Origin of the sequence: Streptomyces sp. NPDC058664 (assembly GCF_042716635.1) — a bacterium.
Lineage (GTDB): Bacteria > Actinomycetota > Actinomycetes > Streptomycetales > Streptomycetaceae > Streptomyces.
This window is the reverse complement of the sequence record NZ_JBHXRW010000010.1, coordinates 109,752-166,035: the sequence shown is the minus strand read 5'-3', so window position 1 is coordinate 166,035 and position 56,284 is coordinate 109,752. Positions and strand designations below refer to the sequence as shown.

Genomic DNA, 56,284 nt, shown 5'->3' with positions numbered 1-56,284 from the left:
AAGGACCGGTGAGTTCCCGGTCGCCGCTGTAGCGCTCATCTCCGAGCCAGGTGTCCTCGGGCCCCCAGAAGACCTCCTCGGGCTCCCAGATGTCCTTCCGGCCGAAGCCGAAACCGAACGTCTTGAACCCCATGGATTCCATGGCGCAGTTCCCGGCGAAAACCAGGAGATCGGCCCAGGAGATCTTCCGGCCGTATTTCTGCTTGACCGGCCAGAGCAGACGGCGGGCCTTGTCGAGGCTCGCGTTGTCCGGCCAGCTGTTGAGCGGAGCGAAACGCTGGGCGCCGGAGCCGCCACCGCCCCGGCCGTCCTCGATGCGGTACGTCCCCGCCGCGTGCCAGCTCATCCGGATGAAGAGAGGCCCGTAGTGGCCGTAGTCGGCGGGCCACCACTCCTGTGACGCCGTCATCACCTCGAAGACGTCCCGCTTCAGCGCGTCGACGTCCAGGGTCGCGAATTCCCTCGCGTAGTCGAAGTCCGCTTCCATGGGATCGGACTGGGGCGAATTCTGGTGGAGCACCTGGAGGTCGAGCTGCTCCGGCCACCAGTCCCGGTTCGTCCTGGGGCGGGTCGGCGCGGGGGCCGGGGAGGGGATTGCCGGGTTCTCGCTTTCGCTGCCGGACACGTCCGTCCTTCTTCCTGTCGCGGTGTTTCCGTCCGCCGGCCGCCTGCTCCTGACGTCGTCCGCATTTCGTGGGTCAGGAATGCGACTCGGCGTCCGTATGGTCGCGCACCGCGTACCCCGCCGCTAAGAGAACACGCAGGGCGTCACCGCGCAACAAGAAGTCGCGTGCGAAAGTTGTGGCGGCCCCGCCGGGTTCAGAGCCCGGCGACCTTGGAGCTCGCCGACAGCTCGTACACCAGGGTGACCGTGCGGCGGCCGCCGGGCGGCAGGGTGACGTCCCAGCGGACGATGCCCTCGGCGTCGACCGCGTCGGGCGCGGGCGAACAGGCCTCCTTGCGCAGGCGTACCTCCACCGCCGAGACCTCGGAGACGGGGATCCGCTCCCGGAGGACGACCACCCGTTCGCCGAGCTCCCCCGGCGCGGAGAACCGGGACAGGTGCAGCCGGACCGTGCGGGTGACCACGGTCCGCTGCGTGAGGCCGGCGGTGTCCCGGGACTCCTCGGTCTCCCGGACGACCCGGTGGTCGTCGCGACTCCCGAAGGCGAGCTCGACCGGGGCACCGGGAGTGGTGAAGTCCAGCGTGCCGCGACCGATGAAGCCACTGCCGCGCACCAGGTCCACCGGCCCCGCGAGCAGCGCGTGGCCGGACCGGTTGTCGAACCGCACCACTTGGGTGACCAGCGGCGACACCTCGGGCGAACAGGCGTACTCGCTGCCCGCCGCCGTGGTGAAGGCCGAGAGCGGCACCCGGTGGGCGCGGCCGTCCGAGGGCACCGAGACCGGCTCGGGACAGTGCAGCACACGTGCCTCGCCACCGTCGTCGACGCCCGGCAGGCCGAGCACCGGGGCCGGTCCGAGGTCCCCGATCTCCTCCTCGCGCAGCTCGACGTCGACCGTGCGCCGCTCGGCGGCCGTACGGTCCTTGAGCGTCAGCCGGTCCTCGGTGAGCCGCGGCGGATCGGTGGCCAGGGCCGACCTGGCCGTCGACAGCGTCAGCCGTGCGTCCGACCAGTCCTCGCCGGTGTGCTGCCAGACCACCGCCTCGGTCTCGAGCGTCAGGGAGCCGCCGTCGAGCACCGCCCGGTAGGCGGGCCTCCACAACGCGCACGGGGTGAGGTGGCTCAGCCGCAGCCCGGCAGGACCGGCGGCCGCGGCCTCCACGGTCAGTTCGATGTGACCGGTCAGCTCGGCGGGTTCCTCCTCGGTGAGACCCATGGCCCGCTGTACGTCGCCGAGTTCGGCGGCGAGCGCGGTCAGCCGGGCCTCGACGGTACGGAGCTCCTCGCCGTAGGTGTCGCGCTCGGCGTCCACCCGGTCCAGTTCACGGGCCCAGCGTGGCCCTTCGCTCTCCCCGGAGCCGGCGCCTTCGGCGATCTCCCGCAGGACGTCCGCGGCGAGGCGGCCGAGGAGGTCGAGGCGGGCCCGCAGCCGGTCGCGCCGCTGCTCCAGGACGAGCCGCTCCTCCTCCAGGGCGTGCTCGCGGTGGCGCAGGGCGAAGCCGTCGCCGGCCGGCGGTCGCGGCCCTCGCGGCGTCCAGTCGCGGACGACGCGCACGTCGAGCACGGTGGCCGGGGGGCCGGAGGTCAGCTCGGCGTGGAGGGTGCGGTCGACGGCCAGCGCGCTGACCGGCCCGAGGCGCAGCCGCTGGACGCCGGCCTCCAGGTCGAGCACGACGGACCGCTCGACATGCGCGCGGTCCTCCAGACAGGTGACGGCGGTGACGGGGACGGCGATCGTCTTCGAGGCCGTGGACATGGGGTGTCTCAGCTCCTGCGGTTGCCGCCGACCAGGGCTTTGCCGGCCGGGATGCGGATCTCGTAGCCGCCGTCGAGGGCGGTGGTGCCACCGGCGGGCAGGTCCACCCGCCAGACGCGGGTGCCGGGGGCGTGCCGCTCGGGTCCCGCGCCGTCCACGGGCGCCGTCCAGCCGGCTCGCTCCTCGATCCGGACGTCCGGCTCGGAGGCGACGGGCACCCGCTCGCGGACCTCGACGGTGACGGGCCTCGCGAGCCGGTTGGCCAGCTCCACGTGGACCTGGTGGTCGAGCACGGTGATGTGGTTGCGCAGCCCCGTGGTCGACTCGCGCAGGTTCGTACGGCGGGTGACCCGGATGCCCTCGGCGGGCCCGAGCCCCACCCGGCGTACGCCACCGGGGGCGAGCGTGGGCAGCGCGGCGGTCAGCAGGAAGTCGTCGTCGACGGTGACCTCCACCGGGCCGGCCAACAGGGCCTGGTCGGTGGCGTTGGAGAGCACGAGCGTCGCGTACACGGTCTCCTCCACGGAGGGCACGCAGAGGTACTCGGTGCGCAGACCGACCGGGATCTCCGCGACGGTGACGGTGTGCCAGGTGCCGTCCGAGGGGACGTCGGCGCGGGCGGCCGCGTCGTAGCGGTGGTCGAAGGAGCCCGCCGACTCGCGGGGCCGCACGGCGTGTCCGGGCAGCGGCAGCGCGGCCACCGTCTCGGCGCGGCGGCGGTACTCGTCCGCCACCCCGTCGAAGGGCGCCGCGGGGAACAGGCGGCCGCGGCGGCCGCCCGGCTCGTCGGGGCCGCACAGGGTCAGGGCGGCGTAGTCGAGTTCGGCGCCGCTCGGCTGCGGCGGACCGGCCGGCGGCGGTGGCGGCGCGGCCGCGCCGGGGGGCGCCGGGGCCATGGCGGGGGCGGGCGCCGCCGTGCGGGGCCGGCCACCGGCACGCGGCCGGGCACCCGGCTGCCCGGGTGTTGGCCCCATGCTGGTCTCCAGGCGATCGATCGTCCCGAAGGCGTCGGGGGCGGAGCCGTACGCGGCGCCCGGCGCCGGGGGCGGTGCGCCGTAAGCCTGCGGCGGGGGCGGCGGGGGGCCGCCGTAGCCGGTCGACGGCGGCGGCGGAACCTGGCCGTACGCGATGCCTCCCGGTACGGCCCCGGGCGCGGAGCCGGCGCCACCGGCGGCCGCGCCTACGGCAGCCGGGCCACCGGCGGCCGTGACGGGCCGGGGACCGGCCGCCGCGTACCCGGTGAACAGGTCGGCGAGGCCCGCCGGAGGCTCGCGCCAGCCGGAGGGCGCGGGGGCGGCCTGGCGGCGTCCGATCCGGACCGACCGCAGCTTCGGCAGGTCGGTGCGGCGCCGCAGGTCGGCGGTGGCCAGGGCGACGCGCACCCCGGTCCAGTCCTCGCCGGTGCGCTGGGCGACCGAGGCGCGCAGCACCAGACGGCCGGTGTCGTCGCCCTGACGGTGGGTGAGACGGTAGGCCGGGACCCAGACGGCACCCGGCACCCCGTACTCGAGGTCGAGCTCCACCTCCGCGTCGTCGGCGCCGACGAGGGTCAGCAGCGCGGAGACCGTGGTGTCCACGTGTGCGGACGGCGCGTCGGTGGAGGCGCGGGCGAGGCCGTCGGCGGCGACGTCGAGCTCGTGCTCGACATCGAGCAGTTCCTGTTCCAGTTCGACGAGACGGGCGTGCAGCCCGGTCAGTCGTTCGTCGACGAAGTCGGCGAGTTCCAGCCACGCGTCGACCGGGGTACGGCGGTGCGGATCGTCGCGCTTGCGGGCGGGCGGCACCGGGCGCAGGCCCCTGACCTCCGCGATCAGATCCAGCTGCCGGTCCCGGCGGCCGCGCGCCGCCGCCGCCGCGTCGCGCAGCCGCTCGACCTCGCGCCGCGGCGCGTCGGGCACCTCCCCGCCGTCGGTGCCGGGGGCCTCGACCTCCACCCGCGCCTCGGTGACCCGTACCTCCGACGTGCCCAGGACCCGGGCGCGGAGGGAGCCGGGGTCCATCGAGCGGGGCAGCCCCGTCACGCGGACCCGGCCGTCCGCCGGGACGCTGCCCCGGGCCAGCCGGTGGCAGAGCGCGCCCCGCGCGTACACCACGACCGAGTCGAGGGTCGATCCCCACCTCTGTGCCGTATCGGTCGCCATGTGCCGGCCCCCCGTCGCGTCCATGCTGAGCGAAGCCTACGCCGGAGCGGCCCGCGTGTCGGCAGGGGTTCGGAGAACGGAGCGCGGAAAGACCACCGACGGGACGGGACGAGACGGGGACGGGCTCGTCGCGACCGGGAAAGTCGCAGGTCGGCGTCGTGTACGAGAGGAGCCGTGGGCACGTGGCCGGGGGCTTCGGTGGTTGGGCGGCGCCCGGGGTGGGACGCTGAAGGTGGGGGTCCGTGCCGACGAGTCTCGGGAGGGACCGATGGGACGTGATGTCCCGGCGCTGGAGTTCACCCGTGACGACCGCCGCCGGTTCCGGAACAAGGTGCGCATTTGCCTCGACGTGTTCGCACGGATGCTGCGCGAGTCACGGTTCGACTTCGAGCGGCCGCAGGTCGGTCTGGAGATCGAACTGAACCTCGTGGACACCGATGCCGAGCCCGCCATGCGCAGCACGGACGTCCTGGAGGCGATCGCGGATCCCTCCTGGTCGACCGAGCTCGGCCGGTTCAACCTGGAGATCAACGTCGAGCCGAGGCTCCTCGCGGCGGACGGCCCCGACCCCTGGGAGCAGGAGATCCGCCAAGCCCTCAACCACGCCGAGGAGAAGGCCGCGGCGATCGGCGCGCATCTGGTGATGATCGGGATCCTGCCGACGCTGGAGCTGAAGGACGTCGGTCCCGAGTCGCTCTCGGAGAACCCGCGGTACCACCTGCTCAACGAGCAGATCTTCGCGGCGAGGGGCGAGGACCTCCTGATCGCGGTGGACGGCGTGGAGCGCCTGCGGACCTACGCGGAGACGATCACGCCCGAGGCGGCCTGCACCAGCACCCAGTTCCATCTGCAGGTCGCCCCGGACGAGTTCGCCGACCACTGGAACGCCGCCCAGGCCATCGCGGGGGTGCAGGTGGCCCTGGCGGCGAACTCGCCGTTCCTGTTCGCCAAGGAGCTGTGGCGCGAGACCCGCATCCCGCTGTTCGAGCAGGCCACCGACACCCGGCCCGACGAGATCAGGGTGCAGGGCGTACGGCCGCGGGTCTGGTTCGGAGAGCGATGGATCACCTCCGTCTTCGACCTGTTCGAGGAGAACGCGCGGTACTTCCCCGCGCTGCTGCCCCTGTGCGACGACGAGGACCCGGAGGAGACTCTCGCCCGCGGCGGAACGCCCGACCTCGCCGAACTCACCCTCCACAACGGGACGGTCTACCGCTGGAACCGCCCCGTCTACGCCGTCGTCGACGGCGTCCCCCATCTGCGGGTGGAGAACAGAGTGCTGCCCGCCGGCCCCACGGTGGCCGACGTGCTGGCGAACGGCGCCTTCTACTACGGGCTCGTCCGCGCCCTGGTCGACGAGGACCGGCCCGTCTGGTCGCGGATGTCGTTCGCGGCGGCGGAGGAGAACCTGCACACGGCCGCGCGGCACGGCATCGACGCGCCGGTGTACTGGCCGGGCATGGGCGAGGTCCCGGTGACCGAGCTGGTGCTGCGGCGGCTGCTGCCGCTGGCGGACCGGGGCCTCGAACGGCTGGGCCTGGACGCGGCCCGTCGGGAGCCGCTGCTCGGGGTCATCGAGCAGCGGTGCGTCAGCGGCCGCAACGGCGCGGTGTGGCAGTCCGAGATGTTCCACCACCTGCACGACACCGTCCATGTGGACCGGCACGAGGCGCTGCGGCGGATGACGCGGCAGTACATCGAGTACATGCATATGAACGCTCCGGCGCACACCTGGCCGGTCGAGTGACCTCCGCTCCTGCACGGACGCCCGCGCGCACGACCGGGCCGGGCGGCCCCCGAGGGGACCGCCCGGCCGTCGGTCTGTGAACTCTCCGAAGCCGTCGGACCTTCCGCCGATTACGGCGACTCCGGTGGGCTTCTCGGCTAGAAGACGCTCACGCCGTACGCACTCAGCGCCTCCGTCACCGGCTGGAAGAACGTCGTGCCGCCGCTGGAGCAGTTGCCGCTGCCGCCGGAGGTGAGGCCGAGCGCGGTGGTGCCGGAGAAGAGCGCGCCGCCGCTGTCGCCCGGCTCGGCGCAGACGTTGGTCTGGATCATGCCGTAGACGATGTCGCCGCCGCCGTAGTTGACGGTCGCGTTGAGGCCGGTGACGGACCCGCCGCGCAGACCGGTGGTGCTGCCGCTGCGCTGGACCGACTGGCCCACGTAGGCGTTGCCCGCCGCGGTGATGTCACGGTAGCTGCCGTTGTAGAGGTAGACCCGGCCGTCCGCCGCCGAGGCGTTGGAGTGGCGGATGATGCCGTAGTCGTTGGTCGGGAAGCTGGAACCGGTGCGGGTGCCGAGCACCGTGGTGTTGGCCGAGTTCGTGTACCAGGTGCTGCCGATGTTGGTGCAGTGGCCTGCCGTGAGGGCGTAGTAGGTGGAGCCGCTGCGGACGTTGAAGCCGAGCGAGCACCGCCCGCCGCCCGCGTAGATGGCCTGACCGCCCGCGATGAGCTTGTTGAACGTGCCGGGCGTCCGCTTGATCTCCAGGGAGGCGGCGCGGTCGCCGGCCGCCTTCTTGATCTTGGCTATCTCGGCGGCGGAGACGGTGGAGTCTGCGGTGAGGACGATCTTCCCGGTCGCCTGGTCGGTGTACCACGCGGTGCCGGGTACGTCGGCTCCGCGTACGGCCTCGTTCGCGGCGGCGAGCTGGGTGGCGGTGGCCCGGCCGTTCTCGGCCGTGGCGGCGGACGAGGACGGGACGGCAAGCGCCGAGGCGGCGAGCAGCGCGGAGGCCACGGCGATCAGCCGTGCGCCCTTGGCGGCGCCGCCGAGGGGGGACAGACGCTTGAGGTTCACTGGATCCTCCGGTGGGGGAGTGGGGGGACCGCTGGGTGGGCGACCCCTTGGTGCGAGGAGCGGGACGGTCCACGACGAAGGGGTGATGCGCCATGGACCTGTCAAGCTCGACAGGGGAATCCTCGAATCCGGGCGGCCCCGGCGGCAAGAACGCCTTTCGGCCCATCTACGCGCGTCCGTGGGGGTGGTGGGGCGACAGGTCCGGACCGCACCCCGACCGCCGGCTGTGACGGGAGTGGCGAAGCGGGCTCGCGCAAACGCTTGCGAAAGTTTGCTGACGGTCCTTCAGGAGCTTTTCGGACGGGCGGAGTCGCCGGGGAGATTAGGCTCGCCGAAGCGGAAGGGCCTGTACCGATTCTCCAGTTCAGCCGCCGGAACGTCCCTGCCGTCACACGCGGCGCACCGCCGTCGCCGGGCCTCGACGCCCGGGGCCCGGCGATCGCGCGCCGGAGGGGTAGCGGGTGCACAGATCCGGTCGTCGTGCCGGATCGGTCCGTACGCGTGAACGGCGTCCTTCCGTGACGGAACGGAGGCAGGCCATGGGCTCCTGACGTACGCATGGGCGCCCCTCGATGTCGCAATCGTTCCCTCCGTCCGGGGCGCCCGCGTGTCCGGATTCCGCCGTGACCGGGGGTCAGAGCGCCCTGTACACGGCCTCGACCAAGGCCATCTTGCGGGGGTCGTCCGCGATCCGGGGGCCCATGCGGTTCATCACGTAGCCGAGGGAGACGCCCGATTCCGGGTCCGCGAGGCCGCAGGAGCCGCCGAAGCCGTCGTGGCCGAAGGCGCGCGGATTGGGGCCGTAGGAGGCGTTGGCGCCGCTGAGCCAGAGGCCGAGGGCGCACTCCGTGTCATGGGCGAAGCCCGCGCCGAGGACCAGGTCCCGGCCGGCCCCCTGCCCCTCGCGGGCCCGTTCGGCGGCCGCCTCGGAGAGGATCCGGTGCCCGCCGGAGCGGCCCCGCCCGGCGAGGATCCCGTACAGCCGGGCGACCGCGCGGGCCGTCCCGTGGCCGTTGGCCGCCGGAAGTTCGGCGGCGCGCCACTCGGGGCTGTTGGCCTGGGCGGCCCCCACGAGCGGGTTCGCCAGGGCCGCCTGCGCCGCGGGCGCCAACTGGGCGAAGACGGCGGCCTGTTCGCTCGCGGACGAGGCGCGGGGGTGTACGAGCTCGGCCGCGCGGCCCGCTTCCTTCTCCGGGAGGCCGATGGTGAAGTCGATGTCGAGAGGGCCGGTGATCTCGTCGTGGAGGAAGGCACCGGGCAGCCGTCCCGTGATGCGCCGGATCACCTCGCCGACCAGGAACCCGTACGTCATGGCGTGGTAGCCGGAGCGAGTGCCGGGTTCCCACCACGGCTCCGTCGCCGCGAGCCGGGCCGTCGTCACCTCCCAGTCGTAGAACTCCGCGAGCGAGAGCGGCTCGCGCAGTCCGGCGAGGCCCGCGCGGTGGGAGAGGAGGTGGCGTACGGGGAGCTTCTCCTTGCCGGCGGCGGCGAACTCCGGCCAGTAGGAGGCGACCGGCGCGTCCAGGTCGAGCAGCCCCCGGTCCGCGAGGAGGTGGGCGCAGAGCGCGGTCACGCCCTTGGTCGTGGACCAGACGTTGACCACGGTGTCGCGTTCCCAGCGGCGCGTGCGGGCGGCGTCCGCCCAGCCGCCCCACAGGTCCACCACGGTCTCGCCGTGGACCTGGACGGTCACGGCGGCCCCCAGCTCCTCCCGCGTCCGGAAGTTGGCCTCGAAGGCCTCCCGCACGGCGGCGAAGCGAGGGTCGCAGTGCCCTTCGAGCGCGGGTTCGACCGCGGGCTGGGGCTCGGATGCGGGAGCGGGCATGACGTCCTCCGGGGTGATCGACGGTCGCGAGCAACATACCGACTGGTCGGATCGGAGGGAAGGGAGCGCGCGCCGGAGGCACGGACGGCCCGGCTCCCGGCTTTCCGGCCGCGGCCCGTGTCAGCAGACCCGCTTCAGCCGCCCCGCCGTGCCCGTACGGCGGTCACAGGTTCCTGAAGAGGTCGTCGAGCGGGGCGGGTACCCGCGCGGGGGTGAGGGCCTCGACCAGGAGAAGGCCGTAGCGGATCTTGCGGCCCTTCTTCGTACCGAGGAAGCGGCGCAACTGCCGGTGTCTGGGCCGACCGTGCTGCGCGGGCTGGCGCAGGAAGGTCTGCCAGGCGCGCAGGTCGCCCTCGGCCCGGATGATCTCCTCCACCCGCTCCGTGCCCAGCGCGCGGATGAGCTCGTCCTCCAGGTCCGCCACGCACACGAAGAACCCCCCGGACGAGGCCCCGGCCCTCCGCAGGGCGCGGTCGTAGTAACGCTGCTCGCGTTCGTCGCACAGGCCTGTCAGGCGCAGGCCGAGACCGGACGGGCCGAGCAGGTCGGCATAGCGCCCCACGCTCATCGCCCCGCCGATCGAGAGTACGCACACCCCCTCGGCGGCGAGGTCCCGGCCGCGCAGTGCGGCCAGGGCCTCGACGGCCGCGAGATCGCTCGGTCCCTCCAGCATCACCGCCGTCCGCAGCCCCAGCCGCCCCGCCGCTTCCTCCGCCGGTCCGCCGGGGCCGCCGGCCGCCCGGCGGTCGACCGCCTCCCGGAACGCGCACATGTCCACCATGGCGCGAGTCTCCCCGTCCACCGACCGTCGCACCAGGGAATATCCGGTGCGGCGGTCGGCGGTCGGCGGGTCGGGAGGAGGTGGTCCTGCGGCCTTCTAGTCCAGCGGGTCGAGCGTGACGTACGCCTGCTGCGGACTGCCGTCGTGCACCAGTGACTCGTGCGCGCCGACGTCGTCGAAGGCGAAGCCGTACGCCTTGCCGTCGACCATCTGGGCGTGGATCTTGCGGGAGTAGTGGTTGGTCACCGTGTCCTGGTAGAAACCGGCCGACGAAGTGTCCGGCTGGTTCGGGTTGGTGAGCAGCGTGGAGCGGTTGAAACCGGCGCAGAGCGTACGGGAGATGGGGCCGCGCACCTGGTCGTTCGGGGCGTCGAGGAGCTTGTAGCAGCCGAAGACGCTGTCGGAGTCCGGCTTCTGGAAGGAGGTGACGACCGCCCCGGCGCTGTTCGTGAAGTTCATGACGCTGCCCGAGACCCGGCCGTAGTACTTCACCGAGGGCTGGTTCGCGAAGGGCGTCACGGTCAGGGTCGACGTGGCGTACTTGCTCCAGACGCGGTTGATGTAGTCGTTCATCACCCCCGACGGCAGCGCGCCCGCCTCGATGCCGTGCCCCGGCGCGAGGGCGCGCAGCACGGTGCCGTCGGCGCGGGTCTGGATGAGACCGGCCCAGCCGCCGGGCTGGCCGCGCAGCGCGTCGTAGAAGCCCCGGTAGCCGCCGGGCTTGAGGCGTCCCGTGTTCGCGACGGTGCCGTCGGGCCGCTTGACGCCGACGGCGTACGGCACCGAGACCATGTCGACCTGGGTGCTGTTGATCCAGAGGCCCGAGTCGTTGAGCGTGTACTCGGACCAGTTGAAGAGGATGTTCCTGTTGGGGTCGCTCGGGTTCTGGACCGCGGGCTGCACCAGGCCGCCCGTCGCCAGCTTGAAGACCAGTTTCTGTCCGTAGCTGAAGTAGATCCGGCCGGAGAACTTCGGCAGCCGGATCGTCATCGACCGGCCGGTGGCCGGCCCGGCGATGGCGGCGTCCGGCGCGGGGACGGGGGTCGAGCCCCCGGCCGGCCACGGGTGGAAGGTGCCGTTCGCGTCGGCCCAGCCCTGTCGGCCCGTCGAGAGTTCGGTGCCCAGGTTGTAGACGTAGACCTGCTCGCCGCGACCGGAGTTGTTCGTGAAGGTGAGCGGAATGGTCGAGGGGACGGCGGCCTCGACGGGGTGGGAGGGGGCGGTGACGGTGACGACGGTTCCGATCACCGCGGCGGCGGCGAGGGGCGCGAGTCGGACGTAGGCGCGCCGATGGCGGGAGGGCACGTGGGGCTCCTCGGAGGTGGGGGACTCCGTGCGGGGGGAATCCGGAGGGGGCGGACAGTTCTGAGAGCGCTCTCAGAATGTGAGGTTGAGATGAGCCTGTCAATGGCGGAGTGCGGGACCGGCCGACGGGGAGGGGCGGGCGAGGGAGGGGACCGCGCCGACGACGGGCCTTGCCCGTCCGCCCGCAGGGGCCGGGAAAGCGCTCTTGCCCTGGACCGCGGTGCCCGACAGGATCTCCTCTCCTCGGGGCGCGTCACCGCCGCGGAACTGGGCATACGCGCATCGTCCCTGTCCCGCACCCGCTCACGGCCCCAGGGCCGGCCGGCGGGTCCGGGCTTCCCATGCCGACAGGAGCGTCCATGCGCACGGTAGGAGTCGAGGAGGAGCTCATGCTCGTCGAGGCGAGGACGGGAGAGCCCCTCGCGGTCTCGTCGGCGGTACTCGCGTCAGCGGCCCTGAAGGGGGACGAGGCGGGAAAGAGCTTCGAGAAGGAGCTGCACCAGGAGCAGCTGGAGTTCTCCACCCGGCCGATGAAGGACATGGACGAGCTGCGGGACGAGATCGTCCGGCTGCGCGGCGAGGCGAGGCGGTACGCCCGCGAGGCCGGCGCTCTCGTCGCCGCCCTCGCCACCTCGCCGCTCCCCGTGGAGCCCTCCCGCCAACTGGGCCTCAGGTACCGGTGGATGGCCGAGCAGTTCGCGCTCACCACCAGGGAGCAGCTCACGTGCGGGTGCCACGTCCACGTGGCCGTGGAGTCCGACGAGGAGGGGGTCGCCGTCCTCGACCGGATCCGGCCCTGGCTCCCCCTCCTCAACGCGCTCAGCGGGAACTCGCCGTTCTGGCAGGGGCAGGACAGCGGGTACAGCAGCTACCGCAGCCGGGTGTGGAACCGCTGGCCGTCCGCCGGGCCGTACGAACTCTTCGGCAGCGCCGAGCGCTACCACGAGCAGGTGGAGGACATGCTGGCGACCGGGGTCCTGCGCGACCCCGGCATGATCTACTTCGACGCCCGTCTCTCCGCCAACTACCCGACCGTCGAGATCAGGGTCGCCGACGTCTGCCTGGAACCCGCCACGACCGTGCTCGTCGCCACCCTGGCCCGCGGCCTCGTGGAGACCGCCGCCCGCGCCTGGCGGAACGGCGAGGGCCCCGCCCGTATCTCCGCCGGCCTCCTGCGGCTGGCCTCCTGGCGCGCCGCCCGGTCCGGGCTCGGCGGACCGCTCGTCCATCCCGTCACCATGCGGGAGACCAGCCCCGAAGCGGCCTTCGACGCGCTCCTCCGGCACACCGAGGACGCGCTGCGGGACGCCGGAGACCTCGATGCGGCGCGTCAGGGAGTCACCACCCACCTGATCCGCGGCGGTGGCGCGGACCGGCAGCGCGCCCTGCGGGACGAGGGCCTGGCCCTCGACGAGGTCGTACGGGCCTGCGCCCACATCACGACCGCCGCCACCTGAGACGCCGGCGGCCTCACGGGGCCGCGCCCCGGCGCCCTACGACACGGCGGCGCCCGGGCCCGTGAGGCCCGCGAGCACGAGGGCCCTGGCGACGGCAGGCGGGTCCAGCGGCTCGCCGTCGGGGCTCTCCGGCAGCAGCCGCCCGAGCAGCGTCCCCGGCTCCAGCCGGTGCGCCTCCGCGTCGGCCAGGAGACCGTCCGCGCCCGGTCCGCCGGCCACGTCGTCGACGTACTCCGCCAGCTCCGCCAGGACCCGGTCCCGTTCGACGAAGCCGCTCATGCCGCAGTCCAGACCGTCGTCACGGAGGTCGTCGGGGTACGGCGCGCGGGCCCAGGCACCGTTCTCGTACCAGTAGACGCAGCCCAGCTCGTACCCCTCGATCCGGTCGTGCAACTCGTCGTACGGGAGCCAGTCCGGACCGCCCGCCAGCATGTCGATCGGCGTCCCGTGCCACTTGACGCCGCTCGACTCGTCCTCGCCGTAGAGCACGTACCGGCCCTCGCCCATCCGGGACATGGTCCACCAGGTGCAGCCGGAGTCGTCGTAGTGGAGGCCCTCGGCGTCGATCCAGCGGCCGGTGCGGTAGCCGCTCGTGCGCCGCTCCTCCTCGGTGGTCGCCCCGACGGCGGCGAGCAGCGCCCAGCGGGCCCACAGCGCCTCGCCCGACGGAAGGTCCTCCGGCAGCCCCGGACGGTGGATGGCCATGCGTTCCCCTGTGTGTCCTCGTCCCGATGATGATCGCGGCGGCAAGGGTACGGCCCGCGCCCGGGCCGGGGACGACCGGGCCGGGAACAGGTCAGGGACGGGTCGGGAACAGGCCAGGGACGGGCCGGGGGCGGATACCGCCCACCGCCCCGCCCCAGGACCGCAGGACGTCAGCCCTCGTCGCCCACCCCGCCCCCGTCGCACCCGAGCCGGTCGACCGCGACCGCCAGGTCCGCGACCGTACGGGAGGTGAACACCGCGCGGAGAGTGATCGCGATCCGGAACCGGTCGCGGATCCGGGCGACCAGCCGGGTCGCGGCCAGTCGGCGCGGTACGGCCAACGGGATCCAGTCGCCGCCGAGCACGACGAGCCGGAGGGGGGCGAGCGAGCCGTCGTCCCCGACGGTCTCCAGGAGCATCTCCATCATGGCCGGGACCGAGTTCCACACCGTCACCCCGTGCGTGGAGACGAGCTCCGCCCAGTGCGCCGGGTCACGGCGGTCCGCGGCGGCCGGCACGACCACCGCGCCGCCCGCGCCGAGCATTCCGAAGAGGTCGAAGACCGAGAGGTCGTGGTGGAGCGAGGTCACCGCGAGACAGCGGTCGCCCTCGGTGAGGCCGAACGCCTCGACGCTCTCGAGGACACAGTTGACGACCGCCCGGTGATTGACCATCACGCCCTTCGGCTCGCCCGTCGACCCGGAGGTGAACATCGTGTACACGAGGTCGTCGGGGCTGCCGCCGGCGGGGAGCGGTGTGTCGGTGTCGGCGGGCAGCGGCCGGTCGAGGCAGAGTCGCAGCGGTCCGGTCGGCCAGTCGAGGGCGTCGTCGAGCCGTGCCTGGGTGAGGACGAGGTCGACCTCGCCCCTGTCGAGCAGATGACGGACACGGGCGCCGGGCAGGTCGGGGTCGACGGGGAGGTACGCGGCGCCCGAGAACAGCACCGCGTACGCGGCGACCGCCTGCTCCCAGCCCTTGTCCATGACGATCGCGACGAGCCGGCCCGGCCGGGCACCGTGCGCGCACAGCCATTCGACTCGGTGGTGACGCTTGGTCACCCCAATGGATCTTCGAGTGCAACGACCACCCCGACCGAAGGAAACGGTGATCATCCGGAAAGGGTGTCGGATCCTCGAATCGCCGTTCGGCCGACGGTCCGGGGGAGACTGGACGAATGGATCCATGGAACCGATCGGGCCGAGAAGCAGGCCCTGACCCGTACGGGCGGCTGTTCGTCGAGAAGGCGGACCTCGGGTCGGCCCGCTGGCTGACCGAACGCCGCCCCGGATACGGGGACTTCGGCACCGTCGCCGGTGTCGCCGCGCCCGGCTTCCCGGCGTACGCGCGCGTGCTGCACCCCGCGGAGCTCGACGAGCGCCCCGTCCGCTGGAACGCCGTCGCCGCCGCCCACGGGCGGCGGGTCGAGGCGCTGACGGACTGGCACGAGGTGATCGGGGTCGAGCGGTTCTACCAGAACAGGGAGGAGTACGGCCTGCCCGGAGTGTGGGACGAGCACCCGGCCGAGGGGCCCACACCCGCCGGGGTCGCGCGTGCGCTGATCCCCGTACTGGCGCGGCACACGGGCACACCGGACCGCTGCTGGTACGGGCTGTGGCACGGGTACGGCCGCTGGGAGTGGGAGGGAGTGCCCACCTTCCCGACACCGGGCCGGGACGAGATCCTGCTGTCGGGGCCGCTGGCCGACGCGGTGTCCCCCGAGCTCCTGGACCGGTTCGCGGAACTGCCCGACCTGTGGTGGCCGGAGGACCGCGCCTGGTGCGTGGGCGGTGACGTCGACCTGGTGAGCACGTACGTCGGCGGCTCCGACGAGCTCATCGCCGACCTGCTCGCCGCTCCCGGCCTGGAGGCCCACCGGGTGGCGGCGGCCGACGGAGTCGGCTGACCGGGCGGGGACGGGCCTGCCCGGGGTACGCCCCGGCCTTCCCCGTCACGGGGCAGGCCGGGGCGTCAGGCGGTCAGGCCAGGAGGACCGGGAGGTCGAACAGGTCGTTCTGCGTGACGACCGGCTTGTTCCGGAGCTCCTCGCGCGGCACGGCGAGCCGGAGCTCGGGGAAGCGCGCGTACAGGGCGGGGAGGGCCACCGAGGCCTCCAGACGGGACAGGGCCGCGCCCGGGCACACGTGCGGACCGTGACCGAAGGAGATGTGGCGGTTCGGCGTGCGGGTCACGTCGAAGTCGCCCGCCGTCGGGCCGTACTGCTCCTCGTCCCGGCCGATCGCGCCGAACGACACGATCAGGGCCTCGCCCTTGGGCAGCACCCGGTCACCGACCTCGATGTCCTCGGCCGCGAAGCGGATCAGCACGTGCGAGGTGGGCGTCGACCAGCGCAGGGTCTCCTCGATGACGTTCTCCCACGGCACCTCGCCCTTGAGCACCAGGGCGCGCTGCTCGGGGTGGGTCTCCAGGGCGACGACGGCGTTCACGATCAGGCTGATGGTCGTCTCGTGGCCGGCGGCCACCATCAGCTGGAGGGTGTTGGTGATCTCCTCCGTGCTGAGCCGGTCGCCGTCCTCCGACGCCTCGATCAGCGCGCTGGTGAGGTCGTCACCCGGGTTCTCCTTCTTGCCCGCGACGATGCCGGCGAACAGGGCGCCCAGGTCCGCCATCATCTGCGGCACCTCCTCCGGCGGCGTCTGCGTCGAGAAGAACTTGTCGAACAGCGTCTTCATCCGCGGGTGGTCGGCCGCGTCGACGCCCATCAGCTCGCCGACCACGTTCATCGGCAGGGGGTACGCGAACTCCGCCTTCAGGTCCACGACCTCGCCGGCCGGGCGCTGCGCGAGCCGGTCGAGCATCCCCTCGGTCAGTGCCTCGATGCCCGCGCGCAGCCGCTCCACCCGGCGCGCCGTGAGCGCCTGGGCGACCAGGGTGCGCAGCCGCCGGTGCTCGTCGCCGTCCACGGTCAGCATGGACTTCCCGGGGTTGGCGAGGCCGATCAGCGGCCAGTCGAGGGGTATCTCGCCGCGCTGCCAGGCCCCCCACGCGTCGATGTCCTTGACGAGGCGGGAGTCGGTGAGCAGCTTTCGCGCCTCGGCGTGCCGGGTGACGGCCCAGCAGGGCACCCCGCCGGGCAGGACGACGCGGGCCAGCGGACCGGCCTCGCGCAGCCGCGCGCTCTCGCCGTCGAGGTCACCGACGAAGGGGTCGAGGGTGATCACGTCGGTGCCGGGCGCGGCGGTGTGGTCGTACGGGCAGCTCATGCGGAGACTCCAAGGGCGGGGGTCGGGGTGTAGGTCACGGGCAGTGCGGAGAGGCCCCGCAGCCAGGGGGACGGGCGGCGGGCGAGGGCGTCCTCGGCCACCGCGAGGTCCATGTCCGGCAGCCGGTCGAGCAGCACCTCGATCCCGGTCCTGGCGATGGTCTCGGCGACTTCCTGTGCCGGGAAGGGGCAGCGGTGCTCACCGTGCCCGAAGGAGAGGTGGGCGTTGTTGCCGCCGGTGAAGGCGCCGGAGTCGGCCCGTACGTGCGGGTCGGAGTTGGCGGCGGCGAGGCCGAGGAGCACCAGGTCGCCGCGGTCGATCCGGCGTCCGCCGAGCCGGGTGTCGCGCGAGGCCCACCGCCCGGCGACGTTCTGGGTGGGGGTGTCCTCCCACAGGACCTCGTTCATCGCCTCGCCGACGCTGTGCCGGCCGCCGGAGAGGGAGGCCGCGAACCGGTCGTCGGTGAGCATCAGGCGGAGCGAGTTGCCGATCCAGTCGGCGGTGGGCTGGTGGCCGGCGGCCATCATCACCATGAGGTCCTGGGCGACCTCCTCGGCGGTGAAGCCCGCGGTGTTGGCGATCATCCGTGAGGCGACGTCGTCGGCGGGCGCCCCGGCCTTGGCGGCGAGGAGCGCGACCATGGACCCGGCCAGATGGCGCTGGCCCTCCAGCGCGCCCTCCTGGCCGTTGATCATGGCGTTCATGGCGGTGACGAGGCCCGGCCCCTGTTCGTCGGCGAAGCCGTAGATGCTGGCGAGGACCCGTACCGGCAGCAGCATCGCGTACTCGGCGATGATGTCGCAGGCGCCCTTGCCGCAGAGGGCGTCGATGAGCTCGTCGGCGAAGCGCTCGGTCCGTTCCTTCAGGACGAACGGGTCGACGCCCTCCAGCGCGTCGGAGATGACTCCGGCCCGCTCGCGGTGCCGCTCGCCGACGGTGTAGAGGATGGAGGGCTGCCTGCGGCCGATCATGGGCAGCAGCGGCCAGTCCGCCGGGACGGCGTCCCACTGGTTCCACAGCTCGGAGTCGCGCGAGAAGAGGACCGGGTCGCTGGTGACCTGGTGCAGCTCGCGGTAGCCCAGGACCAGCCAGGCGGGTATGTCGCCGTCGAGCAGGACCGGGGCGACGGCGCCGTGCTCGCGCCGTATCCGCCGGTACAGCTCGACGGGGTCGGTCTGGAACCGGGGGCCGCTCAGCGGGACGGGCCGGTGCTCGGGGTGGGTCACGGGGTGGGCTCCGGTATCGGCTGCGGGTCCGGGGCGACGAGGGTCCGCAGGTGCTCGACGAGCGAGATGAGGACCTGCTTGCTGGACTCGCGCGACCGGGCGTCGCAGAAGACCAGGGGCACCTCGTCGGCGAGGTCGAGGGCCTCGCGGATCTGGGCGGGGGTGTGGGCGGGTCCGCCGAAGTCGTTGCAGGCGACGACGAACGGGGTGCCGTGGTGTTCCAGCCGGTCGACGGCGTACCAGGAGTCGGCGAGCCGACGGGTGTCGACGAGCACGACGGCACCGAGCGTCCCGGAGAAGAGCCGGTCCCACAGAAACCAGAACCGCTCCTGGCCGGGGGCACCGAACAGGTACAGCACGTTGTGAGCGTCGAGCGAGATCCGGCCGAAGTCGAAGGCGACGGTGGTGGCCGTCTTCGCGGCGACGCCGACCGTGTCGTCGATGTGCTCGCCCGCCTGCGTCATCGTCTCCTCGGTGTTCAGCGGACGGATCTCGCTGACCGAGCGGACCAGGGTGGTCTTGCCGACTCCGAACCCGCCGACGACGACGATCTTCAGTCCGTTGTCGGCGGTGCTGTGCAGGGTCTGGCGCTGTTCAGAGGCTACGGAGTCCAACGAGCACCTGCTCCAGGATGTCGTGATCGGGAAGGCGGTACGCGGGGCGGGGGTGGCGGGCGCTGATCCGGCCGGTGGCGTGCAGGTCGGCCAGGAGGATCCGGGTGATCGACACGGGCAGTCCGAGCCCGGACGCCACCTCCACCACCGCCATGGGGAAGCGGCACATCCGCAGGATCGCGGCGTGCTCGGACTGCATGCCGGGGACCGGATCGCTCTCGGCGACCACCAGCGTCACCAGGTCGAAGGCGTCCGATCCGGCACGGCTGCGACCGCCGGTCACGGTGTAGAGGCGGTCGGGGGAGTCGTCCCGGCCCGGCCTGACCCGGCTCATCCCCGGGGCCTGGCGACGAGGTGCTCGCCCAGCTGCTCGACCAGTTCCGCCATGTTGTGGCCGATGAGTCCGGCGTCGGCGTCCTCGTCGGCGACCAGCGCGAGGTGTGCGCCGTCCCCGGCCTCCACGATGAACAGGATGCCGCCGTAGAACTCGGCCATCGCGGAGCGGACTCCGCCGGTGCCGTCGCCGAACTCCACGGAGGCGCCGTGCGACAGGCTCTGGATGCCCGCCGCGATGGCGGCGAGCTGGTCGGCCTGGTCCACGGAGAGCCCGGAGGTGCGGCAGAGCTTGAGGCCGTCACGGGAGAGCACCAGCGCGTGCCGGGTGGCCGGGGTGCGTTCCAGCAGGCCTTCCAGGAGCCAGCTGAGCTTCTCGTCGGTGGTGGTGCCGGTCATCGCGGATTGCCTTCCGAATACGGGGGGTTCGAGGACGTCGACGGGTGCGGTGCGACCGTCGGGTCCTGAGGGGCGGACGGTACGGGGAGGTCGGCCGGGCGGTCGTCGGCCGCCCGGCCCCGGGGGGAGTCGGCGGGGTCGGCCGGGGATCCCTCGGCGCCGCGGGTGGTCGCCCGCGGTCCGTCCTCCGGTCGGGTGCCGCCCCCGCGTACGGCCCGGTGGAAGCTGCCGAAGCGCGGCGGGGTCGCGGTCCCCGCACCGGTGCGGGGAGCCTCCTCGCGGGCCTTGGCGGGTACTCCCTCGTTCTTGAGCTGGGAGGCGAGGGTCTCTCCGCGGCGACGGCGCGGCAGGACGATCCCGTCCACCGCCGGCTCCGGTGCGCCGCCGTCGGCGACGGTCTCGTGCACGGCCTCCGGCTCGGACGGCCGGGACGCCGCGGCGGCGGCCGGGGCGAGGGCGGGCCGGCCGACGGGCGTACGGTCGGGGCCGGGGGAGGTCACACCGCGGCCGGAGACGGGGAGCGCCGGCTCGCCGGAGGCGCCGGCGGGATCGGCCGCCGCGTGGCTGATCAGCTCCTGAGGAACCATCAGGAGGGCGCCGGTACCGCCGCGGGCGGAGGGCCGGAAGGACACGGTCAGACCGTGCTTGCGGGCCAGTCGGCCGACGACGTGCAGGCCGAGACGGGTGCCCGAGAGCCCGGCGAGGTCCTGGGCCGCCGCGCCGACGGCGGCCTCGGCGCGCCTCAGCTGTACGTCGCTCATGGCGAGGCCGCTGTCCTCGACGGTGATGACGATGCCCGCCGGCACCTCCTCCACGTAGACGTGGACCTCCGCGCTCGGCGGCGAGAAGTTCGCCGCGTTGTCGAGGAGTTCGGCCAGCGCGTGCATGATGCCCTCGGCGGCGTGACCGGCGATCGCCGCGTCGCTGCCGGAGTGCAGCCGCACCCGCTGGTAGCCGCCGATCCGGCCCATGGCGCCGCGCAGGATCGATTCCATGACGATGGGACGCGCCCAGCGCCGGCCGGAGCGGGCCCCGGTCAGCACCGCGACGGAGTCGGCGAGCCGTCCCGCCTGGGCGGTGCGGTGGTCGAGGTGGAGCAGGTCGGTGAGTACGTCCTCGTCGGCGTGCCGGTGCTCCATCTCCCGCAGGTCGGCCATCATGCTCGTGGCAAGGGCCTGCATGCGCCCGGCGGCGTTGGCCGCCGCGGCCATGGCGGCGGACCGGCCGGACTCCGCGCGGCGCAGCCGGCCTTCGAGGCGTTCGAGGTCGGCGGTCCGCGCCTCGGCGAGCCTGGCCGTCTCGGCCCGGTGGGCCCGGACGAGCTCCTCGGCCCGCGCCGCGTGGCCGGCGGCCTCCGCCTCGTGACGCTCTTTCAGCTCGGCGGCCTCCCGCTCGGCGGCGGCCTTGAACCGGCTGACGTAGGCCTCGCGGGAGGCGAGTTCCGCGGCGAGGACCTCGGCCCTCCGGTCGTGTGCCCGCGCGGTGCGCGCGTACCAGGTGACGGAGAAGGCCGCGGCGGACAGCAGCAGGGCGCCGCAGACGGCGAACCAGCCGAGGGCGGGGCGGACCCCGGCCGGTGCCGCGGCCGTCGCCGCCGCGGCGAGTGCGCCGCCCGCGGCGGCCGTCAGCAACGCGGCGGTCAGGGCGGGGCGGAACGGGGTGAGGGATGCCGACATCAACCAGACTCTCGGGAGCAGGCACGGGGGAAGGAGATCGCAACGTCGGAACTATAGAGGCGCCCTTGATCAGTTCGGAACGCCCTTGAGCGGATTGGTATGCACAAGGTGAAAGAATCTTCCAGCCTTGCGCACAGGAAAGTCATAATTAGTGCGTTCTTTGACTGGCGCTCAGTTCGTCGGCGAGTCTGCCCGCAGGTCGGGTGACGTCGCCACCGGTACCGCAGTTCGCGCCGTCCGATCGGCCTCCGACGGGCTTACGGTCGCGACATGGAAGAGGAACGTCAGGGCTGGCTCCGATGTCTGCTCGCCGGAGCGGTGTTCGTCGTGTGCATGGCCGGCACCACGCTGCCGACCCCGCTCTACCCGCTCTACCAGGAGAAGTTCGGGTTCTCCGAGCTGACGGTCACCGTCGTGTACGCCGTGTACGCCTTCGGTGTCATCGGCGTACTGCTCCTGGCGGGCAACGCCTCGGACGTCGTCGGCCGACGGCCCCCGCTGCTCTGGGGCCTGGCCTTCGCGGCGGCGAGCGCGGTCTGCTTCCTGACCGCCGACGGCCTCGGCCTGCTGTACGCGGGCCGGCTGCTCTCGGGCCTGTCGGCCGGACTGTTCACCGGCGCCGCCACCGCCTACGTGATGGAGCTGGCCCCGCCCGGCGGCAGGGCACGGGCCACCTTCGTGGCCACCGCCGCCAACATGGGCGGCCTGGGGTGCGGCCCCCTGCTCGCCGGCCTGCTCGCGGAGTACGCCGCCGAGCCGCTGCTGCTGCCGTTCGCCGTGCACCTCGCCCTGGTGGCCGTCTCGGCCGCCGTCCTGCTGTGGCTCCCGGAGACCGTGCGGGAGCGGCGCCCCCTGACCGCCGTACGACCGCGGCGGCCCGCCCTGCCGGCCCAGGTGAGAGCGGCGTTCGTGCCGGCGGCGATCGCCTGCTTCGTGGGGTTCGCGCTGTTCGGCGTGTTCACCTCGGTCAGCCCCGCGTTCCTCGCCCGCTACCTGCACGTGGACAACCACGCGGTGAGCGGCCTCGTCGTCGCCCTGGCCTTCTTCGCCTCCACGGCCGGACAACTGGCCGTCGACCGCGTCGGGGTGGCACGCTCCCTCTCCCTGGGCTGCGTCGTGCTCTTCGCCGGCCTCGCCCTCCTCGCGGCGGCGCTCCACACGGACCTCCTGGCGCTCATCGTCCTCGCCGCCGTCGTCGGTGGCGCCGGGCAGGGACTCGCCTTCCGCGCGGCGCTGTCCTCCGTCGCGGCCGCGGCGCCGGAGGACCGGCGCGCGGCGGTCATCTCGACCCTGTTCGTGGTCGCGTACACCGGCATCTCGATCCCCGTGATCGGCGTGGGCCTGCTGGCCGGACCGCTCGGGCTCGAAGGGGCGGGCCTCGTGTTCATCGCCTGCATGCTGGTGCTGGTCGCCTCCGCCGCCGTCTATCTGCTCCGGCGCCCGGTCGGCGTGAAGCCACGCTGACCGGGCGCGGGGCCACCGGGGCCGGTCTCGGGCGCGCGCGTCGACTCCGCGGGCGGCGCCGACCGGGGTGCGGGGGCCATGGGGTCACGGCGGTCCGGTCCCCTGTGCGCGTCGGCGCTTCGGGCCGGGTGGTGGAGGCGCGCCGACCGGGTGAGCGGCCACGGCGGTCCGGGCTCAGGCGCGCGCCAGCTCTCCGAGCAGCTTCCAGGTGCGGCGCCGGTCGGCCTCACCGCCGAGGTCGGTCGCGGTGACCACCACCTCCGTCGCACCGGCCTCACGGTAGCGCCGCACCTCCGCGGCCACGTGCTCCTCGTCACCGATCACCGCCAGGTCGACGGCCCGTGCGCCGCCGGAAAGACCGATCGCACGCCGGTACGAGGGGATGTCGTCGTACAGGGCCAGCGCCGAGGCCGCGGCCTCCCGGACCTTCCCGGCGTCGGCGGTCACCACCCCGGGGACCAGGGCCACGATCCGCGGGGACGGCCGGCCCGCCGCCTCGGCGGCGGCCGTGACGGCCGGGACGATGTGCTCGGCGAGGGCCCGCGGGCCCGCCAGGAACGGCAGGACGCCGTCGGCGAGTTCGCCGGCGACCCGCAGCGTCTGCGGGCCCATGGCGGCGACGAGCAGCGGCACCGGCGGTTCCGCGCCGCCGGGCACCGCCGCGGGCAGCGGGGTCCTCGCCGTCAGCAGCTCGCCCCGGAAGTCGGCCCGCCCCGTCTCCAGGAGAGGCCGCAGGGCGGTGAGGAACTCCCGGAGCAGTGCGACGGGACGCTCGTACGGGATGCCGAAGCCGCCTTCGGTGAGGTGCCGGGTGCCGAGGGCGATCCCCAGGTGGTAGCGGCCGCCCGTCGCCGCCTGTGCCGTCTGGGCCTGGCTGGAGACCAACAGGGGATGACGGCCGAAGACGGGGATCGCGGACGTCCCCACCTGAAGCCCGGGGACCTCCCGGCCGACGATCGCGGCCAGCAGGGGCGAGTCGTACGCGAAGCTCTGCCCGAACCAGCCGGAGGTCAGTCCGGCGGCCCGTGCCTCCTTCGCGAGCCGGACGGTCGCGTCGATCGGAAGCTGTCGTGAGGTCGTACTCAGCGTCACACCGATAGTCATGTCTGCGACAACCGTCGGCGGCGGGGAGGGCATTCCGGTCCGTATGTGACAAGCGTGTGTCGGCTTCGCGTCCAGGATCGGCCGGGCCCGAAGGGCGCCGCTGCCGGCGGGCCCGCCGGCAGCGGTCACGACGGCGCGGCGCGGCGCCGGAGGCGAGTGGTGGACCGTACGAACACGTCAGCGGTGCGAGTCGCCGAGATCGCGGTCCTCATCGGGCGTGGTCCACGAGTCGCGGTCCGACCGGGCGTTCCCCTGCGTGGGGTCACCGACCGGGCGGCGGCGCCGCGCGACACGGCGACTGCCCCACCAGAACGCGGAGAGCAACAGGACGACGACCACCACGCCGATGGCCACGGCGAAGAGCACGGCGTTGGATCCGGCCGACGCGAGAACGGGCCCGGGAGTGAGAGCGGGCGCGACTGCCAAGGTGGAAGTGATCATGATCGCCTTTCTCGTGGAGCGGAACGCGCGGGCGGCTCGGCCGCCGGGCGCTGTGGCGCGATCGGCGTCTGTCCCGTCCCGGCCCCCTCAAACGCTCACCGAGGGTGACCGGTCGACGAGCGGGATCCACGGAGTCTGCTTAGCGTGGCACCTGAACCCGTCCACAGGAAAGGGGCAGTACGCCATGGCAGGCAAGGGCACGGAGAAGGCGAAGGGCAAGCTCAAGGAGACCGCGGGAAAGGTCACGGGCAACAAGCGCATGGAGTCGGAGGGCAAGGCGGACCAGATGAAGGGCAAGGCCCGGGATGCGGCCGACTCGGCCCGCGAGCGCGCCGAAGGCGTCCGCGACTCCCTGGACCGTGACAAGTAGGCAGGCCCCACGCGTGTCGCGACGCCCGAGCCGGCTGCCCCCGCCCCCTCACGGGGAGGCGGGGGCGCCGTGCTCCCGCCCGCGCTCAGGCCTGCCGTGGGCGGGGGAGACGCGGGGCGGCCCGGTCAGGGGATGTCGTGGCCAGGACGAACGAGTGGCCGGCCGGGTCCGTGTAGCGGCGCAGGTCCGTGCGCCGGTCGGTCCGGGTGCCGTCGCGCACCGCCGCGACGGGCCGCGCGCCGAGCGAGACCGCCTCGCGTTCCGCTTCGTCGAGGGCGTCGGGGGCCACGAGGATCTCCAGGTGGGCCTGCTGAGCGTCCTCGGGCCGGGGCCAACTCGGCGGGGCCTGCCCGAGGTCACGGCGTATCCCGAGCACCGCCCCGGAATCGCCGGAGAGGAGCAGCAGGTCGGGGTCGCCCTCGTGGGGCTCCACGGTGGCGCCGAGGAGCGCCGCGTAGAACCGCGCCAGGGGTTCAGGGTCGGTGGAGTCGAGGACGAGGACGAGGGCCTTGGGCACAGTCATGAGTCCCGTCTGCCCCGAGCCGCCGCGGCCAAGCCGGAAGCCCGCGAGGTCGGGACCGGTGGGCGCGAGGATGTCGGTGAGGACCAGGGTGTCAGTGGGTACCAGGGTGTCAGTGGGTACCGGGTTGTCAGTGGGTACCAGGTTGTCAGTGGTACGAGGATGCCGGACCGAGCGGGCGAGTGGAGCGGGGCGACGGATGGTCGACATGAGCGACGGCGAGGACGAGGGCCGGGCCCAGGAGGTCCCTGAGCAGAGCCTGCTCGACGGGCTCAGCGTGGACACCAGGCGGCCCGAGCAGCCCGTGCTGCTCAGCGCCACCGGCGAACCCATCCGTACCTGGCGGGAGAACTATCCGTACACCCGCAAGGTCCGCCGTGCCGAGTACGAGCGGCAGAAGCGGATCCTGCAGATCGAGCTGCTCAAGCTCCAGCGCTGGGCGAAGGAGACCGGCGCCAGGCTCGTGGTGCTGTGCGAGGGCCGGGACGCCGCCGGCAAGGGTGGCACCATCCAGCGGTTCACCGAGCGGCTCAACCCGCGCAGCGCCCGGATCGTCGCCCTCGACAAGCCGACGGAGCGCGAGGCCGGGCAGTGGTTCTTCCAGCGTTACGTGGCCCACCTGCCGGCCCCCGGCGAGATCGTGTTCTTCGACCGCTCCTGGTACAACCGCGCGGGCGTCGAGCGGGTCCTGGGCTTCTGCACGGACGAGCAGTACGAGCTGTTCCTCCACCAGTGCCCCCTGTTCGAACGGATGCTGGTCGAGGACGGCATCCACCTCGTGAAGTTCTGGTTCTCGGTCTCCCGCTCCGAGCAGCGCACCCGCTTCGCCATCCGCCAGGTCGACCCCGTACGGCAGTGGAAGCTCTCGCCCACCGACCTCGCCTCGCTCGACCGCTGGGACGACTACACCAAGGCCAAGGTCGCCATGTTCAGGGAGACGGACACCGCTCACGCGCCGTGGACCGTGGTCAAGAGCAACGACAAGCGGCGCGGCCGGCTCGAGGCCATGCGCAGCCTCCTGGCGCGTGTCGACTACGAGAACAAGGACGTGAAGGCGGTCGGTACGCCGGATCCGCTCATCGTCGGGGCGGCGGACACCCTGCTCGAACCGGGGGAGGAGACGACCGACCTCTCGCCCACCCCGCTGGCCCCCCACCACGAAGGCCCCGGAGCGCACCCGGGCCGCTGAGTCAGGCCGGGTGGCCGGGGGAGAGGTCCACGACGTCACTGAACCGGAGGAGCGGCGGACGGACGGAGCCGGGCGGGCTCTCCGTGACGGGGACGAGCAGGAAGCCCACATGGTCCCCGCCGTCCACGCGTCCCCGCACCCGGCCCACGAACCAGGCGCGGCAGTCGGACAGGACGGGGACTCCGTCCGCCCCCGGAGACCAGGCCACCCGGTCGAACTTGTCCAGCTCGTCGCCGGTCCGCCCGCCGAACAGCTCGGCCGTCCGCCGCTGGTCGTGCCGCAGCGCGTGTACGGCGAGGTGGGAGGCGTGGCACGCGACGCGGTACGTGCGGTTGGCCGTGGAGAGCCACACCATGAAGCGGGGCGGATCGATCGAGCACTGGGAGGCGAAGCCCACCAGGCAGCCCGCCCGTTCGCCGCCGGCCGCCGTCGTCACGACGTACATCGGGTAGTCGAGCACGTCCGCGAAGGCGTCGAGGCCGGCCACGCTCAGACCTGGTCCGGACGGTCGAGGGGGCTGCGCAGCGCCGAGCGGCCGGCCGTCCAGGCCTCGCGGACGTGGGCGTCGAGCCTGTCCTCCAGCAGGACGGTCGCCGCGCAGCCGAAGGCGATGTCCGCTTCGAGCCCGGGCTCGTCGGCGAGCAGTCCGCCGATCACCTCGCGCCGCACGATCTGCTCGTGGACGGCGTCGGCCTCGACGTGCTCGGTGTAGAACCGCTCGGCGGCCGGCCCGGCGCCACAGCGGCGCATGGCCTTGGCGAGCCTGCGGGAACCGGGCGAGGAGGTGACCTCGACACAGGCGAAGTGGCCGACAAGGGCTCCGCGCAGCGCCCGGTGCAGCCCGAACAGGGACATGAGGTTCACGGTCGCGAGCAGCGGGGCGTCGACGTGGTCCAGATAGTGGCCGTAGGCCGTGTCGAGGCCGAGGTCGGTCATGAGGTCCGCGAAGAGCCGGGCGTGGACGCGGTCGGCGTGACCGGCGCCGAACTCGTCGTACTCGACGGCCACCATCGCGGCCTTGGCCCGGCCGGTCAGCCGGGGGATGGCCCAGGCGTGCGGGTCCGCCTCCTTGAGGTGGTAGAGCGAGCGCAGGGCCGCGTACTCGCGCAGCTGCCAGAGCTCGCCCTCGGTCTCCAGGTGGTGGCTGACGCTGTCGGGCGGATCGACGGGTTCGACGAGCAGCGGCGCGAAGGCCTCGTCGACGGACTTGGGCGCGTCGGCGAGTGCGGAGCGCAGCGCGTGGAGGAAACGGTCCTCCAGTTCCCGCCGCAGCCGCAGCAGGTCCGGGTCCCATTCGCGGGCGTCGTCAACCCCCTCGAAACCCCGGTAGTGGAGCTCGTACAGCAGGTACAGCGCGAGGTGGAGGTCCTCTCCCCAGGGGTCCGCCCTCCGGATGCTGCCCTCGGTGTACGCGGGCGGCCGGCCGGTCCGCAGTGCCCTCTCCACGGCGCCCGAGAGGTCACCGCGTCCCGCGACGAGGCGGGGGCCGGCGGTCGTTTCCGGGGTGCTCGTGCCGAGCGGGGTCATCGGAGGCTCCTGTCTTCGGGGCGGTGGCGGGCGCCCGCCCCGTCCGCGAGTACGAGCGCGAGCGCGTGACGAGCCCGCTACGAGCGCGCGTACGCTCGTCCGGATACGGGCATGGACCCGCCTACCCGGCCTGTACGGCACTATTCGGCAGCCACGCCGCGTACGCATCCCCAAGGCCGCCGCCTGGCCCACTCTGCGTCGCCGTCGGGGGCGGAGAACGCCGAAAGGTGAGATACGGACGCGAGACGGGGGTAGTCGGTGGCCATGATGGAAGCCACCGAAACCACACCACTGCGCGCGGTCGCCCTGGTCTGCACCCTGTCCCCCTCCCCGGCCCCGTCCAGCTCGCAGCTGCTGGCCGAGCAGACGATGGCCGCCCTGAGCGAGCACGGCGTGAGCGGCAAGGTCATCCGGATCGCCGATCACGACGTACGCCCCGGCGTGAAGACCGACATGGGTGACGGGGACGCCTGGCCCGAGATCCGGGACACCGTCCTCGGCTGCGACATCCTCGTCCTGTCGACCCCGATCTGGCTCGGGCACCCGTCCAGCATCGCCCAGCGGGTACTGGAGCGGCTGGACGCCGAGCTCTCCGAAACCGACGACGAGGGACGGATGCTCACCTACGGCAAGGTCGCCGCGGTCTGCGTCGTGGGCAACGAGGACGGGGCGCACAAGGTGAGCGCCGACCTCTTCCAGGGACTCAACGACGTCGGGTTCTCCCTCGCCCCGAACGCCGTCACCTACTGGGTCGGTGAGGCCATGCAGGGAACGGACTACCAGGACCTGGAGAAGACCCCGGAGAAGACCGAGACCACCACCGCGACCCTGGCCGCCAACACCGCCCACCTCGCCCGCCGGCTCAAGGGGGCGCAGTATCCGCCCTCGTCCTGAACACGCCCGAATCCCGACGTCCGACCCCCGAATCCCGACGTCCGACCCCCGAATCCCGACGACCGAATCCCGACGACCGGAAAGCACGACGGAGGCACCGATGTCCCCGCAGGAACCGGCAGACGTCCCCGACCCGGTGACCGGCCACCCCCGGCCCCCGTTCCCCGACCAGCAGCAGGACCACCCCGGCCACACCGAGGAGATGCGTCCCCGGCCGGACCACGGCGAGGATTCGTACCGCGGACACGGCGTGCTGCTCGACCGGGTGGCGGTGGTCACCGGAGGCGACTCCGGCATCGGCAGGGCCGTCTGCCTGGCCTACGCGCGCGAGGGCGCGGACGTCGTCTTCACCCATCTGCCCGAGGAGGCGGACGAGGCCGCGGAGACCACGCGTCTGATCCGTGGGGCAGGACGCGAGGCCTCGCCCGTCACCTGCGACATCCGGGACGAGAACCAGTGCGCGGCGCTGATCGACCGCGCCGTGACCGAGCACGGACGCATCGACATTCTCGTCAACAACGCCGCCTACCAGATGGCGCAGCCGGACGGGATCGAGGCCATCACCACGGAACAGTTCGACCGGGTGATGAAGACCAACCTCTACGGCATGTTCTGGCTCACCCGGAAGGCACTGCCCCACATCCCGCGCGGCGGCTCCGTCATCAACACCACCTCGGTGCAGGGCTACCAGCCCAGCCCCCATCTGCTCGACTACGCGATGACGAAGTCGGCGATCATCTCGTTCACCCACGGCCTGGCGCAGATGCTCGCCGAGCGCGGCATCCGCGTCAACGCGGTCGCGCCCGGCCCGGTGTGGACTCCGCTGATCCCCGCGACGATGCCGGACGCCAAGGAGTTCGGCGGCCAGTCGCCCCTGGGGCGGCCGGCGCAGCCGGCCGAGATGGCTCCCGCGTACGTCTTCCTCGCCTCGCCCCAGGCCGGTTACATCACCGGAGAGATCGTCAACGCGACCGGCGGTACGCCCCTGCCGTGAGCCCCGGTGGTACGGGGCCGCTGTCCGAGGATCCGGTCGAGCGGGTGCCGTGGCGTGGCGCGCCGAGGGGGTGGGGGCGGGGTACGACGACGTGGTCGCCGTCGGGCCGGCTCAGGTGAGGGCGAGCAGGCTGACGGCGACGGCCGCGGTGCCCAGGCCGACGAGCTGACCGCGGTGGACGCGCTCGGCGAGCACGCCACGGGCGAGCAGGACGGTGCCGGCCGGGTAGAGGGCGGTGATCACGGCGACGACGGCGAGGTCACCGCCACGGACGGCGAGCAGGAACAGCAGGTTCGCCACCGAGTCCAGGACGCCCGCGGCGGCCGACATCGCGTACGCGGGCTTCTCGGCGCCCAGCCTGCGGTACATCACTCCGGCCGCGACCAGGGTGACGGCCGAGGAGACGGCCCGGCCGACGATCAGCGGGGCGACGCCGCTGTCGGACGGAGCCTGGTGCAGGAAGACCAGCTGCAGGGCGATCGCGCCGCCCGCGCCGAAGGCGAGCAGCAGCGCCGTACGGGACGGGCGGGCCGATCCGGCGCCGTGGCCGGCGCTCACCAGGACGACCGCGGCCAGGGCGAGCGGCAGCCCGACCAGTCCGGCCGCGCCCAGGCGCTCGCCCTGGAGCAGGCCGACGCCGACCGGCAGCATGGCCGAGACGAGGGCGGTGACGGGCGAGAGCACGTTCATCGGGCCGATGGCCAGGGTCCGGTAGAGCAGGGCGAACGCGGCTGCGGAAGCGACGCCGGACGCGGCGCCCCAGCCGAGCGCGCCGGGGCTGAACGAGGCGCCGAGGAAGGGCCAGAGGAGCAGCTCGACCGCGAGCGAAGCCGGAGCCGCGATCATCACGGTGCGCAGTACGTGGGCCTTGCGGGCGCCGAGGCCGCCGAGGAAGTCGGCGCACCCGTAGGCGAGGGAGCTGCCCAGGGCAAGCAGCAGAGTGATCACGGTACGTACATCCCTTACTATATCAATGGAACGACTGAACCGTACATCGGACCGACCGCCTGTTGTCAATCAAACGACCGGACGGTGCAATGAAATGGTCCTCTTGTGAGAAGGTGAACGGATGCCCGAGACAGAGGCGGCTCTGCGGACGCTCGCGCACAACGTCAGGACGGCCCGCAACCGCGCCGGCCTGTCCCTGGACGAACTCGGCCGACGCGCCAAGGTCAGCAAGGGCGCCCTCGTCGGCCTCGAGAAGGCCCAGGGCAACCCGAACTTCGCCACCCTGGTCCGGCTGGCCGACACCCTCGGCGTCTCCGTCTCCGCCCTGATGGAAGGCCCGTCCGAAGGGCGCGTCCGCGTCGTGACCGCCGATGCCGTGACGCCCCTGTGGACCGGAGCGGAAGGCGGTGAGGCACGGCTCATGCTCACGACCTCGGGTCCGGCCCCGGTCGAGGTCTGGCGCTGGAAGCTCGAACCGGACGAGGAGTATTCCAGCCATCCCCACCAGGCCGGAGTCGTCGAAACCGTCTCCGTCACCGCCGGCCGGATGACCCTGGTCGTCGACGGCGTCGAGCACGCCCTCGAAGCGGGCCAGACCGCCACCTTCGAAGGCGACGCCCCGCACGCCTACCGCGGCGCCGGCACCGGGACCTGCCACCTGATCATGACCGTCCACCTGCCGCCCGGTCCCGCCTCCACGGCCTGACCCGCGGGCGCGGTCCGCGTGTGCGGTCCGCGTGTGCGCGGGCCGCCCGGCGAGCGACCTGACGGTCCGCCGTGCCCCCCTCTCCGCGAGCGGCCAGCGACCCCTCACGTACAGTGGGGCCGGGCCGTGACTGGCGCTCGAGGTGGATCACCACCGGGGAGCGGCCCGGCGGGAGCGCGCTTTACGGGCGCGACCGTGCCGATGCCGTGCGCCTGGGCGAACCATCCGTCAGAGACGAAGCCCGGGAGCCATCATGTCCACCAGCACCGCCACCCTCATGGACGGCACGGCCCTCGCCCGCCGCACGGTCGAGGAGACCGCCGCCCGCGCCGCCGAGATCACCCGCCGCACCGGCGTCACCCCGTGTCTCGCGACCGTCCTGGTCGGCGCCGACCCCGCCTCCGTGACGTACGTGAAGATGAAGCAGAACCGCTGCGCGAAGGCCGGGATCCGCTCCAAGCACATCGAACTGCCCGCCGCCACGACGACCGGGGAACTCGTCGCCGCGATCACCGCCCTCTCCGAGGACCCCGAGGTCCACGGCATCCTCCTCCAGCACCCGGTCGGCCCGCACATCGACGAGCGCGCCGCCTTCGAGGCCATCGCGCCCGAGAAGGACGTCGACGGCGTCACCATGGCCTCCTTCGCCGCCATGGGCTTCGGTCTGCCCGGCTTCGTCTCCTGCACGCCCGGCGGCATCATGCGCCTCCTCGACGCGTACGGCGTCGACCTCCGCGGCAAGCGCGCCGTCGTGGTCGGCCGCAGTGCGATCCTCGGCAAGCCGGCCGGACTCCTCCTCCTCGGCCGCGACGCCACCGTCACCTACTGCCACTCCCGCACCGAGGACCTCTCCTCCGTCGTCCGCGAGGCCGACGTCCTCGTGGCGGCCGTCGGCAAGCCGAACTTCATCAAGGGCGCGGACATCAAGCCCGGTGCCGTCGTCGTCGACGCCGGCTACAACCCGGGCAACGTCGGCGACGTCGACTTCGCTTCGGCCGCCGAGCGCGCCTCCCTCATCACCCCGGTGCCCGGTGGTGTCGGTCCCATGACCATCGCCGTGCTCCTGGCCCAGACGGTCGAGGCCGCCGAGCGCCGACTCGGTCTGTAGGGCAGCTCATGACGGGGCGTCGGCAGCGGTGGCGGGCGGGAGTACGGCCGGCGATTGTCACGGTTCTGTACGGGCCGCGCCCGAGCCCCGAAAAGGGGTGGCCGTGGATCCGCCGACGGGCGAATCTGGACCCCGTGCCACACCCGTCGACCGCCACCCCGCCGCCGGACCGTCGGCCGGGCGCGCCCGGCCTGTCCGGTCCGCCCGAACTGCCGGACACGTCAGACCTGCCGGGCGTATCGGATCCGCCCTGTGCGTCGGATCTGCCGGACGCATCGGACCTGCCGGGAGCGCACGGTGCGTCCGGTCCGACCGGCACGTCCGGCGCCCTGCGCGAGCTCGGCCCGACCGCCGCGTCCGACGTGTCTGACGCGTCCGCCACACCCGACGCGTCCGCCACGGGCCCTGCTCCGTCCCGCCACGCCGCACCCGTGCCGTCCGGCTCCGAGTCCGGGGGACCGGCCCGCCTCGTCCGGCTCGGTGCGCCCCGGCCCGGACCGGCCGTGCGACGTGCGCACCGCTTCGGCGTGCCGCTCGTCCCGCTGCTCGTGGCCGCCCTGGTGGCGGGCGCCTTCCTGGCCGTCGGAAGCATGACCGAGCAGGAGCTCTCCGCCGACGGCCGACCGGGCGGCGACCGGGCCGGCGCGCCGTCACCCGTCGTCGGAGGAGACGGTGGGACCGCCGCCCCGCCGACCGGCGGGAGGTCGGCCGACACGCACGGGGACGGCAGCACGGCAGCCGGTGCCCGCACGGGCGACACGCCGACAGCCGACGTGGCGAAGGACGGCATACCGACCCGTACCGGGGCCGCGGACCCGCCCGCCCGCCCCGACGGCAGCGCGTCGGGCGGGGCACCGACCCCCTCGCGTACCGGGAGCACCGCCCCCGCGCCTCGGCCGACGACCAGCGCCACCGCGACGGGCGACGGTACGCCCGCCCGGCCCGTCTCCTTCGAGGCGCTGCGCGTCGGTGACTGCTTCGACATCGATCGCGACGCGCCGGGCACAGCCCTCCGGCGCTCCTGCGACACGCCGCACAACGCCGAACTCGTCGCCCGCCTCAGACTGACCGGCGTCCACGCCACCGACGCGGCGGTCCGGGAAGCGGCCACACTGCTGTGCCGCGAACCGCTGCGCCGCAAGGCCGCGCGGCAACCGCTCGGCACGCGCTGGACCACCTTCGTCCAGTACCCGTACCGGACCAGCTACCTCCTCGGCTCGGACACCGTCGCCTGCAGCCTGGTCGCCCCCGCCGCCACCGGCGGCACGCTCAGCGGCCGGCTTCTGTAGCCCCGGTGGCCGGGAGGTGTCTGACGGTCCCCCGCGGCGTCGCGGCGTCCGGCACGCACGCTCGCCGCGTTGCCGAAAAGCCCTAGTAGCTCCGCTACGAGGGCTCTCCGGCGCCTTGCGATCGCACGCGCCGGACGCCGCTCCTCATTCCACGGGGGATCGCCAGACACCTCCCAGGGCCGTGGCGAGGGCCGTCGCGGGATCACGGTCGGCCGGACCCGCGGGGGCCCAACGGGCGCCGGACTTGAGGTACGGCCACCAGCGCCCGTCCTCGCCGAGCCGCAGCTGCGCCTCCGCGCCCACCGCCGTCCACCGCGCGCCGCCGGCCCGTCGCAGCACCGGACGCTCGTCGTCCTCCCAGGCCTCGACGAGCCGGGCCCCTGCCCGGGCGAGCGCCTCGGCGTCCGGTGTCCACTCCTCCTCCAGTACGGCGAGGGCCGCGGCGCCCCCGAACCGCCACGCGCGTGTGGCCAGGTCGAACTCCGCCCGCGTCCGGCCCGAGGCGGTGGCGAGGCGCGCCGCGATCCAGGGCGCGGGGGAGCCGTCCGCCGCGAGCCGCACGGTGTCCTGAGCGACCGTCAGACGCCGGGGTCGTGGTGGGGCGGGGGACGTTCCCGTCGTGTCCTGCCCGAGGGCCTCGACGAACATCCGGTGCGCTCGGTCCGCCGCGTCCGAGGCGAGGAACTCCAGTGCCGCCGGGTCGATCCCCGGCCCCGGCTCCGTCTCCGTGTCCAGGGACGGCGACCTGCCCGGCGTCTCCAGGGCGGCCGGAGGGGCGGGAAGCGGCGGCAGCAGGAACTCCGCCGCATACGCCTCCTCGGCCGACACGCCGGGCATCCCACCGACACCCCCGGAGGCCGCCGTGCCGGGCGTGTCGTCCGTTCCCGGGCCGCCGCGCGCCGCACGCGAAGCGCTGCGCGACTGCAACTGGTCGATGAGCGTGCGCTCGCCACGCCCCCGCATGAGCAGCAGGACGAAGGGATCCTCGTCCATCAGACGTGCCACCTGGTAGCAGAGCGCCGCCGTGTGAGGACAGTGGTCCCACGCCTCACAGCCGCACTCCGGATCGAGGTCACCGATACCCGGGAGCAGATCGAGTCCGGCCGCCGCCGCGTCCTCCACCAGGTGCGGCGGCATCTCGCGGTCGAGCAGCGCGGCGATGTGGCCCGCGCTGTCCACGGCGAGGTCGAGGAACCGCTCCCACTCCTCCTCCGAGAACTCGCGCACCAGGACGTCGCCGCGGTACGGCGTGCCGTCGCGGTCCTTGACCACCGCTGTGATGCGGCCGGGCCGTACGGACACGGCGCCGACCGCCCCCGCGCGCGCGTGCCGGCGCCCCGCCTTGAGCTGCTGCCCGTCGAGCGCGGTGTCCTCCAGGGCCTTGAGCCAGGCACGGCCCCACCAGGTCCGGGTGAAGGTGGTGCCCGGCGCGGGCGGCAGCGCCGCGAACGTCCGCTCGTCGCCCTCGTGTCCGTAGCCGCTCATCGTCCGTCCCCTCGCAGCCGTACCAGCTCCGCCAGCTCGGCATCGGTCAGTTCGGTCAGTTCCGCGGGGGCGTCCCCGCCCGTCCCGAGGACGGTGTCCGCCAGCTCCCGCTTCCGGTCGAGCATCGTCGCGATCCGGTCCTCGACCGTCCCCTCGGCGATCAACCGGTGCACCTGCACCGGCCGGTCCTGCCCGATCCGGTACGCGCGGTCGGTGGCCTGGGCCTCCACGGCCGGGTTCCACCAGCGGTCGTAGTGCACGACGTGTTCCGCGCGGGTGAGGTTGAGGCCCGTACCGGCCGCCTTCAGGGAGAGGAGGAAGACCGGTACGTCCCCGTTCTGGAAACGGGCGACCATCGCCTCGCGCTCGGCGACCGGGGTCCCCCCGTGCAGGAACTGCGTCCGCACGCCCCGCGCCGCGAGGTGCGTCTCCAGGAGCCTGGCCATCCCCACGTACTGGGTGAAGACCAGGGTGCACGCGCCCTCGGCGAGGATCGTGTCGAGGAGTTCGTCGAGCAGCTCCAGCTTGCCCGAGCGTCCCTCGATCCGCGGCCGGTCCTCCTTGAGGTACTGGGCGGGGTGGTTGCAGATCTGCTTGAGACCGGTCAGCAGCTTCACGACCAGGCCGCGGCGCGCCATGCCGTCGGCCTCGGCGATCGCCGCCAGGGTCTCCCGTACCACCGCCTCGTAGAGACCGGCCTGTTCCGGCGTCAGGGAGACGGCCCGGTCGGTCTCCGTCTTCGGAGGCAGCTCGGGTGCGATGCCGGGGTCGGACTTGCGGCGGCGCAGCAGGAACGGACGGACGAGCGCGGCCAGTCGCGCGGCGGCGGCCGGGTCCCGGCCGCCCTCCACGGCGGCGGCGAACCGGGTCCGGAACGCGCCCAGGCTGCCGAGGAGTCCCGGCGTGGTCCAGTCGAGGATCGCCCACAGCTCGGAGAGGTTGTTCTCCACGGGCGTGCCGGACAGCGCCACGCGCGCGCGTGCGCCGATGGTCCGCAGCTGCCTGGCCGTCGCCGAGTACGGGTTCTTGACGTGCTGCGCCTCGTCCGCGACGACGAGTCCCCAGCTCCGCGCGGCGAGTCGCGCCGCGTCGAGCCGCATCGTGCCGTACGTGGTGAGGACGAAACCGCCGTCGGTCAGGTCCTCCAGGTCACGGGTCGCGCCGTGGAAGCGGCGCACCGGCGTGCCGGGCGCGAACTTCTCGATCTCCCGCTGCCAGTTGCCCATGAGGGAGGTCGGGCAGACCACGAGCGTCGGTCCCGCGGACGCCGGGTCGGACTGCCGGTGCAGATGCAGGGCGATCACCGTGATCGTCTTGCCGAGCCCCATGTCGTCCGCGAGGCAGCCGCCGAGACCCAGGGAGGTCATCCGGTGCAGCCAGTCGAGCCCGCGCAGCTGGTAGTCGCGCAGGGTCGCGGCGAGCGCCGGGGGCTGGGACACCTCGGGGCGGACGCCCTCCGGTTCGGCGAGCCGCTCCCGCAGCCGCTCCAGCCAGCCGGTCGCCGCCACCTCGACGCGCTGTCCTTCGACCTCCGTGGTGCCGGTGAGGACGGCCGAGAGGGCGTCCACCGGCGTGACCTTCCGGTCCTGCCGGGAACGGGCCCGGTGTACCTCGGCCGGGTCGACGAGCACCCAGCGGTCCCGCAGGCGGACGAGGGGCCGTCCGGCTTCGGCGAGCCGGTCGAGCTCGGCCCTGGTGAGTTCCTGATCGCCGACGGCGAAGCGCCAGTGGAAGCCGAGCAGGGCGTCGGCGGAGAGGAAGGAGGGCAGCGCGGAGGAGGAACGGGCGTCCTCGGGGTCCCCGCCGACGCCCGCGTCCTCGGGGTCCCCGCCGACGCCCGCGTCCCCGGGTTCCCCGCCGACGCCCGCGTCCCCGGGTTCCCCGGCGGGCCGGGCCCCGTCCGGGGGCCGCGGCCCTCCGTCCGTGTCCGTGTCCACCGGGCCGATCACCGCGCCGACGCTCAGCCGGTCGGCCAGTTCGCGCGGCCAGTGGACCTGGACGCCCGCCGCGGCGAGGGCCCGCCCCGCCCCGCCGAGCAGTTCCGCGACCTCCTCGTCGGCGAGTTCGACGGTGTCGGGTACAGCCGCCGTCAGAAGCGGGGCCAGCGGGGGCCAGACGCGGGCGGCGCGCCGGAGGGCGAGGAGGGCGTCCATCCGGACCCGGGGGCCGAAGGCGGTCCCGGCCCGGCCGGACCCCGCCCACACCTCCGCCGCGTCCGCGACCAGCGCCGGGTCGGCGACCGCGTGCAGTTGCGGCACCGCGCGGAACGCCGGTGCCTCCTCCGACCGGGCGTCGAAGCCGGGGAGTTCGAGCCGGAGCGACAGCCGGATGCCGGCGTCGTGCACCGCCGCCACGTCCGCCGCCCACGTCCGCTGTTCCGGAATCCGCTGCGGCTCTTCGGCCGCGAAGGCGGGCCCGCCGGCGGCGAGCGGAGCCGCCGGGGTACGGGGCAGGGTGTCCGCGACGGCGTCGGCGAAGGCGCGGAGCAGCGCCTCGGGTTCCGGAAGCAGCGGCGGCTCGTCCGACGAGAGCGGTACGGCGTGGGCCGTGGGCGGCATCGACGCGGCGAGCGTCCGTAGTTCCGCCAGGTCGTCGGGGCCGAGCGGGCCGGCTCGCCACGCGTCGACGTCGCCGGAGGTGAGGCCGGGAAGCAGCAGACCGCGTGCGACGAGGCCGAGGGAGAGGAGCGAGGCCGCGCCCCAGAAGGCGGCCGCGGGAGACGCGGTGTCGGAGAACCGGGCACGGGCGAGCAGCGGCAGGGCGTCCCGTACGGAGAGGGCGAGGGCCGGGACGGTCACGGGGCGGAGGCCCGCGCCGTCCACGACCGTGATCTCGGCGCCGGTCGGGGCCGGTCCCGAGGCGGCGTCCGGGGCGAGGCCCGGGGCGCCGACGGTGTCCGAGGCGTTCCGTGGCTCCGGCAGCGGATCGCCGTCCGGTGACCAGAACGCGATCCGGCCCGCGCGCGGCGGATCGGCGGGGAGGAAGACCGCGGAGTGGCGGGTGAGTGCGAGGGAGGGTTCCTGAGCGGTTTCGCGGGCGGAATCATCGGGTCCGTGCGACAGCGACAACGCATTCCTCAAATTTGACTACCTGGCGACTGAGCGGCCGAGGATACCTCGCGGGACCGCCTCGACGCGCATGCCGATGACGTGATTCGCACCACAGTCGTGAAGGGGTGGGGACCGCCCTACCCCCGGCCCCCGGCGCGCCCCCCGCCGTGGACGGGTGGTGACGCCATGGCCCGGGACGATCACGGATCCGTACGTTCTCCGTAGGAGCTCACCGACCGCACCGTCACCGGATCCCGACCGACAGAAACCGGAGCCCGTCATGTCCCAGGCAACCGTCCTGCCCCCGGCCGCCGCCCCAGCCGCGGCGCCCGCCCGTGCCAGGGGCGGCAGCGAGTTCACCCCGCTCCTGCGGACGGTGCGGGAACAGGGCCTTCTCGAGCACCGCCCCGGCTGGTACGCCCGGGGGATCGCCGTCAACCTCCTCGGCATCGCCGCCGTGGTGACCGGCGTTGCCCTGATCGGCCCCTCCTGGTGGGCGCTGCCGCTCGCCGTACCCCTCGCGCTGCTCTCCGCCCGGGTCGCCTTCGTCGGCCACGACGCCGGTCACGCCCAGATCACCGCGCACCGCAAGATCAGCCGGATCGTCCAGCTCGTCCACGCCAACCTCCTCCTCGGCATGAGCCGGGAGTGGTGGAACGACAAGCACAACCGCCACCACGCCCACCCCAACCACCTCGACAAGGATCCGGACGTCGCGGCCGACATCCTCGTCTTCGCCGAGCACCAGACGGCCGGCCGCAAGGGCCTGCGCGGCTTCCTCACCCGCCACCAGGCCTGGCTGTTCTTCCCGCTGACGACCCTGGAGGGCATCGCGCTCAAGGTGTACGGCGTCCAGGCGCTGCTGTCGAGGAACGGCCCCTGCCGCACCCGGCGCGAGCGCTTCGTCGAAGGCGCGCTGCTCCTCGCCCACTTCGCCGGCTACACGGCCCTGCTCCTCGCCTTCCTCACCCCCGTACAGGCACTGGCCTTCGCCCTCGTCCACCAGATGCTGTTCGGCGTGCACCTGGGCATGGCCTTCGCCCCGAACCACAAGGGCATGGAGCGGCCGGACGAGCGCGAGGACGGCGACAGCTGGGGCCATCTGCGGCGCCAGGTGCTCACCTCGCGCAACATCAGGGGCGGTGCCCTGACCGACTGGTTCCTCGGCGGGCTCAACTACCAGGTCGAGCACCACCTCTTCCCGAGCATGCCGCGTCCCCACCTGCGCCTCGCCCAGCCCGCCGTCCGCGCCCACTGCGCCGCCCTGGGCGTGCCGTACACGGAGACCGGCTTCGTGGACTCGTACCGGCAGGCCCTCGGCCATCTCCACGAAGTGGGCGCGCCGCTGCGCTCCGAGTGGGCCGAGTAGGGTCGGGGACGATCACTCATGGTGTGATCATCGGTCCGGCGGTCGGGAACGCGTCCGCCGGAGAGCGGAGAAGGGGAGCTCCTCGACATGAGCGACGGCAGTCACGCCACGGTCACGACGGTCAGCAGCAACGGCACCTACTCGTTCACCAAGCCCAACCGGCAGGGCATCACCCTCCTCGCCGGGCTCGGCGTGGAGGGCGACGTCCACGCGGGCGTGACGGTCAAGCACCGCTCCCGCGTCGCCCAGGACCCGACCCGGCCCAACCTGCGTCAGGTCCACCTCATCCAGGCCGAGCTCTTCGACGAGGTGGCCGGCGCCGGTTTCGACGTCGCCCCCGGCGACCTCGGCGAGAACGTCACGACCCGGGGGATCGACCTCCTCGGCCTGCCCACCGGCACCCGCCTCCACCTCGGCGCCGAAGCCGTCGTCGAGGTCACCGGACTGCGCAACCCCTGCGCCCAGATCGACAACTTCCGGCACGGACTGCTCAAGCAGGTCCTCGGCCGTGACGAGAACGGCGAGATCGTGCGCAAGGCCGGGATCATGGGCGTCGTCCTCACCGGCGGGGAGGTGCGGCCCGGCGACCCGGTCCGCGCCGAGCTGCCCGAGGGGCCGCACCGCCCACTGGAAAAGGTCTGAGCCGCGAACGCCTCTTCCGCACCGTCGGTGGTCACTCCTCCAGAGCGCAGGAGTTGACCACGTCACCGCTCGCGGGCCGCGCGATCGTACGGTCGGCGGGCGGTGCCGTACCGTCCTCGACCCAGCGCGTCAGCGCGTCGAACGCCGAGCGGTAGCACGGCAGGATCGGACGCAGCAGGTCCGGGTAGGTGTCGTACAGACCGTCGGCGTGCGTCCCGCCCCGCACCGTGTAGTACCGGTGCAGTCCGCCCCGGCCCCGCGCGTCGGTCATCCGGGCGTACACGTCGGAATCCGTGGAGATCGGCAGCAGGGCGTCCAGGTCGCCGTGGAGCGTGATGAGCGGCTTGCCGATCCGGCCGGTGAGCGCGACCTTCGCGACGGCCCGGTGGACGGACGCGGGCCGGGAGGCGTAGTCGTAGGAGGCGTCCGAGGCGCAGGGCGCGAAGATCCGCTCCGCCGTCCCGCCGGCGGTGGAGCCGGGGCAGGCCGGATCGTACGAGGGATCGAACTCGGCCCGGAAGACCTTCTGCGTCAGTCCCCAGTACGCCTTCTCGTGGTACGGCCACAGGAAGCGCGACTCCGGCGCGAAGCCCGCACCGGCCATCTCCTCGTCGGAGGCCTGCCCGAACGACCTGGCCACCGTCACCGGCAGGCTCATCAGGAGGTTGGGGCCGCGGGTGGTCCACAGCACCCCCTCCCAGTCGACCCCGCCGTCGTACAGCTCGGGCCGGTTCTCCAGCTGCCAGCGCGTCAGATAGCCGCCGTTGGAGATCCCGGTCATGTACGTGCGCTCCGGGGCCCGGCCGTAACGCTGCCGTACGGCCTTCTTGGCGGCCCGCGTCAGCTCGGTCACCCGCCGGTTCCACTCGGCGACCGCGTCGCCCGGCCCCCGGCCGTCGGTGAAGAAGTCGGGACCGGTGTTGCCCTTGTCGGTGGCGGCGTAGGCGAAACCGCGGGACAGGACCTGGTCGGAGATGAGCGTGTCCGTGGCGTACTGACGCCGGGTACCCGGCGCGCCGGTGACGACGAGCCCGCCGTTCCAGTCGTCGGGCAGCCGGATGACGAACTGCGCGTCGTGGGCCCAGCCGTGGGTGGCGTTGAGGCGCGAGTCGTCGGGGAAGTAGCCGTCGATCTGGACTCCCGGCACCCCGGAGGGGTTACGGGTCCCCTTGGCGGCGAGACCGGCCTGGTCCGCCATGTCGGTGTACGGCGTACCGGCGAGCCCGGCGGTCGTCAGATCGTCCAGGCAGGCGGACCGCTGGTGCTCGGCTCCGGGTACCCGGAGCAGGTCCTGCCGCGCGCAGTGCGCGGCGGCCCGCTCCTCCGCACCGGCGGAGCTCGCGGGGGCGAGGACGGTGACCCCTGTCAGGAGCGCGGCGAACAGGGAGACGCCTGGGAGCAGGCGCATGGTGGGCCTCCGTGGGGACGAGGGAGAGGGGTGCGGCGCCACATCCTGCGGCGCGCCCCTGCCGCCGGGCCATGGTTCCGGACCACACCTCGGGCCTTCGTCCCGTGTGGGGAGAGCCGATCAGGAAGGACGTACGGCCATCGCGTCGAGCCCTTCGAGGAGCGCGGGCAGCCGAGGCCCCCGGGCCACCGGCAGGACCTCTCCCGGCAGTTCGTCGAGCAGGACGAAGGCCATGTCGTCCTTCCGTGCCACGAGCGACCAGCCGGGGCCGTCCGCGCGCAGCGTCCGCACGCCCCCCTCCTCACCGGCGTCGGACCGCACCCGCCCGACCGGCGGCGGCTCCTCCAGATAGCCCTGGAGCTCGTCGAGCACCCTGCGGACACCGTCGTACGGGTCACGGGCGGCGCCGCCCGGCGCGGCGGCCGCACCATCGGAGCCGCGCGGACCATTGGCGTCCCGCGGGCCATCGGCGTCACGCGGGCCGCGGGCGGGAGTCACCGCGGCGGACGGCTCCGCCGGCCACTCCCCGGCCGCGGGCACGTTGGTCACCTGGGCCCGCCAGGCAGCCCATCGCCTGGCCACCTCGTCGGCGCCGAGGCGACGCTGGGCCGGTCCCCACTCGTCGTCCGAAGGCGGCACGAGCGGCGCGGGATCGCCCTCCTCCGGCTCCGGGTCGTGCGGGGCCGGTACACCCGGCGCGCTGGTCACCACGGCGAGCGGCCACCCCGGCAGCCCGGCCACCACCGAGTGCTCGCCGGGGGAGAGGTCGTAGGCCATGCCGCAGTCCCAGGAGGAGATGGCCACCGCGACGAGCGACACGTCGTCGACCACGACCGTCCAGCGCGCCCCGAGCCCGTCCTGGCCGAACACGAGCCCGTACCCCTCCGCGTACGGCTCGAGGCCGAGCGCCGCACAGGCGGCCGGGTAGTCGTCACCGAGCACGCTCGGGAAGCGCGCGGGCGTCAGCAGCGCCGCGGTCAGCACAAACAGCGCGTCGGCGTCGCCGACGGCCTCGGTGATCGGGTCCGTCCCAGCCACGCATGCCTCCCCATCTGGTCGTCGGCGCACCTTAACCAGTGAGTAGCCGCGCCTGTCCAGAGTGAGGAGCCGTGACCTGCGTCGCCGTGACGGACGCCCGCGTCCCGAACGCATCTCGGGGAAGATGTCGCGACAACCCCTGGGAAAGGGGAGGGGACAGGGCAAGGGAGCTCCCGAGGCGCGGGCCTCCACCGTGCTCACGCTCGCGGTACCCCGCCCCGCCCCGAACGACGGCCCCGGCGCCCTGGCCCGGCAACCGGGCTCGGCACCCCGGTCCGGCGCCCCGCCCCGGAACACGGCACCGGGGCGGGGCCGACGGACATCGGCGACCGCCCCGGTGCCGCGTCCGCCGCCTCACTCCTCGTCGCGCAGCCCGCCCGCCAGGGCGGACAGCGGCTCGGCCTCCTCGGTGCGGCCCAGGGCGGTCAGGTGGGAGACCGCCGCGTCGAGGCGGGTCAGAGCGGGGGCGGGGCGTTCCAGGTAGATGCCCTCCACGGCGCTCGTGAGCCGGACGCACTCGGCCCACTCGCCGACGTGGTCATCCTCCGGTCCCGGCTCACCGAGCAGGGCGAGGGCCTTCTCCAGGGCGGCAAGGGCGTCCGCGTACTCACCGGCGAAGGCGTTCACCCGCCCGTACTCGTAGGCCAGGGCGCTGTCCAGGGAACGGCCACGGGCCTCGTACGCCGCGGCACGGGCCTCGTCGGCGACCTTGTCGGCGTCGGCGAGAAAGACGAGAGCGCCCGGCAGGCCGTCGGGGCCCTGCCGCTGTGCCTGGAGGCGGGCCAGTTCGCGAAGGCAGTTGCTGAGCTGCTCGTAGCGAGGGGCCCGGGCATGGGCGGCGAGTGCCTGGTCCACGACGCCGCGGGCCCGGTCGAAGTCACCGGCCTCGCCGAGGAGCACGGCCGTCTCCGCGGCGATCATGGCGTGGCTGCCCGGGTCGTCGTCCCAGCCGGCCGACTCGGCCGCGAGGGCGACGAACTCCGCCGTGGCGGCCTTGAGGTCCTCCCCCGAGTGCAGCGCGCGGGCGCGGGTCAGCCGCAGCTGGGCGACGAGCCGGTCGTCCAGCTCCCCGGCGGCGACGTCCGGTTCGGCCAGGAGGGAGTCGAGCAGTGCGATGCAGTCCTCGACCCGGCCCAGGTCCAGGCTGAGCTGGGCCGCGTTGCTGTAGGTGCAGAACGCTTCCGTCCGGTTGCCGCGGCGCAGCCCCAGCTCGGCGGAGCGGGTCAGCTGCCGCAGCGCCTCGTCAGGGCGGCCCAGGTGCATGCAGGTCTCGGCCAGGTCGCTGTGGAGGCGGGCGGTGTCGATGGTGTCGGCCGGCCAGTCGGCGGCCAGGCGCAGGGCCTCGGTCAGATCCCTGTGCGCGGTCTCGGCGTCCCGCAGCCCGAGCTGGAGCCGGCCGCGCAGCCCGAGCGTGCGGGGCAGGTGCCAGGCGGGGCCGTGCGCCCTCAGCCGGTCGAGCAGGGCGTCGATCTCGGTGACCGCGCCGGGCAGGTCCCCGGACATGGCGTGGGTGCTGGCCCGTAGCAGCAGGGCGTTCGACATCTGCCCGGCGAGGTCGTGCCGGGTGGCGAACGACTGGAGCAGGTCCACCTCGGCGAGGACCGGAGCGATGTGCTCCTCGCTCCCCGACGTCTGCAGGCGCAGGCCGAGCGAGGTCGCCCGCATGCGCAGCAGGCGGGCCTCCTGGTACGGGGTGAGACCGGGTGTCTCCTCGTGCAGGCGGACCATGGCCTCGTGGGCGGCGGTGAACGCGCCCGCCTTCGACCCGGGCCCGCCGGCGCCTTCCGCGGCGATCGCGGCGGCGCCGTCCGCGGTGGTTTCGGCGGTGGCTCCGGCGCCGGTCTCGGCCGTGGCCCCCGTGGCGGTCCCGACCGGGGTCTCGGCAATGGTCTCGGCCCCTGCGAGCAGGGCGGCGGCGCGCTCGACCGCCGCGTCACCCGGCTCTCCGGCGTCCTCGTACAGACCTGCGGCCTCCTCGTGGAGGGCGGCGGCGACGGCGTAGTCGTCGTCGCCCACCCGGCTCGCCTCGTCGGCCAGCAGGTCGGCGCGCAGCCGTACGAGCGGACCGACGGCCGGGTCGTCGGGGTGGACGTAGCCGCGGGCGGTGGCGAGGGCACGCAGCCGCGCCCAGCAGGCCTGCGCGTCCGGATGCCCCCGCGCGTCCAGGGCCCGCGCCCTGACGATGAGCTCCGGCAGCGACTCGGGCTCGGCGGCGGCCGCGCGGGCGGCGGGCGCGGCGACCGGGACCGCCGGGGCCACGTCGTCGAGGCCGCGGGCGCGCAGGGACAGTTCCAGCGCCTCCAGGAGCGGGCCACGGGCGAGCCGGACCCCGCGGCGGTCGGTGTGGGCCGTGGTCCCGTTCCGCGCGTCGAAGCGGGCGGCGAGGTCGTCGGCGCGGTTGCGCACCTCGGCGCACAGGCCGCTCACCGTCCAGGCACGGCCCGCGTATCCGGCGGCGGGAAGCCCGCCGTGGCCGAGGGCCTCCACACGCCGCAGGAGGACCTCCACGCCGGTGAGGAAGTCGAGCAGGTCCAGCGGCGAGTCGACCTCGTCGAACAGGTTCCGGTTCTCCGCGAGCAGTTCGAGGCCGCGTGCCTCGTTGCCGGTCAGCGCGCAGAACTCCAGGTGCCGGCCCACCTCCCCGGACATCGCGGGGTTGCGGCGGCAGGCGCGGTAGCCGGCCAGGTGCAGCTCGCGGGCCTGGTCGGTGCGACCGGTGCGCAGCACGGGCAGCAGCGCGTACGAGACGGAACGGGCCGGCTCCTCCTGGCAGGACTGCTTCCCCGCCAGTACCGGCTCCCAGGCGCGCAGCGCCCGCTCGTCGTCGCCCGCCGCGAGGTGGTGGAGGGCGCGCTCGCAGATCTCACAGGCCTCGCAGTCGCTCAGCCGGGTGCGGGCGCGGCCCGCCCACAGCTCGTAGGCGAGGGCCGTGTCCTCACCGAGGTGGGCGGCGAGCTGGTACGTCTGCCCGTAGTAGGGCTGGAGGCCGAGCCCGGCCTTCTCGTACCGGTCGCGCATCTCCGTGAGCCACTGGCGCAGACCGGCCAGCGGAACCTCGGGCAGCGCGCGCAGGGCGTTGGCCACCCACTTGAACCGCCAGAACAACGTGTGGCGCAGCCGCTCGTCGAAGACGTCGGGCTGCTCGTCGAAGAGGGTGAGCAGCCGGGCGAAGACGACGGGCGACTTCCGGGGTTCGGAGCCGTAGGTGTACGCCTCCTGGAGCTCGAACAGGGCACGGACCAGCGCGACGGGCTCCGCGAACTGCTCGGCGGCGTCGACCAGTTCCTCGGCGGTGACGGTGCGGGTACGGCCGTAGGGACGCCGGTCGTTCTCCTGGAGCGCCCGGTACAGCTCGTCGGTGGTCTGGGGTGCGGCGGTCGGCATCGTCAGCTGTCCTTGCGGAGGGCGTGGGCGAGGAGGTCGAGGAAGGAACGGTTGATGAGGCTCGATTCGGCGGGCCTGAGCGGGCGCCGGGACAGCAGCGCGGCCTGCCCGTAGAGGGCTTCGGCGCTGGTGCGGGCCAGTTCCGGCTCGGCGATGGCGACGGCGGTGCGGACCAGTGGGTTGAGCTGGTTGAGGATCAGCTGGGCCCGCGGGGCCTCCTGGCGCAGGGCGCCGAGGATGTCGCCCCACAGGCCGCCCTCCTGTTCACGGGCGAGCTGGGAGCGGGTGCGCTCGTGCCGGGCCTCGCGGCTGTCGACGAGGAGGGCGGGGGCGGAGGCGGGCTGGAAGGTGCGCAGCGCGACGTCGCAGTCGAAGACGGCGAGGGCGTCACGGGCCAGGGCGAGGTAGGCCGCGGCGGCCAGTTCCGTCTCCCGGTCGACGGGGTCGAGATGGGCGGTGAGGGTCGCCGGGTCGAGATCGGCGACGTTGACCTCGGGCCGGATCTCGGGCAGCCGGTGGACCAGTTCACGGTCGTAGGTGTAGCCGCCGTTGACGACGCCGAGCCCGGCGGCCGAGGCGATCGCCGCGACCTGCCGGAACTCCTCCACGCTCGACGTGACGAGCACCGTGCGGTGGGTGCGGGCGAACTCGTCCAGGGTGGTGTGCCCGTCGGTGGTCTCGAACGGCAGCCAGGGCAGCAGCATCCGCAGGATCTCGTCGTCGTGCACCGCCAGCGACTTCACGGCCAGGTGGTGGGCCTGGAGGAAGCGGGCGAGCAGGTCCGGGTCGCTGGCGGCGGCCCGGGCGATCCACCCGCGCAGCCGCTCGGCGAGGGCGTCGCGGACGGCGGCGAGGGTGTCGTCCTCGTACAGGGACTCGCGGGACGCCGTCGGGCGCAGGCTCTCGGCGTCGACGACGCAGCGGACGAAGAACGCCCACTCGGGCAGGATCTCCTCGGCCTGCTCCGACAGCAGCATGCCCTTGACGTGCACGCGGTGGCCGTGGCGGCGCCCGGCCGGCACCGTCTCGGGCAGTACGCACGCGATGCCCTTCAGACCTACGGCCGGCAGATCCAGCTCGATGGTGTCCAGCGGCTTGAACCCGAAGACCTCCTCGCCGTACGCGGCCAGCGCGCGGGAGCGGGATCCCGGTGTCGGGTACGTACGGGCCCAGGGCGCGGGCTCGGGGTTGACGGGTGAGCCCGGACCGCCGCCCCTGCCGTCGTCGAAGGTCACCGGGTGGCGCAGCAGGGAGCCGAAGTGCCGGGCCAGTTCCCGCACCCGCGCCGGCCGGGTCCACTCGGCCGCGTCGGCGCGCGGCGTCAGCGTGACGGTGGTGCCGGGGCGGGGCCGGGCGGAGGCGGGCAGGGTGCGAACGGTGTAGCTCCCGTCGCCGCGGCCCCGCCACTCCACGGCGGGGGCGCCGGGCGTCCGGGCGGAGCGGCTCAGGACGTGGATCTCGTCCGCGACCAGGAAGCAGGAGAGCAGTCCGATGCCGAACTGGCCGATGAAGTCGCCGCGCCGCTCGGTGATCTGCTCCACGCGCTTGCTGCTGCGGCCGATCGTGGCGAGGAAGGTGTGCACGTCGGCCTCGGTGAGACCGACGCCGTCGTCCTCGACGCGTACCACCGCGCCGTCGGCGTACAGACGGATGCCGAAGGCGTCGTCGGCGGCGGCCGGTTCGATGCCGTGCCGGGCGGTCAGCGCGTCCACCGCGTTCTGCAGGAGTTCGCGCAGATAGACGCGGGGGCTGGAGTAGAGGTGGTGGGAGAGGAGGTCGACGAGGCCGCGCAGATCCACCTGGAAGGTGCGGTCGGCGCCGGCCGGGTTCGCGGCGGTTTCGGGCAGGTTCATCGGGCAGTCCGGGGTGCGAGAGGCGGCAGGCTACGGGTGGTGTGGGAGGCACGAGAGGTACGGGGGTGCGCGAGGCGGCGGGCCACGGGCGCGGCGGAGACGGGTGAGGCGGCGGGCTGCGGGCTGCGGGCGGAGCGGGACGAGGCGGGGCGGGGCGGGGTGAGGCGGGGCGGGGCGGGGTGAGGTGAGGCGGGGTCGGCGTCGTGCTCAGGCGCGCCGGTGGCGGCGGGCGAACTCCTTCTCGGGCTCCGCGAAGTAGCTCCACGGCCAACTGACGTAGGCGCCGTCGAGCGCTTGGAACACCCGCCGGACCGTGTGCCGCTCACCCGCGAGCGACAGGGCCATGGCGAACATGTTGAAGTCGTACTGCCAGCCCGGACGTCGTACGTAGGCGGGGTGGAGGACGCTGTGATCGGCCGCGTCCCGCAGCTCGGACCGGATCGCCGGATCCACCAGGCAGTCCTCTCGGTCCGACTCGACCCAGTCCTCGATGTGCGCCATGGCGATCACACAGCCGAGCCGGTGTCCCTGCGGCGCCCGGGCGAGCGCGTCACGGGCGAATGCCACGGCCTGGCCGGGCTCGCCGCCCCAGCGGGGCTGTGACTGCGACACCCACTCGAGGTGGCTCTCCAGGTCCAGCGGGTCACGGCGCAGGGCGGCGTCGAACCGGGCCTCGTTGACGGCGGCGCCCAGCGACATGCCGCGGCCGGAGGTGAGGAGGCGGCGCCACGGCGTGACCCACTCCGGTCGCGCCTCCGCGGCCTCGAGCAGCTGCTCCTCTGCGATGTGGAGCCGCTCGTGGAAGATCCGCCACTGCTCCTGCGTGACGTCCGCGGCACGCGCGGCGGTGCGCGCCTCCCAGCCCCATGCGATGTGGCGCGCACCGGATATCAGCAGGGCGGTCGCCCGGTGCTCCTTGTCCTCCTCGACGGCCCGGCCGATCCAGTCCTGGACGCCGTCCATGTCGGCGAGCTCGCCCAGGACGTGATGGTCACGGCCGATGTCGAAGGGGGCCAGCGCCGCCTTGACCGCCTCCCAGTCACCCGCGTCGGCCGCCTCCACCAGCGCGAGCACCCGCCGGTCCCCGAGCGCGCGCAGGGTGTACATCCCGCTTTTCTGTCTGCGCGGGACGGGAAGGGCGTGCGGATCCGCCGCCGGACTCTCCGCACCCCTGCCGAACACCTTGCCGAACATTGCCGCGTCCTCCCCAGGCCCCGTGTACGAGTCCGGTGCAGCATAAGCGGGCCCACCGACACCGTTGCCACCGGGTTTCCACCGGTGCTTCACCTGACGGGAGACGTGACGGGGTGTCTGTCAGCGGCCGGTGCCAGGCTCTGCGATGGACACCGGCCCGGCCCCCGGCCCCGCTCACCGGAGTCGCCGTCGGCGACGGCGCGCCGCGTGGTCGCACCGGCCGCGCCCGGCTCCGTCCCGCCCGGGCACGGCCTTCCTCGCCACGCTTCAGGCGTCGCCCGCCGGCCGCCGTGCCCGGTCGTCCCGGAGGCCCAGCAGCGACCGGGCCACCGCGGTCGGCGACTCGTTCCTCTCCCGGGCGAGCGTGAGGAGGGCCCGGCAGGCCAGCTCGTTGACGCCGAACGACAGCATGCCGGGGGAGACCCGGCCCGCCGCCTCCTCCGCCCGGGCCGCGTCGTCCTCGGCGCACGCCGCCACGTAGTCCGCGGCCGCCTCGAACAGGTTGTGTCCCTGCCGGGGCCGCGGTGGCGTCGGCGCGGGGGTCTCGGGTGCCCGCCGGGCGGAGGGCAGGAGCCTGCGCAGTCTTTCCGGAATCCGTGCCACGCCGCACCGCCCTTCCCGGGCACGACTGCCCGGTACGACCACGGTAGACAGTGAAGTGCCGGGACAGAAGGGTGCGTTGGCAGGTAGTGGTCACGAAGAGACCCGGCCACGCCGGACCGGCCGCGGACCGGCCGCGGACCGGTGGGGCAGGGCGGTGGGGAGGGACGCCACGCGCGCGTGCCCGGGCCTCGCGTGCCACCCGGATTCCGAGTTCCCGGGCGCCGGCCGGGTCGTCCCCGGCCGCGGCCGGTCTCTGCCGCACGAGCCGGCGCGGCGGTGCGGCGCGCGGCGGTGCGGCCTCAGCTCTCGCGGACGGCCAGGGCCAAGTAGCGCGTGTCCTCGTCGACGTAGCTGTCGAGCCGCCAGCCGGCCTCGGCGAGGACGCGGCGCAGCCGGGGTTCGGCGCGCAGGTCGTCCGGTGTGATCCGCCGGCCGTGGCGGGCCGCGAGGGCGGCCCTGCCGATCGGGTGGAAGAGCGCGAGCCGGCCGCCGGACCGTACGACCCGGGCGAGTTCACGCAGGTCGGCGACGGGTTCCGCCAGGTGGGAGATGAGACCCGCACCGAACACGGCGTCCAGCGCGCCGTCGCGCACCGGCAGACGGCCGACGTCGGCGAGCAGCAGGGTCGCGCTGCCGTCCGCTCCGCCTCGCCCGGCACGGACCGCCTGTTCGAGCATCTCGGGGGTGAGATCGGCGCCGAGCACGGTCCCGGAGGGACCGACGGCGGCCCGGAGCGGCGGCAGGGCCCGCCCGGTCCCGCAGCCCGCGTCGAGTACCGCGTCGCCCGGGCGCAGCCCGAGTTCGCCCACGGCCGTCGCGTAGGCGGGTCCGTCGTCGGGGAACCGGCTGTCCCAGTCGGCGGCGCGGGCACCGAAGAACTCTCGGACATCTGTGGGGTCATCGCTCATGAGCTCATGATTCCGTACTCGGAGGGGTGAACGTTCTGCGTGCACGTTCGAGCCCGGCGCGATCGTTCGGAACCATCTCTCTGTCATATTCCATCAGCTTTCGAAATGCGCCCCTGGTGCGCCCCCCGATGCGCACTAGCGTTCCTGAGCCATGGGACACCTGGACCACGCCACCTTCGGCTGGCTGACACCTGCACTGTCGTACGCGATGGCCTGCGTCGGCGCCGCCCTCGGGCTGCGCTGCACGGTACGAGCGCTCGACGCGACCGGTCGCTCGCGGCGGAACTGGCTGCTCACCGCGGCCTCCGCCATCGGCACCGGCATCTGGACGATGCACTTCGTGGCGATGCTCGGCTTCGGCGTGACCGGCACCGACATCCGCTACGACGTTCCGCTCACCATCCTCAGCCTCGTCGTCGCCATGGCCGTCGTCGGCGTCGGCGTGTTCGCCGTCGGCTACGGACGCGACCGGGTCCGCTCGCTCCTGATCGGCGGTCTGACCACGGGCGTCGGCGTGGCGAGCATGCACTACATGGGCATGGCGGCGCTCCGGCTCCACGGCGAGGTCCGCTACGACCCCGTACTCGTCGGCCTCTCGGTCCTCATCGCCGTCGTCGCCGCCACCGCGGCCCTGTGGGCGGCCCTCAACATCCACTCGCCCGCGGCCGTGGCCGTCGCGTCCCTCGTGATGGGCGCGGCCGTCAGCAGCATGCACTACACGGGCATGTTCGCCGTACAGGTGGAGGTGGCCCCCTCCGGAGCGCCCCTGCCGGGCGCCACGGTCATGCAGTTCATCTTCCCGCTCGCGGTCGGCCTCGGCTCGTACCTCTTCATCACCTCCGCCTTCGTCGCCCTCTCCCCGACGGCCAGGGAGCGGGACGCCTACGCCTCCGCGGGGCGCCTCACCGAGCCGGACGAGCACGCCGTCGACGTCGCGCCGCCCGGCTTCCGGACCGCCCCGACCGCCCGTACGCCCATGAACTGACCCTCACTCCGCCAGCTTTGCCCGTCCCGCAGGACCCACCGCACCAGAGACAGCCGCAGCCGGAACGAGGAGGCCATGCGAACTCCCCGCAAGACCAAGGGCGCCGAGGCGACGGCGCCGCCGACGGGGGCCGCGCGCGGGCGGCGCGCACACGCCGGACCGCCCGCCGACGAGCCGGGGGAGCCCACCCCCGAGGCCTTCCCGACCACCGCGCGGGCGGTCGCGGGCGAGGCGCACCCGGTACCTCCCGCCGCGCGCCGGATCCCCCCGGCGCGTCTCGGCCTCCGGCCCCGTACCGTCCGCGCCAAGATCGTCTCCCTCCTGATGGTTCCGGTCGTCTCGCTCCTCGCACTGTGGGGGTTCGCCACCGTCACCACCGCCCAGGACGTCGCCCGGCTCCGCCAACTCCAGCGCGTCGACGCGGAGATCCGCCGGCCCGTGACGGCCGCCCTCGCCGCCCTCCAGGACGAACGACGCGCCGCCGTAAGGCAGGTGGCCGCCCCCGGAGCCGCCCGGGCCGCCGAGCTCAAGGACCGGATCAGGCGCACGGACGAGGCCGTCGACCGGCTCCGTCTGGACGAAGAACACACCGTCGGCGACACCGGGGACCTGCCCGGCGGCGTCGGCGACCGGGTGGGCGCGTTCGTCGGGAAGGTCGAGGGTCTCGCCGAACTTCGTACCGCCGCCACCGACGGGCGGGCCGACTGGGACCAGGTGTACGAGGAGTACACCGCGGCGGTCTCCGCCGCCTTCGCCGTCGGTGGCGCCCTCACCGGCATCCAGGACACCCGGCAGGGATCCGACGCGCGCGTACTCCTCGAATTCGGCAGGGCCGGCGAGATGCTGTCCCGCGAGGACGCCCTCCTCACCTCCGCCCACCTCGGCGGCCGTTTCACCGAGGAGCGGCTCCGCGCCTTCTCCGGGGCCGTCGAGACCCGGCGCACCCTCACCGCCTCGGCCACCGCCGACCTGCCGCCCGCCGAACGCGCCGCGTGGACCCGGCTCGCCGAGAGCGGAGACCACACCCGGCTCACCCGGGCGGAGGACCTGATCCGTACCGCGAGCCCGGGACGCCCCGCCGCCCAGGCGGTCACCTCGGCGGACTGGGACGCCACCCTCGCCGCCGTACGGAGCGGACTCACCGCGATCGAGACCGACGCGCGCACCGCGGCGGCCGACCGGGCCGACCCCTTCGCCGGCGGTGTGCTCGGCGCGGGCGGCGCGGCGGTGGTCCTCGGCCTCGCGGCCGTCGCCGCCTCCCTCGTCATCTCCGTACGCATCGGCCGCGGCCTCGTCGTCGAACTCGTCAGCCTCCGCAACACCGCCCTTGGCATCGCACGAGGCAAACTCCCCGCCGCCATGCGCAGGCTGCGCGCCGGCGAGGAGATCGACGTCCAGGCCGAGGCCCCGCCGGGACCCGTCTCCCAGGACGAGATCGGGCAGGTGGGCGAAGCCCTCACGACCGTTCACCGCGCGGCCCTCTCCGCCGCCGTCGAACGCGCCGAACTCGCCAGCGGCATCTCCGGGGTCTTCGTCAACCTCGCCCGGCGGAGCCAGGTCCTCGTCCACCGTCAGCTCAACCTCCTGGACAGCATGGAGCGGCGCGCCGACGACCCCGGCGAACTCGGCGACCTCTTCCGGCTCGACCACCTCACCACCCGGATGCGACGCCACGCCGAGAGCCTCATCATCCTCTCGGGCGCCGCCCCCGGCCGCGCCTGGCGCATGCCCGTCCCGCTCACCAACGTCGTCCGCGCCGCCGTCTCCGAAATCGAGGACTACGCGCGCGTGGAGGTCCACCGGCTTCCCGAGACGGCCGTCATCGGCGGCGCCGTCGCCGACCTCACGCACCTCCTGGCCGAACTCATCGAGAACGCCACCCAGTTCTCCCCGCCCCACACCAAGGTGCGCGTCAGCGGCGAACCCGTCGGCAACGGATACGCCCTGGAGATCGAGGACCGGGGGCTCGGCATGGGCAGGGAGACCCTCGCCGAGGCCAACACCCGCATCGCCCAGTCCGAGGCCCTCGACCTCTTCGACAGCGACCGGCTCGGCCTCTTCGTGGTCAGCCGGCTCTCCTCCCGCCACGACATCAAGGTCCAGCTCCGGACCTCTCCGTACGGCGGCACGACGGCCGTCGTCCTGCTGCCGACCGACCTGCTCCAGGGCGCGCTGCCGCCGGGCCGCGGCACACCGGCCCCCGGGCAAGGGCCCGACGCGGTCCACGCCGGACCCTCGCACGCGCGCGATCCCCGTACGGCCGCCCCCGGCGGCCGGGCCCCGGACGCCGACGACCGCCGGAGCGACGACGGACACGGAAGCGCCGTAGGACACGGCACCGACCGGTTCGGTACCGAGTGGTCCGGCGCCGACCGGTCCGGCGACGACCGGCGTACGGACGGCTCCCGTGCCGCACGCGAGCGCGAGGAGGCGCACCGGGCCGAAGCCCGCCGCTTCGGCCGGCCACCGGCGCCCCGGTCGCCCGGACGGGGCGGCCCGCCCGTTCCCCTCGGCCCCGCCGTCACGGAAGCCACGCCCGCCGGCCCGTCGTCCGGGGGATCCGCTCCCGCCGGGTCCGTCCCGGAACCCCGCCGGGCCGCCCCGCGGCCGGGAACCCCACCCCAGCCGGGAACCCCACCCCAGGAGACGGGGAGCCCCCGGCCTCCCGTGCCGCCGTCCGCCCGGCCACAGCCGCTGCCGCGCCCCACCGCCGTCCCCGCGCTCGCCGCGCCGCCGGAGCCCGGACCGCCGCCCGCCAGGGTCACCGAACTGCGCCGCCGCGGCCCCTCCGTACCGCCGCCGACGCGGGAACAAGCCCCCGGCACGCCCGCCGTTCACCCCGGACACGACGACTCCGAGGCCGAACTGCCCCGTCGGGTACGCCAGGCCAGCCTCGTTCCCCAGCTGCGCGAGGCACCCGCTCCCGCACCGGCCTTCGTGCCCTCCGAGCCCGGCGCGGACACCCGCACCCCGGAGCGGGTGCGGGACCGGATGACCGCCTACAGGGACGGCTGGCAGCGGGGCGGCGGCGCCGCCCCCGGCAGCAGGCGCCCGCTCGGCACCGGCTTCGACGGCGAGCCCGCCGAGGCCCCCTCCACCCGGCCTCGTTCGGACTCCCGCACCACGGAGGCCGGCGGCGGCACCGGCCACGGCCTCGGCCACGGCACCACCCCCCTCGACGACCCCCGTTCCGAAGGAGACCACGCATGATCGACCACGAGAGGATCTCCCACCACCGGTCCGGCGAACTCGACTGGCTCCTCGACGACCTCGTCATGCGGGTCCGCGAGGTACGCCACACCGTGGTGCTCTCCAACGACGGCCTCGCCGTCGGCGCCTCCAGCGGACTCAGCAGGGAGGACGCCGAGCACCTGGCCGCCATCGCCTCCGGCTTCCACAGCCTCGCCAAGGGCGCCGGGCGCCAGTTCCACACCGGCGGCGTCCGCCAGACCATGGTCGAGATGGACGACGGCTTCCTCTTCGTCGCCGCGGCCGGGGACGGCTCCTGCCTCGCCGTCCTCAGTTCCGTGAGCGCCGACATCGGCCTCATCGCCTACGAGATGGCCCGCCTCGTCAAGCGCGTCGGCGAGCACCTGCACACCCCGCCGCGGCTCACGGTGACCCCACCGACCGCCGGCTGACCCGGAGAGACCCATGAACCAGGACAGCACCGGCGACGGCCCGTCCGTGCCGGGCAGTCAGTGGTACGACGCCGACGCCGGACCGCTCGTACGCCCGTACGCGATGACCGGCGGACGGACCAAGCCGGGGCCCAGCAACGTGAGGTTCGACCTCATCGCCCTCGTCGTCGTGGACGACGACCCGCCCGGACCGGCCGAGGAGTCGCTCCTCGGCCCCGAACACCGGTCCCTGCTCACCCTGTGCCGGGCCGAGACCCAGTCGGTGGCCGAACTCTCCGCCGACGCCGACCTGCCCGTCGGCGTCGTCCGGGTCCTCCTCGGTGACCTCCTCGAATCGGGCTTCGTACGCGTCAGCAGACCCGTACCGCCCGCACAGCTCCCTGACGAAAGAATCCTGAGGGAAGTAATCGATGGCCTACGAGCGCTCTGAGAGCAGCGGTGCGGACGACGGCGCGGACACCACCGCCCTCGCCCTGAAGATCCTGGTCGCCGGCGGATTCGGCGTGGGCAAGACCACCCTCGTCGGCGCGGTCAGCGAGATCCGGCCGCTGCGCACCGAGGAACAGCTCAGCCGCGCAGGGGAGTCCGTCGACGACACCGGGGGAGTCGACCAGAAGACCACCACGACCGTCGCCATGGACTTCGGGCGCATCACCATCCGCTCCGGGCTCTCCCTCTACCTCTTCGGGACGCCCGGTCAGGACCGGTTCTGGTTCCTCTGGGACGAGCTGTCCCAGGGCGCTCTGGGGGCGGTCGTCCTCGCCGACACACGGCGCCTGGAGGACTGCTTCCCCGCGGTCGACTACTTCGAGCACCGGAAGATTCCCTTCCTGGTCGCCGTCAACTGCTTCACGGGCGCGCGTACCTACGGTGCGGCGGATGTCTCCCGCGCCCTCGACCTGGACCGGGGCACGCCCGTCGTGCTGTGCGACGCGCGCGACCGCGACTCAGGGAAGGAGGTGCTCATCCGGCTGGTCGAGTACGCCGGACGGATGCACACCGCCCGGCTCCTCGACACCGTCGGGTGAGCCGAGGAGGGAGGGAAGAGGAAGGGGAGGGAAACGTCCTGGCCGGAGACGCCGTTCAGCTCGCCGTGCCCCCTCGTGCGGCACGCACGGGCGTGGTGCGGTGCTTGCCCTGTCCACGACAGTGCGTAAGGCTTGCGGGGATACGGCGACACGGCGGACCACGACGGCACGGGACCGCGGGACCACGGGACCACGGCCGGCGGGGACGCACCACCTAGGGGGAGGACCACTGATGGCGTTGGACAAGGAACTCGACTGGCTGCTCGACGACCTGA

At 73.8% G+C, this 56,284-nt stretch carries 49 protein-coding genes and 1 riboswitch (2 of these 50 only partly in view); of the genes, 19 read left to right on the top strand and 30 right to left on the bottom strand.

Features of this window, described 5'->3' with window-relative positions:
- From katG to ACFWUY_RS11340, 3 genes are all read right to left on the bottom strand, one after another.
- A protein-coding gene (gene katG, locus ACFWUY_RS11350) for a catalase/peroxidase HPI (protein WP_384105497.1) crosses the window boundary here: on the bottom strand, window positions 1-625 show its beginning. It extends 1,565 nt beyond the left edge of the window; only the first 625 of its 2,190 coding nucleotides appear in the window; it begins with the start codon at window positions 623-625; its stop codon lies beyond the left edge, outside the window.
- Window positions 626-819: 194 nt separating this feature from the next.
- Entirely contained in the window at window positions 820-2,382 is a 1,563-nt protein-coding gene (locus ACFWUY_RS11345) for a mucoidy inhibitor MuiA family protein (protein WP_384105494.1), read from the bottom strand.
- An 8-nt stretch (window positions 2,383-2,390) separates the two neighbouring features.
- Window positions 2,391-4,523 (bottom strand): DUF4139 domain-containing protein, encoded by a 2,133-nt coding sequence (locus tag ACFWUY_RS11340; RefSeq protein WP_384105491.1) that lies wholly within the window; start codon window positions 4,521-4,523, stop codon window positions 2,391-2,393.
- Between the two features lie 268 nt (window positions 4,524-4,791).
- Here ACFWUY_RS11340 and ACFWUY_RS11335 point away from each other — a divergent pair, with 268 nt between their 5' ends.
- Window positions 4,792-6,270: a glutamate--cysteine ligase gene (locus ACFWUY_RS11335; RefSeq protein WP_384105488.1), complete on the top strand. Its 1,479-nt coding sequence runs from the start codon at window positions 4,792-4,794 to the stop codon at window positions 6,268-6,270.
- A gap of 137 nt (window positions 6,271-6,407) precedes the next feature.
- Here ACFWUY_RS11335 and ACFWUY_RS11330 read toward each other — a convergent pair whose 3' ends face one another.
- The 4 genes from ACFWUY_RS11330 to ACFWUY_RS11315 form a co-directional block, all read right to left on the bottom strand.
- Window positions 6,408-7,325: a S1 family peptidase gene (locus tag ACFWUY_RS11330; protein ID WP_384105485.1), complete on the bottom strand. Its 918-nt coding sequence runs from the start codon at window positions 7,323-7,325 to the stop codon at window positions 6,408-6,410.
- 634 nt (window positions 7,326-7,959) lie between these two features.
- Window positions 7,960-9,150, bottom strand: a complete 1,191-nt coding sequence (locus ACFWUY_RS11325; RefSeq protein ID WP_384105482.1) for a serine hydrolase domain-containing protein — start codon at window positions 9,148-9,150, stop codon at window positions 7,960-7,962.
- Window positions 9,151-9,313: 163 nt separating this feature from the next.
- Window positions 9,314-9,931, bottom strand: coding sequence for a TOPRIM nucleotidyl transferase/hydrolase domain-containing protein (locus ACFWUY_RS11320; protein WP_384105479.1), 618 nt, complete (start codon window positions 9,929-9,931; stop codon window positions 9,314-9,316).
- A 96-nt stretch (window positions 9,932-10,027) separates the two neighbouring features.
- On the bottom strand, window positions 10,028-11,236 hold the full coding sequence (locus ACFWUY_RS11315) for a glycoside hydrolase family 64 protein (protein ID WP_384105476.1): 1,209 nt from the start codon (window positions 11,234-11,236) through the stop codon (window positions 10,028-10,030).
- 359 nt (window positions 11,237-11,595) lie between these two features.
- Between ACFWUY_RS11315 and ACFWUY_RS11310 the strand changes: the two genes are divergently transcribed.
- Window positions 11,596-12,693: a glutamate--cysteine ligase gene (locus ACFWUY_RS11310; RefSeq protein WP_384105474.1), complete on the top strand. Its 1,098-nt coding sequence runs from the start codon at window positions 11,596-11,598 to the stop codon at window positions 12,691-12,693.
- 36 nt (window positions 12,694-12,729) lie between these two features.
- On the opposite strand, the gene ACFWUY_RS11305 is transcribed toward ACFWUY_RS11310, so the two are convergent.
- Both ACFWUY_RS11305 and ACFWUY_RS11300 read right to left on the bottom strand, forming a co-directional pair.
- Window positions 12,730-13,398, bottom strand: coding sequence for a hypothetical protein (locus ACFWUY_RS11305; protein WP_384105472.1), 669 nt, complete (start codon window positions 13,396-13,398; stop codon window positions 12,730-12,732).
- A 170-nt stretch (window positions 13,399-13,568) separates the two neighbouring features.
- Entirely contained in the window at window positions 13,569-14,456 is an 888-nt protein-coding gene (locus ACFWUY_RS11300; protein ID WP_384105469.1) for an AMP-binding protein, read from the bottom strand.
- A gap of 116 nt (window positions 14,457-14,572) precedes the next feature.
- Between ACFWUY_RS11300 and ACFWUY_RS11295 the strand changes: the two genes are divergently transcribed.
- Window positions 14,573-15,301 carry a hypothetical protein gene (locus ACFWUY_RS11295; protein ID WP_384105466.1) on the top strand — a complete coding sequence of 243 codons (729 nt, stop codon included), beginning with the start codon at window positions 14,573-14,575 and terminating at the stop codon, window positions 15,299-15,301.
- A 73-nt stretch (window positions 15,302-15,374) separates the two neighbouring features.
- Here the strand turns inward: ACFWUY_RS11295 and ACFWUY_RS11290 are convergent, their stop codons facing one another.
- The 6 genes from ACFWUY_RS11290 to ACFWUY_RS11265 are packed head-to-tail and all read right to left on the bottom strand — an operon-like array spanning window position 15,375 to window position 20,867.
- Window positions 15,375-16,619: a cytochrome P450 gene (locus tag ACFWUY_RS11290; RefSeq protein WP_384105463.1), complete on the bottom strand. Its 1,245-nt coding sequence runs from the start codon at window positions 16,617-16,619 to the stop codon at window positions 15,375-15,377.
- Window positions 16,616-17,845: a cytochrome P450 gene (locus ACFWUY_RS11285; protein WP_384105460.1), complete on the bottom strand. Its 1,230-nt coding sequence runs from the start codon at window positions 17,843-17,845 to the stop codon at window positions 16,616-16,618. Before ACFWUY_RS11285 ends, ACFWUY_RS11290 begins: the two co-directional genes overlap by 4 nt.
- Window positions 17,842-18,459 (bottom strand): ATP/GTP-binding protein, encoded by a 618-nt coding sequence (locus ACFWUY_RS11280; protein WP_384105456.1) that lies wholly within the window; start codon window positions 18,457-18,459, stop codon window positions 17,842-17,844. The genes ACFWUY_RS11285 and ACFWUY_RS11280 overlap by 4 nt, the downstream gene beginning before the upstream one ends.
- On the bottom strand, window positions 18,440-18,793 hold the full coding sequence (locus tag ACFWUY_RS11275; RefSeq protein ID WP_384105453.1) for a DUF742 domain-containing protein: 354 nt from the start codon (window positions 18,791-18,793) through the stop codon (window positions 18,440-18,442). The genes ACFWUY_RS11280 and ACFWUY_RS11275 overlap by 20 nt, the downstream gene beginning before the upstream one ends.
- The gene (locus tag ACFWUY_RS11270; RefSeq protein ID WP_384105450.1) at window positions 18,790-19,191 is read right to left on the bottom strand and encodes a roadblock/LC7 domain-containing protein; all 402 of its coding nucleotides are present in this window, start codon (window positions 19,189-19,191) and stop codon (window positions 18,790-18,792) included. The genes ACFWUY_RS11275 and ACFWUY_RS11270 overlap by 4 nt, the downstream gene beginning before the upstream one ends.
- Window positions 19,188-20,867: an ATP-binding protein gene (locus ACFWUY_RS11265; protein WP_384105447.1), complete on the bottom strand. Its 1,680-nt coding sequence runs from the start codon at window positions 20,865-20,867 to the stop codon at window positions 19,188-19,190. Before ACFWUY_RS11265 ends, ACFWUY_RS11270 begins: the two co-directional genes overlap by 4 nt.
- A 270-nt stretch (window positions 20,868-21,137) precedes the next feature.
- Between ACFWUY_RS11265 and ACFWUY_RS11260 the strand changes: the two genes are divergently transcribed.
- The gene (locus ACFWUY_RS11260; protein WP_384105444.1) at window positions 21,138-22,331 is read left to right on the top strand and encodes an MFS transporter; all 1,194 of its coding nucleotides are present in this window, start codon (window positions 21,138-21,140) and stop codon (window positions 22,329-22,331) included.
- Between the two features lie 174 nt (window positions 22,332-22,505).
- Here ACFWUY_RS11260 and ACFWUY_RS11255 read toward each other — a convergent pair whose 3' ends face one another.
- Together ACFWUY_RS11255 and ACFWUY_RS11250 are read right to left on the bottom strand one after the other, a co-directional pair.
- Entirely contained in the window at window positions 22,506-23,435 is a 930-nt protein-coding gene (locus tag ACFWUY_RS11255; RefSeq protein WP_384105441.1) for a TIGR03564 family F420-dependent LLM class oxidoreductase, read from the bottom strand.
- Between the two features lie 177 nt (window positions 23,436-23,612).
- Window positions 23,613-23,876, bottom strand: a complete 264-nt coding sequence (locus tag ACFWUY_RS11250) for a DUF6479 family protein (RefSeq protein WP_384105438.1) — start codon at window positions 23,874-23,876, stop codon at window positions 23,613-23,615.
- Window positions 23,877-24,060: 184 nt separating this feature from the next.
- Here ACFWUY_RS11250 and ACFWUY_RS11245 point away from each other — a divergent pair, with 184 nt between their 5' ends.
- Window positions 24,061-24,246, top strand: a complete 186-nt coding sequence (locus ACFWUY_RS11245; RefSeq protein WP_384105435.1) for a CsbD family protein — start codon at window positions 24,061-24,063, stop codon at window positions 24,244-24,246.
- A gap of 85 nt (window positions 24,247-24,331) precedes the next feature.
- Here ACFWUY_RS11245 and ACFWUY_RS11240 read toward each other — a convergent pair whose 3' ends face one another.
- On the bottom strand, window positions 24,332-24,769 hold the full coding sequence (locus ACFWUY_RS11240; RefSeq protein WP_384105432.1) for a VOC family protein: 438 nt from the start codon (window positions 24,767-24,769) through the stop codon (window positions 24,332-24,334).
- Window positions 24,770-24,974: 205 nt separating this feature from the next.
- Here ACFWUY_RS11240 and ppk2 point away from each other — a divergent pair, with 205 nt between their 5' ends.
- Window positions 24,975-25,955, top strand: a complete 981-nt coding sequence (gene ppk2, locus ACFWUY_RS11235) for a polyphosphate kinase 2 (protein WP_384105429.1) — start codon at window positions 24,975-24,977, stop codon at window positions 25,953-25,955.
- Between the two features lies 1 nt (window position 25,956).
- On the opposite strand, the gene ACFWUY_RS11230 is transcribed toward ppk2, so the two are convergent.
- Both ACFWUY_RS11230 and ACFWUY_RS11225 read right to left on the bottom strand, forming a co-directional pair.
- Window positions 25,957-26,442: a flavin reductase family protein gene (locus ACFWUY_RS11230; protein ID WP_384105426.1), complete on the bottom strand. Its 486-nt coding sequence runs from the start codon at window positions 26,440-26,442 to the stop codon at window positions 25,957-25,959.
- 2 nt (window positions 26,443-26,444) lie between these two features.
- Window positions 26,445-27,482: an iron-containing redox enzyme family protein gene (locus ACFWUY_RS11225; RefSeq protein ID WP_384105423.1), complete on the bottom strand. Its 1,038-nt coding sequence runs from the start codon at window positions 27,480-27,482 to the stop codon at window positions 26,445-26,447.
- Window positions 27,483-27,749: 267 nt separating this feature from the next.
- Here ACFWUY_RS11225 and ACFWUY_RS11220 point away from each other — a divergent pair, with 267 nt between their 5' ends.
- Window positions 27,750-28,376, top strand: coding sequence for a flavodoxin family protein (locus ACFWUY_RS11220; RefSeq protein WP_384105549.1), 627 nt, complete (start codon window positions 27,750-27,752; stop codon window positions 28,374-28,376).
- 100 nt (window positions 28,377-28,476) lie between these two features.
- The gene (locus ACFWUY_RS11215; protein ID WP_384105421.1) at window positions 28,477-29,370 is read left to right on the top strand and encodes an SDR family oxidoreductase; all 894 of its coding nucleotides are present in this window, start codon (window positions 28,477-28,479) and stop codon (window positions 29,368-29,370) included.
- A gap of 111 nt (window positions 29,371-29,481) precedes the next feature.
- Here the strand turns inward: ACFWUY_RS11215 and ACFWUY_RS11210 are convergent, their stop codons facing one another.
- Window positions 29,482-30,318, bottom strand: a complete 837-nt coding sequence (locus ACFWUY_RS11210) for an EamA family transporter (RefSeq protein WP_384105418.1) — start codon at window positions 30,316-30,318, stop codon at window positions 29,482-29,484.
- Between the two features lie 121 nt (window positions 30,319-30,439).
- Between ACFWUY_RS11210 and ACFWUY_RS11205 the strand changes: the two genes are divergently transcribed.
- From ACFWUY_RS11205 to ACFWUY_RS11195, 3 genes are all read left to right on the top strand, one after another.
- Window positions 30,440-31,024 carry a helix-turn-helix domain-containing protein gene (locus ACFWUY_RS11205; protein WP_384105415.1) on the top strand — a complete coding sequence of 195 codons (585 nt, stop codon included), beginning with the start codon at window positions 30,440-30,442 and terminating at the stop codon, window positions 31,022-31,024.
- A 116-nt stretch (window positions 31,025-31,140) separates the two neighbouring features.
- Window positions 31,141-31,249, top strand: a riboswitch (ZMP/ZTP riboswitch).
- Between the two features lie 28 nt (window positions 31,250-31,277).
- Complete coding sequence (locus ACFWUY_RS11200) at window positions 31,278-32,132, top strand: bifunctional 5,10-methylenetetrahydrofolate dehydrogenase/5,10-methenyltetrahydrofolate cyclohydrolase (protein WP_384105412.1); 855 nt, start codon at window positions 31,278-31,280, stop codon at window positions 32,130-32,132.
- Between the two features lie 503 nt (window positions 32,133-32,635).
- Window positions 32,636-33,421: a hypothetical protein gene (locus ACFWUY_RS11195; protein ID WP_384105409.1), complete on the top strand. Its 786-nt coding sequence runs from the start codon at window positions 32,636-32,638 to the stop codon at window positions 33,419-33,421.
- A 144-nt stretch (window positions 33,422-33,565) separates the two neighbouring features.
- On the opposite strand, the gene ACFWUY_RS11190 is transcribed toward ACFWUY_RS11195, so the two are convergent.
- Complete coding sequence (locus tag ACFWUY_RS11190) at window positions 33,566-34,906, bottom strand: SWF or SNF family helicase (protein ID WP_384105407.1); 1,341 nt, start codon at window positions 34,904-34,906, stop codon at window positions 33,566-33,568.
- Window positions 34,903-37,968, bottom strand: a complete 3,066-nt coding sequence (locus tag ACFWUY_RS11185; protein ID WP_384105546.1) for an SNF2-related protein — start codon at window positions 37,966-37,968, stop codon at window positions 34,903-34,905. The genes ACFWUY_RS11190 and ACFWUY_RS11185 overlap by 4 nt, the downstream gene beginning before the upstream one ends.
- A 268-nt stretch (window positions 37,969-38,236) precedes the next feature.
- On the opposite strand from ACFWUY_RS11185, the gene ACFWUY_RS11180 reads away from it, so the two are divergent.
- Window positions 38,237-39,325, top strand: coding sequence for a fatty acid desaturase family protein (locus ACFWUY_RS11180; RefSeq protein ID WP_384105404.1), 1,089 nt, complete (start codon window positions 38,237-38,239; stop codon window positions 39,323-39,325).
- An 87-nt stretch (window positions 39,326-39,412) separates the two neighbouring features.
- A complete protein-coding gene (locus ACFWUY_RS11175) occupies window positions 39,413-39,967 on the top strand; it encodes an MOSC domain-containing protein (RefSeq protein ID WP_384105401.1) in 555 nt (184 codons plus the stop codon).
- 31 nt (window positions 39,968-39,998) lie between these two features.
- Here the strand turns inward: ACFWUY_RS11175 and ACFWUY_RS11170 are convergent, their stop codons facing one another.
- The 7 genes from ACFWUY_RS11170 to ACFWUY_RS11140 all read right to left on the bottom strand — a co-directional run bounded on the left by ACFWUY_RS11170 (window position 39,999) and on the right by ACFWUY_RS11140 (window position 50,355).
- Entirely contained in the window at window positions 39,999-41,375 is a 1,377-nt protein-coding gene (locus tag ACFWUY_RS11170; protein WP_384105399.1) for a tannase/feruloyl esterase family alpha/beta hydrolase, read from the bottom strand.
- A 120-nt stretch (window positions 41,376-41,495) separates the two neighbouring features.
- The gene (locus tag ACFWUY_RS11165) at window positions 41,496-42,413 is read right to left on the bottom strand and encodes a hypothetical protein (protein ID WP_384105396.1); all 918 of its coding nucleotides are present in this window, start codon (window positions 42,411-42,413) and stop codon (window positions 41,496-41,498) included.
- A 354-nt stretch (window positions 42,414-42,767) separates the two neighbouring features.
- Complete coding sequence (locus ACFWUY_RS11160; protein ID WP_384105393.1) at window positions 42,768-45,797, bottom strand: hypothetical protein; 3,030 nt, start codon at window positions 45,795-45,797, stop codon at window positions 42,768-42,770.
- 2 nt (window positions 45,798-45,799) lie between these two features.
- Window positions 45,800-47,650: an HSP90 family protein gene (locus ACFWUY_RS11155; protein WP_384105390.1), complete on the bottom strand. Its 1,851-nt coding sequence runs from the start codon at window positions 47,648-47,650 to the stop codon at window positions 45,800-45,802.
- A gap of 207 nt (window positions 47,651-47,857) precedes the next feature.
- Entirely contained in the window at window positions 47,858-48,844 is a 987-nt protein-coding gene (locus tag ACFWUY_RS11150; RefSeq protein WP_384105387.1) for a hypothetical protein, read from the bottom strand.
- Window positions 48,845-49,111: 267 nt separating this feature from the next.
- On the bottom strand, window positions 49,112-49,447 hold the full coding sequence (locus ACFWUY_RS11145; protein WP_384105384.1) for a hypothetical protein: 336 nt from the start codon (window positions 49,445-49,447) through the stop codon (window positions 49,112-49,114).
- Between the two features lie 299 nt (window positions 49,448-49,746).
- Entirely contained in the window at window positions 49,747-50,355 is a 609-nt protein-coding gene (locus tag ACFWUY_RS11140; protein ID WP_384105381.1) for a class I SAM-dependent methyltransferase, read from the bottom strand.
- A gap of 151 nt (window positions 50,356-50,506) precedes the next feature.
- Between ACFWUY_RS11140 and ACFWUY_RS11135 the strand changes: the two genes are divergently transcribed.
- From ACFWUY_RS11135 to ACFWUY_RS11110, 6 genes are all read left to right on the top strand, one after another.
- On the top strand, window positions 50,507-51,340 hold the full coding sequence (locus tag ACFWUY_RS11135) for an MHYT domain-containing protein (RefSeq protein ID WP_384105378.1): 834 nt from the start codon (window positions 50,507-50,509) through the stop codon (window positions 51,338-51,340).
- Between the two features lie 75 nt (window positions 51,341-51,415).
- On the top strand, window positions 51,416-54,550 hold the full coding sequence (locus ACFWUY_RS11130; protein WP_384105375.1) for a nitrate- and nitrite sensing domain-containing protein: 3,135 nt from the start codon (window positions 51,416-51,418) through the stop codon (window positions 54,548-54,550).
- Complete coding sequence (locus ACFWUY_RS11125) at window positions 54,547-54,981, top strand: roadblock/LC7 domain-containing protein (protein WP_384105372.1); 435 nt, start codon at window positions 54,547-54,549, stop codon at window positions 54,979-54,981. Before ACFWUY_RS11130 ends, ACFWUY_RS11125 begins: the two co-directional genes overlap by 4 nt.
- Before the next feature lie 13 nt (window positions 54,982-54,994).
- Entirely contained in the window at window positions 54,995-55,411 is a 417-nt protein-coding gene (locus tag ACFWUY_RS11120; protein ID WP_384105369.1) for a DUF742 domain-containing protein, read from the top strand.
- The gene (locus ACFWUY_RS11115; RefSeq protein ID WP_384105367.1) at window positions 55,392-56,009 is read left to right on the top strand and encodes an ATP/GTP-binding protein; all 618 of its coding nucleotides are present in this window, start codon (window positions 55,392-55,394) and stop codon (window positions 56,007-56,009) included. The genes ACFWUY_RS11120 and ACFWUY_RS11115 overlap by 20 nt, the downstream gene beginning before the upstream one ends.
- Window positions 56,010-56,241: 232 nt before the next feature.
- Window positions 56,242-56,284 carry the beginning of a roadblock/LC7 domain-containing protein gene (locus ACFWUY_RS11110; RefSeq protein WP_384105365.1) on the top strand. 371 nt of this gene lie beyond the right edge of the window, so the window shows 43 of its 414 coding nt (coding positions 1-43); it begins with the start codon at window positions 56,242-56,244; its stop codon lies beyond the right edge, outside the window.

Bases quoted from the DNA above. Each gene is read 5' to 3' on its own strand.
- ACFWUY_RS11215 (WP_384105421.1), top strand. From the start codon at position 28,477: ATGTCCCCGCAGGAACCGGCAGACGTCCCCGACCCGGTGACCGGCCAC.
- ACFWUY_RS11310 (WP_384105474.1), top strand. From the start codon at position 11,596: ATGCGCACGGTAGGAGTCGAGGAGGAGCTCATGCTCGTCGAGGCGAGG.
- ACFWUY_RS11190 (WP_384105407.1), bottom strand. From the start codon at position 34,906: ATGAGCGGCTACGGACACGAGGGCGACGAGCGGACGTTCGCGGCGCTG.
- ACFWUY_RS11240 (WP_384105432.1), bottom strand. From the start codon at position 24,769: ATGACTGTGCCCAAGGCCCTCGTCCTCGTCCTCGACTCCACCGACCCT.
- ACFWUY_RS11325 (WP_384105482.1), bottom strand. From the start codon at position 9,150: ATGCCCGCTCCCGCATCCGAGCCCCAGCCCGCGGTCGAACCCGCGCTC.
- ACFWUY_RS11130 (WP_384105375.1), top strand. From the start codon at position 51,416: ATGCGAACTCCCCGCAAGACCAAGGGCGCCGAGGCGACGGCGCCGCCG.
- ACFWUY_RS11220 (WP_384105549.1), top strand. From the start codon at position 27,750: ATGGAAGCCACCGAAACCACACCACTGCGCGCGGTCGCCCTGGTCTGC.
- ACFWUY_RS11225 (WP_384105423.1), bottom strand. From the start codon at position 27,482: ATGACCCCGCTCGGCACGAGCACCCCGGAAACGACCGCCGGCCCCCGC.
- ACFWUY_RS11290 (WP_384105463.1), bottom strand. From the start codon at position 16,619: ATGAGCTGCCCGTACGACCACACCGCCGCGCCCGGCACCGACGTGATC.
- ACFWUY_RS11250 (WP_384105438.1), bottom strand. From the start codon at position 23,876: ATGATCACTTCCACCTTGGCAGTCGCGCCCGCTCTCACTCCCGGGCCC.
- ACFWUY_RS11140 (WP_384105381.1), bottom strand. From the start codon at position 50,355: ATGAGCGATGACCCCACAGATGTCCGAGAGTTCTTCGGTGCCCGCGCC.
- ACFWUY_RS11115 (WP_384105367.1), top strand. From the start codon at position 55,392: ATGGCCTACGAGCGCTCTGAGAGCAGCGGTGCGGACGACGGCGCGGAC.
- ACFWUY_RS11265 (WP_384105447.1), bottom strand. From the start codon at position 20,867: ATGTCGGCATCCCTCACCCCGTTCCGCCCCGCCCTGACCGCCGCGTTG.
- ACFWUY_RS11270 (WP_384105450.1), bottom strand. From the start codon at position 19,191: ATGACCGGCACCACCACCGACGAGAAGCTCAGCTGGCTCCTGGAAGGC.
- ACFWUY_RS11260 (WP_384105444.1), top strand. From the start codon at position 21,138: ATGGAAGAGGAACGTCAGGGCTGGCTCCGATGTCTGCTCGCCGGAGCG.
- ACFWUY_RS11175 (WP_384105401.1), top strand. From the start codon at position 39,413: ATGAGCGACGGCAGTCACGCCACGGTCACGACGGTCAGCAGCAACGGC.
- ACFWUY_RS11155 (WP_384105390.1), bottom strand. From the start codon at position 47,650: ATGAACCTGCCCGAAACCGCCGCGAACCCGGCCGGCGCCGACCGCACC.
- ACFWUY_RS11335 (WP_384105488.1), top strand. From the start codon at position 4,792: ATGGGACGTGATGTCCCGGCGCTGGAGTTCACCCGTGACGACCGCCGC.
- ACFWUY_RS11305 (WP_384105472.1), bottom strand. From the start codon at position 13,398: ATGGCCATCCACCGTCCGGGGCTGCCGGAGGACCTTCCGTCGGGCGAG.
- ACFWUY_RS11160 (WP_384105393.1), bottom strand. From the start codon at position 45,797: ATGCCGACCGCCGCACCCCAGACCACCGACGAGCTGTACCGGGCGCTC.
- ACFWUY_RS11340 (WP_384105491.1), bottom strand. From the start codon at position 4,523: ATGGCGACCGATACGGCACAGAGGTGGGGATCGACCCTCGACTCGGTC.
- ACFWUY_RS11205 (WP_384105415.1), top strand. From the start codon at position 30,440: ATGCCCGAGACAGAGGCGGCTCTGCGGACGCTCGCGCACAACGTCAGG.
- ACFWUY_RS11180 (WP_384105404.1), top strand. From the start codon at position 38,237: ATGTCCCAGGCAACCGTCCTGCCCCCGGCCGCCGCCCCAGCCGCGGCG.
- ACFWUY_RS11275 (WP_384105453.1), bottom strand. From the start codon at position 18,793: ATGAGCCGGGTCAGGCCGGGCCGGGACGACTCCCCCGACCGCCTCTAC.
- ppk2 (WP_384105429.1), top strand. From the start codon at position 24,975: ATGAGCGACGGCGAGGACGAGGGCCGGGCCCAGGAGGTCCCTGAGCAG.
- ACFWUY_RS11245 (WP_384105435.1), top strand. From the start codon at position 24,061: ATGGCAGGCAAGGGCACGGAGAAGGCGAAGGGCAAGCTCAAGGAGACC.
- ACFWUY_RS11255 (WP_384105441.1), bottom strand. From the start codon at position 23,435: ATGACTATCGGTGTGACGCTGAGTACGACCTCACGACAGCTTCCGATC.
- ACFWUY_RS11120 (WP_384105369.1), top strand. From the start codon at position 54,995: ATGAACCAGGACAGCACCGGCGACGGCCCGTCCGTGCCGGGCAGTCAG.
- ACFWUY_RS11295 (WP_384105466.1), top strand. From the start codon at position 14,573: ATGGATCCATGGAACCGATCGGGCCGAGAAGCAGGCCCTGACCCGTAC.
- ACFWUY_RS11125 (WP_384105372.1), top strand. From the start codon at position 54,547: ATGATCGACCACGAGAGGATCTCCCACCACCGGTCCGGCGAACTCGAC.
- ACFWUY_RS11150 (WP_384105387.1), bottom strand. From the start codon at position 48,844: ATGTTCGGCAAGGTGTTCGGCAGGGGTGCGGAGAGTCCGGCGGCGGAT.
- ACFWUY_RS11170 (WP_384105399.1), bottom strand. From the start codon at position 41,375: ATGCGCCTGCTCCCAGGCGTCTCCCTGTTCGCCGCGCTCCTGACAGGG.
- ACFWUY_RS11320 (WP_384105479.1), bottom strand. From the start codon at position 9,931: ATGGTGGACATGTGCGCGTTCCGGGAGGCGGTCGACCGCCGGGCGGCC.
- ACFWUY_RS11135 (WP_384105378.1), top strand. From the start codon at position 50,507: ATGGGACACCTGGACCACGCCACCTTCGGCTGGCTGACACCTGCACTG.
- ACFWUY_RS11200 (WP_384105412.1), top strand. From the start codon at position 31,278: ATGTCCACCAGCACCGCCACCCTCATGGACGGCACGGCCCTCGCCCGC.
- ACFWUY_RS11345 (WP_384105494.1), bottom strand. From the start codon at position 2,382: ATGTCCACGGCCTCGAAGACGATCGCCGTCCCCGTCACCGCCGTCACC.